The 54,973-nt window shown below is 64.2% G+C and carries 56 protein-coding genes and 1 pseudogene (1 of these 57 only partly in view); 37 read left to right on the top strand and 20 right to left on the bottom strand.

Annotated elements, in window-relative coordinates; translation table 11 throughout:
• Positions 1 to 181, top strand: the 3' portion of a protein-coding gene (locus tag ABID59_RS08110; protein WP_354083019.1) for a threonine synthase. It extends 1,061 nt beyond the left edge of the window; 181 of the gene's 1,242 nt are visible here — the last part of the coding sequence; its start codon lies beyond the left edge, outside the window; it ends in the stop codon at positions 179 to 181.
• Between the two features lie 82 nt (positions 182 to 263).
• Positions 264 to 1,235, top strand: a complete 972-nt coding sequence (locus ABID59_RS08105) for a tripartite tricarboxylate transporter substrate binding protein BugD (RefSeq protein WP_354083018.1) — start codon at positions 264 to 266, stop codon at positions 1,233 to 1,235.
• 32 nt (positions 1,236 to 1,267) lie between these two features.
• Here the strand turns inward: ABID59_RS08105 and ABID59_RS08100 are convergent, their stop codons facing one another.
• The 3 genes from ABID59_RS08100 to ABID59_RS08090 form a co-directional block, all read right to left on the bottom strand.
• Positions 1,268 to 1,654, bottom strand: coding sequence for a response regulator transcription factor (locus tag ABID59_RS08100; protein WP_187435143.1), 387 nt, complete (start codon positions 1,652 to 1,654; stop codon positions 1,268 to 1,270).
• A gap of 86 nt (positions 1,655 to 1,740) precedes the next feature.
• Positions 1,741 to 2,331, bottom strand: coding sequence for a response regulator transcription factor (locus ABID59_RS08095; RefSeq protein ID WP_430640189.1), 591 nt, complete (start codon positions 2,329 to 2,331; stop codon positions 1,741 to 1,743).
• Between the two features lie 77 nt (positions 2,332 to 2,408).
• On the bottom strand, positions 2,409 to 4,844 hold the full coding sequence (locus ABID59_RS08090; protein WP_354083017.1) for a PAS domain S-box protein: 2,436 nt from the start codon (positions 4,842 to 4,844) through the stop codon (positions 2,409 to 2,411).
• A gap of 720 nt (positions 4,845 to 5,564) precedes the next feature.
• Between ABID59_RS08090 and ABID59_RS08085 the strand changes: the two genes are divergently transcribed.
• On the top strand, positions 5,565 to 5,963 hold the full coding sequence (locus ABID59_RS08085; RefSeq protein ID WP_246230135.1) for a hypothetical protein: 399 nt from the start codon (positions 5,565 to 5,567) through the stop codon (positions 5,961 to 5,963).
• Between the two features lie 322 nt (positions 5,964 to 6,285).
• On the top strand, positions 6,286 to 6,498 hold the full coding sequence (locus ABID59_RS08080; RefSeq protein ID WP_354083016.1) for a hypothetical protein: 213 nt from the start codon (positions 6,286 to 6,288) through the stop codon (positions 6,496 to 6,498).
• Positions 6,499 to 6,582: 84 nt separating this feature from the next.
• On the opposite strand, the gene ABID59_RS08075 is transcribed toward ABID59_RS08080, so the two are convergent.
• Positions 6,583 to 8,760, bottom strand: coding sequence for a lytic transglycosylase domain-containing protein (locus tag ABID59_RS08075; RefSeq protein WP_354083015.1), 2,178 nt, complete (start codon positions 8,758 to 8,760; stop codon positions 6,583 to 6,585).
• A 321-nt stretch (positions 8,761 to 9,081) separates the two neighbouring features.
• Here ABID59_RS08075 and ABID59_RS08070 point away from each other — a divergent pair, with 321 nt between their 5' ends.
• The 8 genes from ABID59_RS08070 to ABID59_RS08035 all read left to right on the top strand — a co-directional run bounded on the left by ABID59_RS08070 (position 9,082) and on the right by ABID59_RS08035 (position 14,716).
• Entirely contained in the window at positions 9,082 to 10,818 is a 1,737-nt protein-coding gene (locus tag ABID59_RS08070) for an adenylate/guanylate cyclase domain-containing protein (protein WP_354083014.1), read from the top strand.
• Positions 10,819 to 10,923: 105 nt separating this feature from the next.
• Complete coding sequence (locus tag ABID59_RS08065) at positions 10,924 to 11,100, top strand: hypothetical protein (protein ID WP_187435144.1); 177 nt, start codon at positions 10,924 to 10,926, stop codon at positions 11,098 to 11,100.
• Positions 11,101 to 11,308: 208 nt separating this feature from the next.
• Positions 11,309 to 11,521 carry a hypothetical protein gene (locus ABID59_RS08060; protein WP_148753751.1) on the top strand — a complete coding sequence of 71 codons (213 nt, stop codon included), beginning with the start codon at positions 11,309 to 11,311 and terminating at the stop codon, positions 11,519 to 11,521.
• A 136-nt stretch (positions 11,522 to 11,657) separates the two neighbouring features.
• Positions 11,658 to 11,915: a hypothetical protein gene (locus ABID59_RS08055; RefSeq protein ID WP_354083013.1), complete on the top strand. Its 258-nt coding sequence runs from the start codon at positions 11,658 to 11,660 to the stop codon at positions 11,913 to 11,915.
• Between the two features lie 218 nt (positions 11,916 to 12,133).
• The gene (locus tag ABID59_RS08050; protein ID WP_148753753.1) at positions 12,134 to 12,424 is read left to right on the top strand and encodes a hypothetical protein; all 291 of its coding nucleotides are present in this window, start codon (positions 12,134 to 12,136) and stop codon (positions 12,422 to 12,424) included.
• A gap of 2 nt (positions 12,425 to 12,426) precedes the next feature.
• Positions 12,427 to 12,633, top strand: a complete 207-nt coding sequence (locus tag ABID59_RS08045; protein WP_354083012.1) for a CbtB domain-containing protein — start codon at positions 12,427 to 12,429, stop codon at positions 12,631 to 12,633.
• Positions 12,634 to 12,643: 10 nt separating this feature from the next.
• Positions 12,644 to 13,414: a CbtA family protein gene (locus tag ABID59_RS08040; protein ID WP_354036984.1), complete on the top strand. Its 771-nt coding sequence runs from the start codon at positions 12,644 to 12,646 to the stop codon at positions 13,412 to 13,414.
• A gap of 429 nt (positions 13,415 to 13,843) precedes the next feature.
• On the top strand, positions 13,844 to 14,716 hold the full coding sequence (locus ABID59_RS08035) for a DUF1259 domain-containing protein (protein ID WP_354083123.1): 873 nt from the start codon (positions 13,844 to 13,846) through the stop codon (positions 14,714 to 14,716).
• A 33-nt stretch (positions 14,717 to 14,749) separates the two neighbouring features.
• Here the strand turns inward: ABID59_RS08035 and ABID59_RS08030 are convergent, their stop codons facing one another.
• Together ABID59_RS08030 and ABID59_RS08025 are read right to left on the bottom strand one after the other, a co-directional pair.
• Positions 14,750 to 15,811, bottom strand: a complete 1,062-nt coding sequence (locus ABID59_RS08030) for a nickel/cobalt efflux transporter (RefSeq protein WP_354083011.1) — start codon at positions 15,809 to 15,811, stop codon at positions 14,750 to 14,752.
• A 4-nt stretch (positions 15,812 to 15,815) separates the two neighbouring features.
• On the bottom strand, positions 15,816 to 16,094 hold the full coding sequence (locus tag ABID59_RS08025; RefSeq protein WP_063706516.1) for a metal/formaldehyde-sensitive transcriptional repressor: 279 nt from the start codon (positions 16,092 to 16,094) through the stop codon (positions 15,816 to 15,818).
• A 521-nt stretch (positions 16,095 to 16,615) separates the two neighbouring features.
• Here ABID59_RS08025 and ilvD point away from each other — a divergent pair.
• The gene (gene ilvD / locus ABID59_RS08020; protein ID WP_354083010.1) at positions 16,616 to 18,340 is read left to right on the top strand and encodes a dihydroxy-acid dehydratase; all 1,725 of its coding nucleotides are present in this window, start codon (positions 16,616 to 16,618) and stop codon (positions 18,338 to 18,340) included.
• Positions 18,327 to 19,151: a tetratricopeptide repeat protein gene (locus ABID59_RS08015; protein WP_148753758.1), complete on the top strand. Its 825-nt coding sequence runs from the start codon at positions 18,327 to 18,329 to the stop codon at positions 19,149 to 19,151. The genes ilvD and ABID59_RS08015 overlap by 14 nt, the downstream gene beginning before the upstream one ends.
• Before the next feature lie 63 nt (positions 19,152 to 19,214).
• Here the strand turns inward: ABID59_RS08015 and xth are convergent, their stop codons facing one another.
• Entirely contained in the window at positions 19,215 to 20,012 is a 798-nt protein-coding gene (gene xth / locus ABID59_RS08010) for an exodeoxyribonuclease III (RefSeq protein WP_354083009.1), read from the bottom strand.
• A gap of 134 nt (positions 20,013 to 20,146) precedes the next feature.
• On the opposite strand from xth, the gene ABID59_RS08005 reads away from it, so the two are divergent.
• Positions 20,147 to 22,489: an ATP-binding protein gene (locus tag ABID59_RS08005; protein ID WP_354083008.1), complete on the top strand. Its 2,343-nt coding sequence runs from the start codon at positions 20,147 to 20,149 to the stop codon at positions 22,487 to 22,489.
• Positions 22,490 to 22,615: 126 nt separating this feature from the next.
• On the opposite strand, the gene ABID59_RS08000 is transcribed toward ABID59_RS08005, so the two are convergent.
• The 3 genes from ABID59_RS08000 to ABID59_RS07990 all read right to left on the bottom strand — a co-directional run bounded on the left by ABID59_RS08000 (position 22,616) and on the right by ABID59_RS07990 (position 24,262).
• Positions 22,616 to 23,518, bottom strand: a complete 903-nt coding sequence (locus ABID59_RS08000; RefSeq protein WP_354083007.1) for a hypothetical protein — start codon at positions 23,516 to 23,518, stop codon at positions 22,616 to 22,618.
• A gap of 142 nt (positions 23,519 to 23,660) precedes the next feature.
• On the bottom strand, positions 23,661 to 23,966 hold the full coding sequence (locus tag ABID59_RS07995) for a HigA family addiction module antitoxin (RefSeq protein WP_148753762.1): 306 nt from the start codon (positions 23,964 to 23,966) through the stop codon (positions 23,661 to 23,663).
• A gap of 17 nt (positions 23,967 to 23,983) precedes the next feature.
• Entirely contained in the window at positions 23,984 to 24,262 is a 279-nt protein-coding gene (locus tag ABID59_RS07990; protein WP_354083122.1) for a type II toxin-antitoxin system RelE/ParE family toxin, read from the bottom strand.
• 303 nt (positions 24,263 to 24,565) lie between these two features.
• On the opposite strand from ABID59_RS07990, the gene ABID59_RS07985 reads away from it, so the two are divergent.
• Entirely contained in the window at positions 24,566 to 25,231 is a 666-nt protein-coding gene (locus ABID59_RS07985; RefSeq protein ID WP_354083006.1) for a DUF4272 domain-containing protein, read from the top strand.
• A gap of 245 nt (positions 25,232 to 25,476) precedes the next feature.
• On the opposite strand, the gene erpA is transcribed toward ABID59_RS07985, so the two are convergent.
• Positions 25,477 to 25,806, bottom strand: coding sequence for an iron-sulfur cluster insertion protein ErpA (erpA, locus tag ABID59_RS07980; protein WP_354083005.1), 330 nt, complete (start codon positions 25,804 to 25,806; stop codon positions 25,477 to 25,479).
• Positions 25,807 to 25,931: 125 nt separating this feature from the next.
• Here erpA and ABID59_RS07975 point away from each other — a divergent pair, with 125 nt between their 5' ends.
• The 12 genes and pseudogenes from ABID59_RS07975 (at position 25,932) to surE (ending at position 37,438) form a co-directional block, all read left to right on the top strand.
• On the top strand, positions 25,932 to 27,140 hold the full coding sequence (locus tag ABID59_RS07975) for a deoxyguanosinetriphosphate triphosphohydrolase (RefSeq protein ID WP_354083004.1): 1,209 nt from the start codon (positions 25,932 to 25,934) through the stop codon (positions 27,138 to 27,140).
• A gap of 9 nt (positions 27,141 to 27,149) precedes the next feature.
• Positions 27,150 to 28,940: an arginine--tRNA ligase gene (argS, locus tag ABID59_RS07970; protein ID WP_354083003.1), complete on the top strand. Its 1,791-nt coding sequence runs from the start codon at positions 27,150 to 27,152 to the stop codon at positions 28,938 to 28,940.
• Positions 28,941 to 29,080: 140 nt separating this feature from the next.
• Positions 29,081 to 30,637, top strand: a complete 1,557-nt coding sequence (locus ABID59_RS07965) for an SPOR domain-containing protein (protein ID WP_354083121.1) — start codon at positions 29,081 to 29,083, stop codon at positions 30,635 to 30,637.
• Positions 30,638 to 30,883: 246 nt separating this feature from the next.
• A pseudogene (locus ABID59_RS37395) lies at positions 30,884 to 31,114 on the top strand (beta-hexosaminidase); the annotation flags it as partial.
• Positions 31,115 to 31,122: 8 nt separating this feature from the next.
• Complete coding sequence (locus ABID59_RS07955) at positions 31,123 to 31,962, top strand: segregation and condensation protein A (RefSeq protein WP_148753768.1); 840 nt, start codon at positions 31,123 to 31,125, stop codon at positions 31,960 to 31,962.
• Between the two features lie 21 nt (positions 31,963 to 31,983).
• Entirely contained in the window at positions 31,984 to 32,736 is a 753-nt protein-coding gene (gene scpB / locus ABID59_RS07950; protein ID WP_187435146.1) for an SMC-Scp complex subunit ScpB, read from the top strand.
• Positions 32,737 to 32,907: 171 nt separating this feature from the next.
• The gene (locus ABID59_RS07945) at positions 32,908 to 33,144 is read left to right on the top strand and encodes a twin-arginine translocase TatA/TatE family subunit (RefSeq protein WP_092028685.1); all 237 of its coding nucleotides are present in this window, start codon (positions 32,908 to 32,910) and stop codon (positions 33,142 to 33,144) included.
• Positions 33,145 to 33,232: 88 nt separating this feature from the next.
• Positions 33,233 to 33,778, top strand: coding sequence for a Sec-independent protein translocase protein TatB (tatB, locus tag ABID59_RS07940; protein WP_354083001.1), 546 nt, complete (start codon positions 33,233 to 33,235; stop codon positions 33,776 to 33,778).
• Positions 33,775 to 34,590: a twin-arginine translocase subunit TatC gene (tatC, locus tag ABID59_RS07935; RefSeq protein WP_354083000.1), complete on the top strand. Its 816-nt coding sequence runs from the start codon at positions 33,775 to 33,777 to the stop codon at positions 34,588 to 34,590. Before tatB ends, tatC begins: the two co-directional genes overlap by 4 nt.
• 188 nt (positions 34,591 to 34,778) lie before the next feature.
• Positions 34,779 to 36,110 carry a serine--tRNA ligase gene (serS, locus tag ABID59_RS07930; protein WP_354082999.1) on the top strand — a complete coding sequence of 444 codons (1,332 nt, stop codon included), beginning with the start codon at positions 34,779 to 34,781 and terminating at the stop codon, positions 36,108 to 36,110.
• Positions 36,111 to 36,205: 95 nt separating this feature from the next.
• The gene (locus ABID59_RS07925; RefSeq protein WP_354036967.1) at positions 36,206 to 36,568 is read left to right on the top strand and encodes a hypothetical protein; all 363 of its coding nucleotides are present in this window, start codon (positions 36,206 to 36,208) and stop codon (positions 36,566 to 36,568) included.
• Positions 36,569 to 36,670: 102 nt separating this feature from the next.
• Positions 36,671 to 37,438: a 5'/3'-nucleotidase SurE gene (surE, locus tag ABID59_RS07920; protein ID WP_187435147.1), complete on the top strand. Its 768-nt coding sequence runs from the start codon at positions 36,671 to 36,673 to the stop codon at positions 37,436 to 37,438.
• Between the two features lie 24 nt (positions 37,439 to 37,462).
• Here surE and ABID59_RS07915 read toward each other — a convergent pair whose 3' ends face one another.
• Positions 37,463 to 37,834, bottom strand: a complete 372-nt coding sequence (locus ABID59_RS07915; RefSeq protein WP_148753775.1) for a response regulator — start codon at positions 37,832 to 37,834, stop codon at positions 37,463 to 37,465.
• A 240-nt stretch (positions 37,835 to 38,074) separates the two neighbouring features.
• Between ABID59_RS07915 and ABID59_RS07910 the strand changes: the two genes are divergently transcribed.
• Together ABID59_RS07910 and ABID59_RS07905 are read left to right on the top strand one after the other, a co-directional pair.
• On the top strand, positions 38,075 to 38,725 hold the full coding sequence (locus tag ABID59_RS07910) for a protein-L-isoaspartate(D-aspartate) O-methyltransferase (protein WP_148753776.1): 651 nt from the start codon (positions 38,075 to 38,077) through the stop codon (positions 38,723 to 38,725).
• 109 nt (positions 38,726 to 38,834) lie between these two features.
• Positions 38,835 to 40,223 (top strand): peptidoglycan DD-metalloendopeptidase family protein, encoded by a 1,389-nt coding sequence (locus ABID59_RS07905; protein WP_354034324.1) that lies wholly within the window; start codon positions 38,835 to 38,837, stop codon positions 40,221 to 40,223.
• 94 nt (positions 40,224 to 40,317) lie between these two features.
• On the opposite strand, the gene ABID59_RS07900 is transcribed toward ABID59_RS07905, so the two are convergent.
• On the bottom strand, positions 40,318 to 41,310 hold the full coding sequence (locus tag ABID59_RS07900; protein ID WP_354082998.1) for an ATP-binding protein: 993 nt from the start codon (positions 41,308 to 41,310) through the stop codon (positions 40,318 to 40,320).
• 179 nt (positions 41,311 to 41,489) lie between these two features.
• On the opposite strand from ABID59_RS07900, the gene yajC reads away from it, so the two are divergent.
• Genes yajC through ABID59_RS07870 form a run of 6 tightly spaced genes read left to right on the top strand, consistent with a single transcriptional unit; the run spans position 41,490 to position 47,128 of the window.
• Complete coding sequence (yajC, locus tag ABID59_RS07895; protein WP_148753779.1) at positions 41,490 to 41,858, top strand: preprotein translocase subunit YajC; 369 nt, start codon at positions 41,490 to 41,492, stop codon at positions 41,856 to 41,858.
• Positions 41,859 to 41,905: 47 nt separating this feature from the next.
• Positions 41,906 to 43,504 (top strand): protein translocase subunit SecD, encoded by a 1,599-nt coding sequence (gene secD, locus ABID59_RS07890; protein ID WP_354082997.1) that lies wholly within the window; start codon positions 41,906 to 41,908, stop codon positions 43,502 to 43,504.
• A 10-nt stretch (positions 43,505 to 43,514) separates the two neighbouring features.
• The gene (gene secF / locus ABID59_RS07885; protein WP_148753781.1) at positions 43,515 to 44,534 is read left to right on the top strand and encodes a protein translocase subunit SecF; all 1,020 of its coding nucleotides are present in this window, start codon (positions 43,515 to 43,517) and stop codon (positions 44,532 to 44,534) included.
• A 60-nt stretch (positions 44,535 to 44,594) separates the two neighbouring features.
• The gene (locus ABID59_RS07880) at positions 44,595 to 44,978 is read left to right on the top strand and encodes an Mth938-like domain-containing protein (RefSeq protein WP_148753782.1); all 384 of its coding nucleotides are present in this window, start codon (positions 44,595 to 44,597) and stop codon (positions 44,976 to 44,978) included.
• A complete protein-coding gene (locus tag ABID59_RS07875; RefSeq protein WP_354082996.1) occupies positions 44,975 to 45,838 on the top strand; it encodes a phytoene/squalene synthase family protein in 864 nt (287 codons plus the stop codon). Before ABID59_RS07880 ends, ABID59_RS07875 begins: the two co-directional genes overlap by 4 nt.
• Before the next feature lie 45 nt (positions 45,839 to 45,883).
• Positions 45,884 to 47,128, top strand: coding sequence for a threonine ammonia-lyase (locus ABID59_RS07870; protein WP_148753784.1), 1,245 nt, complete (start codon positions 45,884 to 45,886; stop codon positions 47,126 to 47,128).
• 6 nt (positions 47,129 to 47,134) lie between these two features.
• On the opposite strand, the gene ABID59_RS07865 is transcribed toward ABID59_RS07870, so the two are convergent.
• The 5 genes from ABID59_RS07865 to ABID59_RS07845 all read right to left on the bottom strand — a co-directional run bounded on the left by ABID59_RS07865 (position 47,135) and on the right by ABID59_RS07845 (position 51,864).
• Entirely contained in the window at positions 47,135 to 48,313 is a 1,179-nt protein-coding gene (locus ABID59_RS07865) for an aminotransferase class V-fold PLP-dependent enzyme (protein WP_354082995.1), read from the bottom strand.
• A 90-nt stretch (positions 48,314 to 48,403) separates the two neighbouring features.
• Positions 48,404 to 48,961, bottom strand: a complete 558-nt coding sequence (locus tag ABID59_RS07860) for a CAP domain-containing protein (RefSeq protein ID WP_354083120.1) — start codon at positions 48,959 to 48,961, stop codon at positions 48,404 to 48,406.
• Positions 48,962 to 49,055: 94 nt separating this feature from the next.
• Entirely contained in the window at positions 49,056 to 50,150 is a 1,095-nt protein-coding gene (locus ABID59_RS07855; protein WP_354082994.1) for an AMP-binding enzyme, read from the bottom strand.
• A gap of 7 nt (positions 50,151 to 50,157) precedes the next feature.
• Positions 50,158 to 51,585 (bottom strand): methylenetetrahydrofolate--tRNA-(uracil(54)-C(5))-methyltransferase (FADH(2)-oxidizing) TrmFO, encoded by a 1,428-nt coding sequence (gene trmFO, locus ABID59_RS07850; RefSeq protein ID WP_354082993.1) that lies wholly within the window; start codon positions 51,583 to 51,585, stop codon positions 50,158 to 50,160.
• Positions 51,586 to 51,711: 126 nt separating this feature from the next.
• Complete coding sequence (locus ABID59_RS07845) at positions 51,712 to 51,864, bottom strand: DUF1127 domain-containing protein (RefSeq protein WP_007590701.1); 153 nt, start codon at positions 51,862 to 51,864, stop codon at positions 51,712 to 51,714.
• A 631-nt stretch (positions 51,865 to 52,495) separates the two neighbouring features.
• Here ABID59_RS07845 and ABID59_RS07840 point away from each other — a divergent pair.
• The gene (locus ABID59_RS07840; RefSeq protein WP_187435156.1) at positions 52,496 to 52,822 is read left to right on the top strand and encodes a hypothetical protein; all 327 of its coding nucleotides are present in this window, start codon (positions 52,496 to 52,498) and stop codon (positions 52,820 to 52,822) included.
• An 80-nt stretch (positions 52,823 to 52,902) separates the two neighbouring features.
• On the opposite strand, the gene ABID59_RS07835 is transcribed toward ABID59_RS07840, so the two are convergent.
• The gene (locus tag ABID59_RS07835) at positions 52,903 to 53,727 is read right to left on the bottom strand and encodes a lytic murein transglycosylase (RefSeq protein WP_354034330.1); all 825 of its coding nucleotides are present in this window, start codon (positions 53,725 to 53,727) and stop codon (positions 52,903 to 52,905) included.
• 162 nt (positions 53,728 to 53,889) lie between these two features.
• The gene (locus ABID59_RS07830) at positions 53,890 to 54,792 is read right to left on the bottom strand and encodes a DUF2189 domain-containing protein (RefSeq protein WP_354082992.1); all 903 of its coding nucleotides are present in this window, start codon (positions 54,790 to 54,792) and stop codon (positions 53,890 to 53,892) included.
• Positions 54,793 to 54,973 lie beyond the last annotated feature (181 nt).

Genomic DNA, 54,973 nt, shown 5'->3' with positions numbered 1-54,973 from the left:
GTTGCTTTGCCCCGAGGGCGCCGCGACCTATGCCGCCTACAAGGACAGCCTTGCCGACGGCCGCGTCAGCAAGACCGACCGCGTGATGCTGTTCAACTGCGCGACCGGCCTGAAATACCCGCTGCCGCCGGTCACCCGCACGCTCGATCGCCACAAGCCGATCGACTACACACAGTTCTAGCGCGTCATTTCATCTCTTCACGAACGACCTCTCTTCCCGTACGCGGGAAGAGATAAAAAACGACATCGCCGGGGAGAACACAATGAACAAGGCCGTCTGGGCCGGGCTGATCGGCATTGTCGCGTTCACGGGCGCCGTGCGCGCCGACGATTATCCGTCGCATCCCATCACCATCATCGTGCCCTTCGCAGCTGGCGGTCCGTCGGATGCAATGGCGCGCGTGCTCGCCGAGCGCATGCGCACCTCGCTCGGCCAGCCCTTGGTGATCGAGAACGTCACCGGCGCCGGCGGCTCGATCGGGGTGGGGCGCGCGGTGCATTCGCCGCCGGACGGCTACACCATCTCCTTCGGCCATCTCGGCACCCACGTCGCCAACGGCGCCGTCTACAAGCTCAATTACGATCTCGTCTCCGATCTCGAGCCGGTGGTGCTGCTGCCGAGCAACCCGATGATCGTGGTCAGCAAGAACGCGGTGCCCGCAACCTCGCTGAAGGAGCTGCTGGCTTGGCTGAAATCGCGGCCGTCGCCGCCGACGGCCGGCACGGCTGGCGCCGGCTCCGGCAGCCACATCGCCGGCGTCTATTTCGAGAGCATCTCCGGCATCAAGCTGCAGTACGTGCCGTATCGCGGCACCGCGCCCGCACTGAACGATCTGATCGCCGGCCAGATCGATGTCATCGTCGACCAGACCTCCAACTCCATCAACCAGGTGCGGGCCGGCACCATCCGCGCCTACGCCATCACCGACGACAAGCGCCTGGCTTCGGCGCCCGACATCCCGACCGCGGATGAAGCGGGCCTGAAGGGCTTCAACATGACGCTGTGGTCGGGCCTGTGGGTGCCGAAGGGCACGCCGAAGGAGATCGTCACCAAGCTCAATGCGGCGGCCGTAGAAGCGCTGAACGATCCTGCCGTGAAGAAGCAGCTCGAGGGCCAGGGCCTGGAGATGACGCCGCAGGATCAGCTCACGCCCGAAGCCCTCGGCGCGCGCCAGAAGGCCGAGATCGCAAAATGGTGGCCGATCATCAAGGCCGCCAACATCACGGTGGATTGAGCGCCTTATCGCCGGGGCTCGGCGCCGGCGTATCACGTCTCGGTTTTATCGGAGCCGGACAGGGCCATACGCAGACATTCAAGCAGAGCCGGCGTGGAGAAGGGCTTCGCGAGAAAGCAGATAGCGCCCGCCTTCAGCGCGCGGTCGCGCACGGCATCGTCGGGAAAGGCTGTCATGAAGATGAACGGCGTGTGATGACCGAGGCTGCGCATGTGCATCAAGAGCTCAACGCCGCCCATGACCGCCATCTGCACATCCGCGATCACGCAGGACGTTGTCTTCAGTTCGGCCGATTGAAGAAATTCGTCAGCGGAGCGAAAGATGTTGACCGTGTATCCCCGCGACGTCAGCAGATTGTTCGTCGCAAGGCGGACTGATCGATCATCGTCAATGACGGAAATAGCCGAGGGGATTGACAAGATGATCGCTCCTGATCGGGGAGCCGCCGATCACGGTGCCGCACCTGGCGGAAGGTGGGCTCTTGGAGCGAGCTTGAAAAGCATACTTAGGTTTGCACCTTTCCCCCCGGGCGTGAGATTCCGAGCGCCTCCACCATTCTGACGAGGTCGGCCAACGACTTGGCGCCCATTTTCCGCATGATCTGTCCGCGATAGATCTTGACGGTAATCTCTGCCAATCCAAGCTCGGCAGCGACTTGCTTGTTCATCAGACCGGACGCCACCAGGATGAGGATGTCGCGCTGGCGCGCGCTCAAACCCTCGAAGCGGGACCGCACTCCCGCGACCGACTCCTCGATATTGCGCCGCCTGCGATCCCGTTCGATCGCCGCCTGAACCGCATCCAGCATGTCCTGGTCGCGCACCGGCTTGGTCAGAAAATCGATGGCGCCGCTCTTCATGGCCCTGACGGTCATCGGAATATCGCCATGACCGGTGATGAAGATAATGGGCGTGTGAATGTTCGCCTTCGCGAGGTCCGACTGCAGGTCAAATCCGCTCGAGCCCGGCAGGCGGATGTCGAGCACAAGGCAGCTGGGGACCGCCGGTGGCTTGGCTTCCATGATCTCCGCCGCGGAGCCGAAAGCCTCGACCCTGAGGCCGACGGATTGAAAGAGGTTCGTGAGCGCACGGCGCATCGATGGATCGTCATCGACGATCAAGACGATCGCATCGTCGACGCTTGTCCGCGCCGTCGCGGCCTTGGGAAGGTCGGTCACGACGTGTCCTCGGTCGGCAAGGGCAGGGCAATCTGGAATGTTGCACCGCTCCCGTCATTGGGGAAGGCCGAGAGCCGGCCCGCGTGAGCCTCGATGATCGATCGGCAGATCGACAGTCCCATCCCCAGGCCGCTCGGCTTTGTCGTGAAGAAAGGTGTGAAGATGCGCTCCGTCGCGCCGTTGCCAAGGCCAACTCCGCGATCTGTCACGGTCACGAGCATGCGGCCTTCGCCGTGCTCGCTCACCTGGCTGGAGCGGATCGCAAGCTCGCGCGGGCGTTCCACATTGGCGTGCATGGCTTCAATCCCGTTCATGACCAGATTGATCAGCACCTGCTGCAGCTGGATCCGGTCGCCGCAAACCCGGGGCAGAGCGGACGCCAGCTCCATTCGCACCGACACAGCATGGGTGGCAAGCTCGCGCCGAACGAGCGCCACCGTCTCCCTGACGAGCTGGTTCATGTCGAGTGGAGCCATCTCGATCTCGGTCTTCTTGGCAAGCGCTCTGATCCGGCGGATCACCTCGCTGGCGCGATTGGCGTCCTCGACGATCCATTCCACGGAACGGCGCGCGGCATTCAGCTCGACCGGTTCGCGGTCGATCCATCCGATGCAGGCATCCGCATTGGAGATCACGGCGGCTAAGGGTTGATTGATCTCGTGGGCAATCGAGGCCGCGAGTTCGCCGAGCATCGTGACGCGCGTGACGTGAGCAAGCTCGGCTTGCGCTTTGCGCAGTGCTTCTTCGGCCTGCTCGGCACGGATCGCCGCCGTCACGTCGCTGCTGACGCCACGATAGCCGAGAAAGCTGCCGTTCGCATCGTGCAAGGGCTTGCCGCTGGTGCGCACGTAGATTGGAGATCCGTTGCGATCCTTGCTTCGGTACACCAGGTCGCGAAACGGAAGATGGGCATCGAGCGTCGCGCGATGCCGCTCCCACTTCTCGGGCTCGAGCTCGGCGTCGGGCGGAATGTCCCAACGGGCGAGACCGATCACGCCCGTGGGCACGGCACCGGCCGTATCGGCATGTTCCGAGATCCGTGTGATACGGTGGTCCGGCCCGGTCTCCCAAAACCAGTCCGATGCGGTTTCGGCATAGTCGCGGAATCGCTGCTCGGATTGCTTGAGCTCGTCAAAGGCCTTTCGTAGCGCTTGTTTTGCAGCAAACTGCTCGGTGACGTCGACGTGGGTGCCGATGATTTCCATCACATCGCCGTCCCCGCCGATGACGGGATGCCCCTCCGTATGGACGTGTCTTACCGAACCGTCCGGACGCATAATCCGAAAATCAACTTCGAAAGGCTGCTTTTGCTGGATTGCCTGACGTTCCATATCGACAATCCGGCCAAAGTCTTCGGCGAGGATCCGCTGTTGGAAAGCCCGTGCCGACAGATCGATCTGGTCCGGGTCGAATCCAAACAAGCGGTAGAGTTCGGCCGATCGGTAAGCGAACTCCTGGCGACGCACGTCCCAGGCCCAGCTGCTGGTATGGCTGAGGCGCTGGGCTTCGGTCAAATAGGCCTCGCTGCGGCGCAACCTCTGTTCCGCTTCCTTTGCAGTCGTGACGTCAGTGACGGCTCCGACAAACTCGATGTGCCCGGATCCATGTCTCACCGCGCGTGCCACGGAATGGAGATATTTGATTGATCCATCGGGCATCAGCAGGCGATATTCATGGTCGAAATCCTCCACGTCGCGGAAGGCACGATCGAGGGTCTTGCTGACCGCATCGCGATCTTCCGGATGGATGCGCTGGAAAACGAAATCCAGGGTCGGCTTTACCTCCGGGTCACATTGGAAGATGCGAAAGGTCTCCCTGGACCAGACGGCCTCGCGGGTTGCCAGACTCAAGCCGAAGCTGCCGGTGCGGCTCAATTCCTGAGCTTGGGCAAGGTAGGCCTCGCTCTGTCGCAGCGCATCCTCCGCCTCCTTGCGCTGGGTGATGTTCTCGCAGGCGACCAGCACGAGGGGCGTACCGTCGCCGCGCAGCATGGCCTTGGCGTTTTCACGGACCCAGAGAACCGAGCCGTCCTTCCGGATCTTGCGAATCTCCCAGGTGTGCGACTGGTCCACGGTTTCCAGGCACAGCCCGACACAGCGACGGACGAAATCGCGGTCCTCTTCAAAGAAGACGTTCAGCACGGATTGGCCGGTCAGCTCGGCCGCGGTGTAGCCCAGTTGCGCGGCGCCAAATGGATTCACGTTGAGCACCGTTCCGGCGGGATCGACCATGAAGTACATGACCGGATTGTGCTCGAACACCTGTCGCCATTGCTTTACGGCGTCGCGCAGGTCGGCGTTATCCTGCCGCCGGCCTTCTCCAGCCGCGGGCTCGTCTTTCGCTGCATTGCCGAGAGATCGAAGCGCCGCAAGGCCGCCGAGCAGGAATTGCGCGGCCGAGTTCCCTAATTTTGCGATCTGGCCAGGCATCATCGCAGGCGTCCCGGCCCGCTTGGGGGCGGGGCGAGTAGAGCACTTTGCTCCAAGAGGGGCAATTCCGATCAAAGCGGGATTTCCGCACCGGAAATTCGCGGCCTCCGAGCAGCTTGCCAGGCTTGCGCCGTCTCGTTGCGCGCGGGCGAAACTCCGGAAAACTACCGGACAAACCTATGTATAGGTCGCGCAACCCTAGTCATACGCTGCATTTACTTCCGTACAATTGAGCGGCCCGCCGTATGGGGACTAGTCTCACCGTCAATCCAGTGGAGTCGATCGCGAAGCACGAGCCGTCGAGTAGCTCGGTGTCGTGCACCCAAGAGGCCAGCTTCGCCTTCGCCGACGCCTGACTTGCCGATGATCTGGCCGGTCATGATTGAGAAGCCGCATTTCGTTGACGAACGTGATGACCGTGCATCAGCGCCCGTGGGAGCCTGGACCATCAGAGGCACCCATCAGAGGCGAAGAGGAGAGGATCATGTGCGATAAGCCCGAACACTCCGAGCGCCCTTCTGCCGCAAAAAGCTGCGCCGTCTGCAGCGGGAAGTTCGGCCTGATCCGGTATTATTCCTGGCGAGCGCCGCTCTGCTCCCGGAAATGTCTCGATCGCTTCAGGGCGCGCCGTGAGCGCGACCGCCGCTGGCTGTTCCGGTTCCAGGCGGCGTAAGGACCAGCCGCAGGGACCGTCACCAGGAAACTTCCGAACCAGGAGGCTACGTGTTGAACCGTGTCGGCAAGCTCCTCCTGGCGATCGCGCTGCCGCTTCCCCTGATGACGGGCGTGAAGGCCGACGAGGTTGGACCGGATGCTGCACATCGTCACCATCCGCCTCAGGACGAGCTTCTGCACGAGAAGTTTTATTCGAGCTGGCACATGCCCGACAATCCGGTGCTGAGCTGCTGCAACAGCGCGGATTGCTACCCGACCGAGATCCGCTATGTCGACGGCAAGATCTACGCGCGGCGCCGGGAGGACGGGAAATACATCCTGATCCCGGTCCAGAAAGTCGAGCGAAACAGGGACAATCCCGACGGCCGCAACCATCTTTGCGCGCCGCCGCCGTCCGCTTCCCTGGTCGATACGGTCTATTGCTTCGCGCTGGGAGGTGCCACGTGAGGTTCATATTGGTGAACGGCAGGACCCCTTTCCGCAAGACGTTCTGTCTGTGGTGCTGCGAGGAGATCAGCGGCAGCTATTTGCGCGACGTCCGAACGCTGCTGCCCTACTGCGACCACGAATGCTACGCGCTTCATCACGAAGCGTTGGCGCCGATCGGGGAGCGTGTGCGAGCGGCGTCCTGAGGAGAGAACCGGTCGAGGCGGCAAGAGAGGGCACGACGTTGAGATTCATGCTCGTCAATCAGGAAACACCTCGCCTCGGCGCTACCTGTAGCGCCTGCGCCCGGCCGCTGGGCGCGAGTTACCTCCGGCATGCCTCCATGCAAGAGCGGTACTGCGACTATGACTGCTACCGGCAGCAGGCAACCATGGAGATATTCTGGCCCTACCGCAGTTCGCTCGAGGCGATCACGGTGCTCACGGCCATTTCGGCCTGGAGCTTGATGATGCAGATGGGCGCACTCTCGCGCTCGCTGACCGAAGCCTATCTGCGCGCGCACGACCTTCTGACCACGGAAGGAGGTGACGGCTGACCCCACGATGCCGGCCGCGCAGAGCCGTCGGCCGCAGTCACCCCGTCCAGCTTCGCGCCGCGCTCCAGCCCCGGCGGTGCGGGCCTAGGGCGAGGGGGCTGCGGCCGATGCCGTCGGTGCCGCACCCACGTCTTGTGACGTGACACGCTGGACGTCCTTGCCGGCCACCATACCGCTGCCCTCGAAGCGGGCCCGGTAAACCAGCACGTTCTCCATCACCCGCTGCACGTAGTTGCGCGTCTCCGACAGCGGGATGCGCTCGACCCAGTCGACCGGATCGATCTTGGGATCTCTGGGGTCGCCGTGGGCCTGCACCCATTCGCGCACCCGGCCGCGGCCGGCATTGTAGCCGGCGAAGGTCATGATCTGGTTGCCGCGATATTCCGACAGCAACGCGCTGAGCTCGGCGGCACCCATCTGCGTGTTGTAGACGGGATCGGAGACCATCCTGTCCCAGTCATAGGTCACGCCGAAGCGCTTTGCCGTATCGCGGCCGGCTTCGGGCGTTACCTGCATGAGCCCGACGGCATTGGCGGCCGACTTGTCGCGCTGGTTGAACGAGCTCTCGGTGCGCGCCACTGAATAGATCACGCTGGTCTCGATCGCGGGCGCGACCTGCTTATGTTCAGGAATGCCGATCGTCGGGAAGGCGTAATGGTCCAGCGCCAGCCCGCGCGCCAGCGCCGACTTGCCGACCTCGAGCATGACGCGCGCATCGTTGCGCCGGCCGGCGAGCTCGCCGAGGGCTTCGAGCGCCGCGACGTCGGTGCTCTCCTTGGCGAAATCCTCGGCGTAGTAATACACCGTGTCGCGCTCTCCGATGCCGTACAGCATGTCGGCGGCGCGCACGCGCTCGTCCGTGGCCGGCGTGCCGACGGAGGCCAGCACGGGCGAGGGCGCCCGCAGCTCGATTCCCTCGAGGCCGAGGCGTGCACGGGCGAGCTGGCCGTAATAGGCGGTTGGATAGCGCGCGGCGGCCCTGTAGCTCATGCGCGCGTCGGCTGTGGCCCCCATGGCTTCGGCGGCGCGCCCGCGCCAGTAATGGGCGCGCGATAGCGCGAGCGGATTGGGCGAGCCCTCGTCGATCGCCGCAAAGTGCATCATCGCGGTCTTGGGATCGTCGAGATAGCGCAGCGCGATCCAGCCGCACATGAAGTGATAGTCGACGCGATAGACCTCCATCGCCGGCACCGCGGCGGCGCGCACCACATCATAGGCCGTCCCGGACTTGCCCTGGTCGAGCAGTTTTCGCGCCAGGAGGCGGCGCTCGCGCCACCAGGCATCGGTATCCTGCACCGCCATGGTGTCGGGCGCCGCAGCGAGGATCACCTCGGCCGCATCGTCGATGCGGTCCTTCTGGAGATGCCATTGCGCGCGGCAGAGGACATAGCCGAGGTCGCGGCGAGCATCGGCCGAGACGTCTTCGAGGTAGTCCTTGGCCTTGTTCTCCTTGCCGTTGACCGCCGCGCAGGCCTTGACGATCGCGAGCGCGTCCTCGCCGAGCCGCTTGGCCGCACGCCTTGCGCCGGCGTAGTCCTTGGCGCCAAGGCGCTTGTCCATGCGGGCGCGATGATCCTCGGCGGTCAGGAGGTCGCGGAACGCTGCGTAGGAATCCTCCTCGCTGCGCTCGGACAGTTCCTCCGAGCGCCAGGCCTCACGCACCAGACGCGCGGCCCTGTCGCTGTCGCCTTCGGCGAGCAGCACGCGGGCGAGCGCGAAACCGCCCTTGGCACTGGTGGGCCGGTCCATCGTGAAGGCGTGCACGGTGGCCGCATCGGTCTTCTCCTGCCACAGCCGCGCCTCGGCGCGCCGGCGCAGCAGCGCGGCGCTCGGCCAATCCGGATTGGCGGCGAGGAAGGCGGCGTAGCGCTTGAAATCCGCCGTGCTCTCGGAATGGCGCAGCATGAACCAGTCGGCGAGCTTTTGTCCGGCGGGATCGGCAATGCGGTCGCGCGCCGCGGTCGCATCATCGGTCTTGCCCTTGCGTGCAAGGTCGATCGCGTCCTTGAGCGCGGCGAGGTCGCCGGTCAGCGGCGGCGGGGCGGGCTTGTCCGCGGGCTCGTCGTCCTGCTTTTTCGACTTGCGCCTGGCCTCGGCATGTTTGCCGTGCTTGCCGGATGCAGCATGACGGTGCTTACCGGTTTTGGCCTCATGCGTCTTCTTCGGCGCTGATGACTTGGTCTTCGCTGCCAGCTCCGTCGGAAGGAGGGCTACAGCGGCCATGGCAAACACACACGCGAGCGAGCGTAGGCACTGGTTCATTCCGTGGTCCCCCTGCGAAACCAGCACAAACCAAAGTCCGCGACGACATGCGGCCGAGAATCAAAACCCCATCAAGAACGATGACACGGCATCGTTTCGCATTCCTCACGCTGCCGCAACAATGCGGCAAAATACGGATGGAACGCGGGAACTTGCGCAACGGAGGATAAACGGAGAGCTCTTAACCTTCGTTAACGAATAGGGTTTGCGCGACGGTTGCGGCAGCTCTTGGCGCGTGAACGGCCAGATTGCGCGTGTTCCCGGGCCCAAATTCGGTGTATTGGGTTCCCGAGCCTTCTTTCACCCCTTTGCCCGCGCCTCATGCCGCTTTTCAACCAGTCGATCCGGCGCAAGATCGTCGGCATCGCCCTCGGATTGATCGTCCTGATGCTGGTCACCTCGATCCTGTCGATCGTGATGTCCAGCCAGGTCGGCATCCTCCTTGACGAGCTGACCAACCGCTACATCCCGGCCTACGGAGATCTGGCGCGCGCCAATATCCGTTCGCTGGAGCGGGCGGTAGCGCTGCGGCGCATGGTCATGATGAAGATGCAGTCGCCAACGGACGAGGAGGCCTATGCGGCGCGCTTGCGCGAGTTCGAGGACGCTGACCGCAAGATCGAGCAGGAGGCCGAGAGCGCGCGCAAGCACATCAACGCGATCATCGACGATACCAGGACGCCTTCCGACAATGCCGCGTTGGCCCGGATCGAGACCCGGATCGAGACCGCCGTCATCGAGCTGCGCCGCGATCAGAACGAGGACCACGCAAAGCTGCTCAAGCAGATCGACGCCCAGCAGATGATAGAAGCCCGCAATACGCTGGAGCATATCGACGCGCTGCGCGACCAGTTCAACGAGAAGATCGACGCGATCCGGGCCGACATGCTGAAGCAGGTTTTCGTCTCTACGTCGCAGGTGATCCGCCACCAGCGGCAGGCGATCATCATTTCCGGCATCGTCACCGTCCTTGCGGCGGTGGTCGGATTTGCCTTTGCGCTGCTGGTCAGTAGCGGCATCACCCGCCCGGTGCGGCTGCTGCTCGCCGGCACTCGCGAGGTCGAGGCGGGCCGCTTCGACAAGGCCATCACGGTCTCGACCCAGGACGAGATCGGCGAGCTCGCGGCCGCCTTCAACCGCATGATCGAGCAGTTGCGCCACAACGAGCGCATCCGCGAGACGTTCGGCCGCTATATCGATCCCAAGGTGGTGCAGGGCCTGATCGACCGGCCCGAGGTTGCCATCGACGGCCAGCGCCGGGTGATGACCATCATGTTCTCTGACATGAGCGGCTTCACCTCGATGAGCGAGGGCATGACCCCGCGCGGCCTAGTCAAGGTGATGAACCACTATTTCACGGTGATGTCAGCTCCGATCCGGAACAACCGTGGCGTGATCGACAAATATATCGGCGACGCCATCATGTCCTATTGGGGCCCGCCCTTCGTCGAGGAGGACGAGCATGCGCTGCTCGCCGGGCTTACCGCCATTGATATGGCCGACGAAGTGCCCGCGTTGCAGAAGCAATTGCCGGACCTGCTCGGCATCCGCGCCATGCCGGTGCCGTGCGATTTGCGCATCGGCATCGCCACTGGCGAGGTCCTGACCGGTAGCATCGGCTCCGAGCTGATGATGAGCTTTACGGTGATGGGCGACGCGGTGAACCTCGCCTCGCGGCTGGAGGCCGCCAACAAGGTCTACGGCACCCGCATCCTGATCTCGCAGGCGACCGCCGAGGCGATCGGCGCGCGCCTCGAATTGCGCGAGATCGACCGTCTCGCGGTGGTCGGCCAAAGCGTGCCGCAGCCCGTGTTCGAGGTGATGGGCAGGGCAGGCGCGCCCAATCCGCCGCAGGAGAGCCTGCGCGCGCACTATGCGGAAGGCCTTGCCGCCTATCGCGCGTGTCGTTTCGACGAGGCACGCGGCGCGTTCAACGCGGCGCTGGAGAGCGCTCCCGGCGACGGCCCGTCGCGCGCCATGCTCGCCCGCATTGCACAGTTCGAGGCCAACCCGCCGGCAGCCGATTGGAACGGCGCCTGGCGGTTGGAGAGCAAATAGCCGTCCGCCCGCGAATAATTGATTCTACCCTATAACAATGTTCGCAATGACCTAATGTCTGGGCTTAGGTTAGTTGTCCTTGAGGCGTTTAATGGGGATACGCCGATGACAGAACTTGAGGACAGGCTGGAGCGGTTCGAGACGCTCACCGCCGAATGCGAGCTGATTGCCAAGCTCGCCACCGACAGCAAGAAGCGCGAGTTTTACCTGAAGCTCGGGGAGCAGTACCGCCAGCTTGCGGTGGACATGCGCCAGGCGATCGCGACCAAGGCGGCGGCCTGAAACGGCTTAAGGGTTCCAATTGGAACGAGGCACGACGCGGCATCCCTGCGTTTGCAGGATCGCGCGTGATCGCAAGCCGTTCTTAACAATTGAGACGCATTCTTGATGGGAAGCGGGGAGTCGCGCATTGCGTCTCCCGGCGATGGGAATGCCTGGGGCAAGGTCGCCATGCGAAATTGCCTGTAGCTCGTTTGATGGTTGACATCCCATGCGTCTGCTTGCGGTCATCTTGTTTGCGCTTCTGACGGCAGCCTGCAACCAGGAGCAGGACGTCACGGGCTCGACACCGCTCTGCGCGCTGCGGAACTACAGCTCCTACAATCCCCGCGACATGAACCAGTGCGTTGCCGCCTGCAAGTCGTGTGACCACGGCAATACGGTCACGTGCACCACCTCCTGCACGCTCCGCGGCGCGCACTGAAAGCAAGGCATGCCGGCGAGGTCGCGCACGACACGCTGGCCTATGTGGCTATGAGCTCGCTCGGCGGTGCCGGGACACCGGAACGATCACGCAGGATAGTCATTGGAGTAAGCGGGCAGGACACGGAGTCCTATGGATGGGTACGCTCGATCCCGGCCGGTTTCTCGTGTCTTGCTCGCATTGCGAGGCTTGGCCGATGGCGGCCAACGTCAAACGCGCGAGCTGGTCGGCGCAGCCGCATGAGGTTAGGTTCGTCTGTCCGCGCTGCCGCCGTGAGGAGACCGCGATCGTCTCTGCGTCCGGGCAGCTGTTACCGATCAAGCGCGTCGACATTCCCCCGCACGAGGTGATCGCGGCCTGGGCCCGGGCCCAACGCCTGCGCGGGCGAACCTAGGGTTTCGGCAGGTCGGTCGCCGAGAACATCATCCGCTGCCCGCTGATGGGCCGCGCACCGGCATCGGCCAGCTCGTCGATGCCGGCGAGCGAGCGGGCCATGATCAGGACGCGCGCGGAGCATGAGCCGGCCTGATTGCGGGCTGGCGGAATTCGTCGATAGCTGTGGTAGGGTAGCGCCGGGAGTTCACCTATGGTGCTCACGGGGCGCGCGACAGCTTGAGCAACGAGGTCCATTGGCGCGACGACATCGCGTCGCTGGTGTTTCCCGTCGCCGGACATGGCGCGATCTGCGCCGTGCACCGGGGCGCCTTCCGGACCTTGCTGGGCAGCGAGCCGACGCCGGACGCCTGCTTCGGCTATTTCCGGCAGTTTGAGGCCGCCTTTCGGGCCGCAGCCGGTGCCAAGATCGCCCGCAAGGGCATTTTGCCGGGGACGAGCCTGCATCTTACCAGTCGCGACATTGCCCGGAAGCTGCTAGAAGACGCGCAAATCGCCAACGGAGAATAGCCATGAGCCAGTCCCAGCTCGCAGACGCCCAGGTCACGACCCAGGTCACGCTTCCGGTCGCCGCCGGGCAGGTGGGACGGCTGTCGCAGGCTCTGATGGCCATGGTGCTCGGCGTGTTCGTCGTCGGCATGGTCGGCTTCTCCCACATCGACGTCGTCCACAACGCCGCACACGACGTGCGGCACTCGAACGCGTTCCCCTGCCACTAACCGGGGTGGCATGAGCACATTTCGCTCGATCGTCTTCGCGTCGGTCATTGCCGGTTTCATCGTCGGTCTCATCGTCACCGTCGTCCAGCAGTTCGGCACCGTCCCCCTGATCCTGAAGGCGGAAGTCTTCGAGAAGGCGGCGGAGGCGCACCAGCATGACACTCCGGCCACTGCGCAACCGGCAGCAGCCGGGCATGACCACGCAGGCCATGACCACGGCGCCGGCGGCCACGACCATGGCGCCGGGGCCTGGGAGCCGCGCGATGGTTTCGAGCGCAACGCCTATACTGCGGCCGCCAATATCCTGACCGCGATCGGATTCGCGCTGCTGCTGGCCGGCTTCTTCGCCGTGCGCAGCGGCGCTACGGGGGCCCTTGTGTCCTGGCATGAAGGCCTGCTGTGGGGCCTCGCGGGCTTTGCCGTCTTCACCCTGGCGCCCGGCCTCGGCCTGCCTCCGGAGCTGCCCGGCGTGCCCGCCGCGCCGCTTTTGTCGCGCCAGATCTGGTGGCTCGCCGCCGTGCTGGCCACGGCGGGAGGGCTCGCTTTGATCGCCTTCCGCCGCTCGGTGCCGGCCGCGGTCGCCGGCGTGATCCTGCTGACCCTGCCGCATCTGATCGGCGCACCGGAGCTCGCCAACATCGAGACCAACGTGCCGTCGTCGCTGACGCATCAGTTCGTCACGGCGGTAACGGTGACGAGCCTGGTGTTCTGGACCTTGCTCGGCGGTCTGACGAGCGCGATGTTCGCGCGTTTCGATCGCGGTGCGGACCAGCGCACCTAAAGCTTGCCCGTCGTCCAGACCGTCTCGACGAAGCCGAGCGGCCAAGCGCCCTGGACAAAGCCGGGGCGAGAGGGCGTCAATCGATTTCGTTCCATGGGATCGGCGAAATCTTTTCGCGGATCCGCTGATTGCACGCGATTGACAGCTTGGACTCCCGGGTTTCTAGTTGAGGCATCGGGGATATGCGGTCTCCCCGCGAGGCGACATGCCCAAGCATCGCGTCCTGATCATCAAGGGCGCAGCATGTCCACTTCACGCACCTCGATTTCTTTCGACAGAATGGCTCATTCGCCTCGCGCGGCATGCGTCGGCGCGCGCGGTGCGGATGCCTGAGCCCGAAAAACGGATTCGACCTGGGGCAGGGACACCAGGAGAATGACCATGCGACTACGAACAACCTGTCACGCAGCCATCTTGCTGGCCGCCGTCATGGGCCCAGCGTCGCTCGCTGCGCAATTCATTGCGCCGGCCCAGGCGGAAGACATCAACTGGCAGGCGATCGACCAAACGCTAGGCCGCAAGGCCGCCGTCTCGGATGATGTCCACCGATACGGGTTTCCTCGCAACGATCTGTCCGTGACTCTGGACGGGGTCGCGATCAAGCCGGCACTGGCCCTCGGCGGCTGGGTGGCGTTCAAGCCAGCCCATGGTGGCGCCATGGTCATGGGCGACCTTGTGCTCCTCGAGACCGAAATCAATCCCGTGATGGCGAAGATGATCGCGAGCGGTCTCGAGATCACGGCCGTGCACAACCACCTCCTGCGTGCGAGCCCGGCGACGTTCTACATGCATGTCGCGGGACACGGCGACCCCGTCAAATTGGCCTCAGCGATCCACGACGCACTCGCCGAAAGCAAGACCCCGCCGACTGTTGCCGCGCCGGCCAATCCGCCGCCCGCCGTCGATCTCGATACAACCAAGCTCGACCAGATCATCGGCGCGAAGGGACAGGCCAATGGCGGCGTCTACCAATTCAACGTCAAGCGCCGCGATCCGATCACGCAGGAGGGCATGCCGCTCACCCCCGTCGGGGCGATGGGCGTTGCGATCGGCATCAACTTCCAGCCAACTGGCGGGGGCAACGCCGCCATCACCGGCGACTTCGTTCTGTCGGGTGACGAGGTGAATCCGGTGCTTGCGGCACTGCTGGCGAATGGCATCGAGATGACGGCACTGCACAGCCACATGCTGGATGAGCAGCCACGGCTCTTCTTCATGCACTTCTGGGCTCACGACGACGCCATCAAGCTCGCCAAGGGCCTGCGGGCCGCGCTTGATAAGACTGCGAGCACGAAAGGCTGACCGGACAGGCAACGGATGCCGCTCCGCTGCCGATCACGACATCAGTTCGTGCAGGCCAGTCCAGCCGGTGTAGAGGCCGACGAAGACGATCAGGGCCGCCGACACGTAGGGCGCGCGGTGGGCGTAACGGCTGAAGCCGCCCCAGTGCCGTTCGACATGGCGCAGGCTGAGCGCGGCGAGAACGCCTGCCGACACCATCGTGATCGCAAGCCCGACACCGAAGGACAGCACAAGGACAAAGCCGAGGCTGAATTGCTTCAGCTGTATGCAAAGCAGCAGCACGGTGATCGCGGCGGGGCAGGGGATCAGTCCGCCGGTGAGGCCGAACAGCACAATCTGCGCCCTCGTCACGTTGCGCCCCCCAAAGCGCTTGCGGATGTCGGCGGCATGGGCGCGCGCGTGCGCGTCGTCCTCGTCGCCGAGATCCATGTGGTCGTGATCATGCTCCTCAAACAGGATCTCGGTGGCGTCGCCTGCAAGCGCGATGCGCGCCTTGAACGCATGCGGCTCGGGAATCTCCCCGACGCTTTCGAGGTATCCATCGCAAGCGGCAAACGCGAATGTCTGCTCCGAGCCGTCCTCGCGGATGGTGGTCACCTTGATATCGCGGGCGGCGGGAAGTTCGCCGGCCTCGTTCCGGATCCGCCAGCGAGGGGGCACGCCGTCCTCGAACACCTCCAGCAAGAGCTGCAACCCTGCCAGCGAGATGGATTGCGGTTCGTCGTGGTGGTGATGGTCGTGCGCGTGGCTCTGCTCCCGCCAGGTGCGCCAGACCATCCAGCCGGCGATGCCGATGATGATGACGGCGGACGCCATTTGCAGATAGGCCTCGCTGCGTTCGCCTGATAATTCCCGGCCGAAATACAAGCCCGCGAGTGCGATCGCCCAGACGATGGCGGTATGGGAGATGGTCGCCGACAGGCCAAGCAGCACGGCCTGAAGCACGGTGCCCCTGATTGCAATGATGAACGCAGCCATCATGGTCTTGGAATGCCCGGGCTCGAGACCATGCAGCGCGCCGAGGAGGATGGCGCTAGGCACGAACAGCCATGCATGCGCGCTGCTCTGCTGGAGCAGGTGAGACAGGTCGGTCATCCGTTCACTTCAAATAGGTTCGGACGACGTCGATGAGGTCGGCGGCGCCCTTGGCCTTCTCCGGATCCTTCTCGTGCGCGGGATCCACGACATGATGGCGGATGTGGTCCTCCAAGAGCTCGGTGGTGAGACCGCTGATCGCGCCTTTCACCGAAGCCACCAGCATCAGCACATCGGCGCAGCCGATCTCCGACTCGAGCGCGCGCTCGACGGCCTCGAGCTGGCCCTTGATACGCCGGACCCGACCGATGAGCTTCGACTTGTGCTTGATCGTATGTGACATGCCCATAAGATAGGGGGGTACCCTATACGAGTCAATGCGTGGATGCTGATCGTACAGCTGCCTTTGGCCAAGGCGGCGGCGTGGAGGGAGAAAGCCCTCATCCATCACCGTCACTCCGAGGCGCCGGCGCGCAGCCGAGGCCCCGAAGGATGCATGGGGTGGGAAACGGTCGACTCAGTCTGGCTCCGCTCGCCAATGCCGCAAGGCTGGGCGCGCCTCTCCCTTCACAAAATCTGTAGTTGTGGATGGCCGGTCTCACGAGGGTAACACAGTAGGCTTTTCCGTGTCCTCTGAGCCACTTTTGTGCTCTTCATGCAACATTCCCGCGCGATTTGACCCCTATCGCAGTCCGTTCGCATCGGCGCCGCTTTTTGGCCACACCCAAACATGAATAAAATCCAACTCTAATGTTTCAGGGGCTGGGCTGGTCCCTTGCAGGCGGCGGAAAATCCCAAGGTCGATTCAAATCTTGGGTCTGATGTTCCGGGTCTGACAAGGGTTAGCCAAGGAAACTGGTCGCGATGGACGCCAAGACCAACATCAAGCAGAGGCTGCCGAGCCGTCACGTGACGGAAGGCCCTTCGCGCGCGCCCCACAGGTCCTACTTCTACGCCATGGGTCTGACCACCGAGCAGATCCACCAGCCCTTCGTCGGGGTCGCCTCGTGCTGGAACGAGGCCGCCCCCTGCAACATCTCTCTGATGCGCCAGGCGCAGGCGGTGAAGAAGGGCGTCGCGTCCGCCGGCGGCACGCCGCGCGAATTCTGCACCATCACGGTCACCGACGGCATCGCCATGGGCCATGACGGCATGCGCTCCTCGCTGCCCTCGCGCGAATGCATCGCCGACTCCGTCGAGCTGACCGTGCGCGGCCATGCCTATGACGCGCTCGTTGGCTTGGCCGGCTGCGACAAGTCGCTGCCGGGCATGATGATGGCGATGGTCCGCCTCAACGTGCCCTCGATCTTCATCTATGGCGGCTCGATCCTGCCCGGCAATTTTCGCGGACAGCAGGTCACCGTGCAGGACATGTTCGAGGCCGTCGGCAAGCACTCGGTCGGCGCCATGTCGGACGAGGATCTCGACGAGATCGAGCGCGTGGCGTGCCCCTCGGCCGGCGCCTGCGGCGCGCAGTTCACCGCCAACACCATGGCGACCGTCTCCGAGGCCATCGGCCTGGCGCTGCCTTACTCGGCCGGTGCCCCGGCACCGTATGAAATCCGCGACGCCTTCTGCATGACCGCAGGCGAGAAGGTGATGGAGCTGATCGCGTCCAATCTCCGGCCGCGCGACATCGTCACCCGCAAGGCGCTCGAGAACGCGGCCGCCGTAGTCGCGGCCTCCGGCGGCTCGACTAATGCTGCGCTGCACCTGCCGGCGATCGCGCATGAAGCCGGCATCAAGTTCGACCTGTTCGACGTCGCCGAAATCTTCAAAAAGACACCGTATGTCGCGGATTTGAAGCCGGGTGGCCGTTATGTCGCCAAAGACATGTTTGAAGTAGGTGGCATACCGCTTCTGATGAAGACGCTGCTCGACAACGGATTTCTCCACGGTGACTGCATCACTGTCACCGGTCGAACGATCGCCGAAAACCTCAAGAGCGTGAAGTGGAATCCGCACCAGGACGTGGTGCACCCGGCAGACAAGCCCATCACCGTCACCGGCGGTGTGGTTGGTCTGAAGGGGAATTTGGCGCCAGAAGGTGCGATCGTGAAAGTCGCGGGAATGTCCAATCTGAGGTTCACCGGTCCGGCGCGTTGCTTCGACCGGGAAGAGGACGCCTTTGAGGCCGTCCAGAACCGCACGTACCGCGAAGGCGAAGTCATCGTGATCCGCTACGAGGGCCCCAAGGGCGGCCCCGGCATGCGGGAAATGCTCCAGACCACCGCGGCGCTGACCGGCCAGGGCATGGGCGGCAAGATCGCGCTCATCACCGACGGCCGCTTCTCCGGCGCCACCCGCGGCTTCTGCATCGGTCATGTCGGCCCCGAAGCTGCCATCGGCGGCCCGATCGCACTGTTGCAGGATGGCGACATCATCGAGATCGACGCCGTTGCCGGAATCCTTAACGTAAAATTGAGCGACGCCGAGCTCGCGCAACGCAAGACCAAATGGAGCGCTCGCGCGACTAACCACACGACGGGCGCGCTCTGGAAATATGCCCAGCAGGTTGGACCAGCGGTCGGTGGGGCAGTAACCCATCCGGGCGGCGCGCACGAGAAACAGTGTTATGCGGACATCTAGGCGTGCCATTGTTGCGTTTGTGTTGGGGGCTGCCGCGCTGGCCGCGCCGGCGCTTGCCTTCGACGGTGCGCCGGTCAACCAGAAGGATGCGACCATCCCGGTCGTGACCACCTTGCCCGGTGCTGCGGGCGCGGTGCGCAAGTCCTTGCCGCCGGTCGCGACCCAGGAAACCTCGCTCAGCGCTCTGCAATATGCCGCCGAGGGCGGTCACCCGATCGCGCAGTGGAAGCTCGGCCGCATGTACGCCAGCGGCGACGGCGTGGCCCAGGACGACGTGCGCGCCTTCGAATATTTCACCCGCATCGCCAATGCCCATGCTGAGGACAGCCCGTCGGCGCCGCAGGCGCAGGTCGTGGCCAACGCCTTCGTCGCGCTCGGCCGCTACTATTTGAGCGGTATCCCGAACTCGAAGATCAAGGCCGATCCGGACCGGGCGCGGGAGATGTTCTCCTACGCGGCGTCTTATTTCGGCAACGCGGACGCCCAGTACGATCTCGCCCGGCTCTATCTGAAGACGCCGGACGCCTCGCGCGAGGATTTCCGTTACGGCGCGCGATGGCTCGGCCTCGCCGCCCAGAAGGGCCAGCACGAGGCCCAGGCGCTGCTCGGGCAGATGCTATTCAACGGCGACCGGCTGCCGCGGCAGGCTGCGCGCGGCCTGATGTGGCTGACCTTGGCGCGTGACAGCGCCGGCACCGACGAGACCTGGATCAAGGAAAACTACAACCGCGCTTTCGCCAAGGCGTCGGACGACGACCGCGCCATGTGCCTGCAAATGCTGGAGCAGTGGGTGCAGGGCCGCCACGAGTAAGCGCGGCGACCTCGGTGCCGTAAATGGGGCAAAAGCGGAGCGCGCCCACCACCTGAGCGGCGCTTACGCTGCCTCCAGATCCAGATCCGCCCACACCGGCACGTGGTCCGATGGCTTCTCCCAGGCCCGCACATAGCTATCGATGCCGACGTTGGCGAGCCGGTCGCTGGCCTGCGGCGATAGAAGCAGATGGTCGATGCGCAAGCCCTGGTTCTTCTGCCAGGCCCCCGCCTGGTAGTCCCAAAAAGTATAGAGCCCGGGCTTGTCGGTGACGGCCCGCAGGGCATCGGTAAGGCCGAGGCCGAGCAGGGACTGGAAGCTCTCCCGCGTCTCGGCCTTGAACAGGGCGTCCTCGGTCCAGGCGGCGGGATTGTGGACGTCGCGGGCGTGCGGAATGACGTTGAAGTCGCCCGCGAGGATCAGCGGCTCCTCCGTCTTAAGGCGCTCCTTCGAATACTCAAGAAGCCGCGACATCCATTTGAGCTTGTAGGGATATTTCTCGGTCCCGACCGGGTTTCCGTTGGGCAGATAGAGGCAGGCGATGCGCATCACGCCGCGCTTGAGCGTCACCACGCCCTCGAGGAAGCGGGCATGCGCGTCCTCGTCGTCGCCGGCGAGCCCCGACTTGGTCTCGTCGAACTTGAGCTTGGAGAGCAAAGCGACGCCGTTGAAGGTCTTCTGCCCGTGGGTGACCACGTTGTAGCCCAGCGCCTCGATCTCCAGCCGCGGGAACGCCTCGTCGACGCATTTGATCTCCTGCAGGCAGACGATGTCCGGTTGGCACTCCCTGAGCCAGGTCAGCAGAAGGTCGATCCGCTGCCGGACTGAATTCACGTTCCAGGTGGCTACTCTGATGGGCATGTCGACGGGCTCCGGGCAGGGGCCATGGTTAGAACAAAATGCAAACGTGCCCGTCAAGGACGCCGCAAAATCTCCCACAAAATTAACCCGGCTTAAGCAGGCGGCAGGCCATTGATGCGGAAAAGGTTCCTCGGATGGGATGGCCGGACAAATCCGCTACAGAGACTGAGCCGCAGGATGGCCTGAAAGACGGCCTGGTTGGCGCGTTCCTGTACTGGCTCGGCGGCTTCGAGATCGAGGACGGCCTGACCGCCGGTCTCAGCGAGCGCGAGCTGCGCCGCATCCGCGCCAAGCAGATCGACGCCGTGACGCGGGCCATCCCGGTGACGATGGCCGTGACCATGCTCAATGTCGCCATCGTGCTGATCCTGTTCTGGGGCCGGGGCTGGAACGATTTCCTCGCGATCTGGGGCATGACGCTTGCCGCCGCCGCCTCGCTCGCGGTGAGGGCGTGGCGGCGCGCGCAGCAGAATCCGCCGCAGGAAGCGTCACGCCGCGCGACGCGGCAAATGATGCGGCAGGCATTCTTCCTGGCCGCGATCTGGGGCATGCTGCCGCTCGCATTGTTCAGCCGCGTCGGCCCGACCAGCCAGCTGATCCTGGCCTGCCTGATGGTTGGCATGATGTCGGGCGGCGCCTTCACGTTGTCGACCTTTCCGCGTGCGGGCCTCGTCTATCTCGCGACCATGACGGTCGCCTGCGCCGGCGCGATGCTGTTGTGCGGTGCTGGTCCGTATGCCCTGACCGCGGTGTTCCTGCTGCTGTTCGCGTTCTTCATGGCGCGCAACATCGTCTCGCAGGGCAATCTGTTCCTCGGCAATCTCAAGGCCCGGCTCGAGCTCGAACGCCAGACCGAGATCATCTCGCTGCTGCTGAAGGATTTTCAGGAGAACGCCAGCGACTGGCTGTGGCAGACCGACGCCGAAGGGCATCTCACGGATGTGCCAGAGCGCTTCGCCGACGTCGCGCAGCTGCCGCTTCCACTGCTGAAGGGGTCGCTCTTCGCCGACGTGCTCGACATGCTGTGCCCCGAAGACAAGGCGGCTGCCTACAACGTCGTCGGCCTGATGGAGCACGCCGAGCCGCTGCACGAGATGAACCTCAAGGTCGTTGCGGGCGGTGAGGCGCGGCTGTGGTCGCTGACGGCGAAACCGGCCTATGACCGCGACGGGCAATTTTTGGGTTATCGCGGCTTTGGCCGAGATGTCACCGAGCGCTGGCGCGCGGAAAAGGCCGAGGCCGAGAGCCGCGCGAAGTCGGATTTTCTCGCCGTGATGAGCCACGAGATCCGCACGCCCATGAACGGCGTGCTCGGACTTGCGAGCATGCTGCTCGAAACAAGACTCGATCCGGAGCAGCGCGAGGCCGTCACCACGATCCGCGAATCCGGTGACAACCTCCAGCGCATCCTCAACGATATCCTCGATCTGTCCAAGCTCGAGGCCGGGCGCTTCGCGTTCGAGGCGATCGACTTTGCGCCGCAGACGCTGGTCGAGACGGTCGCGACCGTGGTGCGCGCAAGCGCCAAGAGCAAGGGGCTCGCGGTCAAGGTCGAGCTCGATCCGGATCTGCCGCCGACGCTGCGCGGCGACGTCGCGCGGATCCGGCAGGTGTTGCTCAATCTCGCCTCCAACGCCGTGAAGTTCACCGATCAGGGCGAGGTGACGATCAAGGCGATTTGCCAGGCGCGCCGCGATCTGCTCGCGACCGTCGAATGGACCGTGACGGACAGCGGCATCGGCATTGCGCCCGAGAAGCTCGGACAGCTGTTCTCGGATTTCGCGCAGGCCGATGCCTCGATCAGCCGCCGCTTCGGCGGCACTGGCCTCGGTCTCGCGATCTCCCGGCGTATCATCGAGCAGATGGGCGGCACCATCGGCGTCATCTCGACGCCGGGCGAGGGCTCGACCTTCCGCTTCACGCTGGTGCTGCCGTGGAGCCAGGCGCAGACGTCAAGTCAGGACGCGGGCCGCGATGAAGCGGACGACCTCAAGGCCCGCATCGCGGGCCTCGACCGGCCGCTGAAGGTGCTGGTCGCCGAGGATGATGCCGTCAACCGCATGGTCGTGAGCAAGATGCTCGGTGCCTTCGAGGTCGAGCTCCGGGTCGTCGCCGATGGCGTGGACGCCGTCGCGGCCGTCTCCGAAGGCGATTACGACATCGTGCTGATGGACGTGCGCATGCCAGAGATGGATGGCCTTGCCGCGACCCGGGCGATCCGCGCGGAAGGCGGGCGCTTCGAGGCCCTGCCGATCATCGCACTGACAGCCAACGCCTTCCCCGAAGACGTCAAGATCTGCCGCGAGGCCGGCATGTCGGACTTCCTGGCGAAGCCGCTACGGAAGGCCGCACTGGCCGCGGCCCTGCTGCGCGGGCTGGACGGTCACGTGATGGCAGAGGACGCGCCGCTCCAGCCGGAGTTGATGCCGGTCGAGGTGGCGTGGACGGACGAGGAACGGCAGATGACTGGGGCTTAAAGCACTTTCAAGCGAAGTGAATGCCGGTTGGCGCAAAGCAAACGCGTCAAAAAGAGAATCGCCGATCAAATCGTCGACGAAATCGATTTGGTGCTCTGCCACGGCCGACAATGCAACGCGGCGCCGCTACAGTTTTGCATAGACCCGCCCGGCGACCGCTTTCAGGCGCTCGACCGAACCGGACTCTGGATGCGGCTTGACCGGTGCGAACAGGATCGAAGCCTGCCTGCCGTTCTTCCAGACATAGACGTTGACGGCGTTGCCGTTGCCCTTGGTGCAGGAATGCTCGCCAAACGCTTCATTGCCGAGCTCCGGGATCGCCACGTGCTGGCACGGCCCGGTGCGTTTCATCATGCTGATGACCGTGTCGCGCGAGATCGCGATCACCGCAACTGTCATGGTGTTGGCCGCGCGATCGAACATCATGCAGCTGCCGGCGCCGGTCCGCTGGACCGTCAGCGTGCTCTTGTCGAGAAAGCCGTCCGCATCGGCGGCAGTGAGCCACTCGCAATTGCCGAACCGCTCGCTGCTCTTGCTCACGTTGGCGATGGCAACGCGGGCGCCTTCGGTGAGCGGCCCGAGCAACGCGTCGTCGGCACGCCGACCGGTCGGATAGACGCTGATCTGCAGGATGTAATCCCCGGACAAGGCGACGACCGAGGCCTCCTGGCGCTCCGCGCCGGCGGCGCTCGTTCCGCCCTGGCCTTCGTCGCCGATGTCAGCGACTGCGTTAAGCGGCATGCGCTCGCCAAGCGTCTTGACGAAGGTCGCGTATAATTCCTTGGCGCGGTCCTTGTCGGGATTGCGAAACACGGTCAGCATCATCGTGTCGCCGCGCCCGCCCTGATAGATGCAGCCGCGGCCGTCCTGATTTGAAATCAGTGACCATTTGAGCGCCGGCATCGCGTCGGCGAGCTCCTTGGCGCTGATGAACGGGCAGGTTTCGGCAGCGTGCACGGGCAGCACCGGGACGGCTGCGATTGCAAGGAATAGAACGAAGCAACAGAGCAGCCGATCGATAATGCGCATTTGATAATTGACTTCCACTATTGGCGCGCCACGGCCGATGAAGATGGGCACAATTGGTTTCGCCGGGGCGCTATGATGGAGCGGCCGGCCGCCCGCGCCGATCCGCAGATTTTCGACGCCTTGCGATATTGCGCTCCGCCGCTCAGGCTGCTTCCGGCTTGTTTACGGTCTCGATGCGGTCAAGAGTCTTACCGAGTTCGCGCTTTGCGAGCTGCATATCATAGTCGTTCTGCAGGTTGAGCCAAAGCTGGGCGGTTGTCCCGAGCGCCTTAGCAAGCCGGAGCGCAGTGTCGGCAGTAATGCCGGTCTGTTCGCTGGCGATCCGCTCGATCCGGGTGCGAGGCAAGCCGCAGGCCTTGGCAAGAGCGCCCGCCGACATTTTCAGCGGAACCAGGAACTCCTCCCGCAGAACCTCACCTGGATGCATGGGCTTGAGCTTCTTGGCCATTGTCGCGTCCTCTCCTTCTAATGGTAGTCTACAATTTCGACGTCCGCCGGGCCTTGCGCTGTCCAAACAAAGCACGCGCGGAATTGGTCGTTGATTCTGGTTGAGTGTTGCCCCTTGCGATCGCCCGCCAATGCCTCATGGCGGTTGCCAGCAGGCGATTTCAAGTCGCCCAAATCGCCCGCGGCGTTTAGATAGCGCAGTTTCCGGCGCGCTACCTTGACCAGGTCGGCCGGAAAGCCCTTAGGACTTTCGCCATTGAAGACGGCCTCGGTGGTTTTGTCCCGGAAGCTTCTGATCGCTCACAAGGTGTATCATTGGATGATACGCCTGTCAATATCAACGTATCAATCAATGATACGCGGCCTAGCCGCAGCCTCGGCGCGGTAGCTGATCGTAGGAGCGGCAGCGCAGGAACGGCCGCTACGCGGGCCGTGGCGTGCCCTAGCGTAGAACGGCGCGCCACGGCAGACGAAGATGGGTGCTTCGCCGTCTGGCATGCGCTCCAAGCGGCGGCATGCTCGATCCTGTCGCGGCCGAGGATGCCTCGTGATATTGTACGTTCGGCAACCGTTGGGGGGATTGGCGCGATGAATGGAAGGATGTCAACGGATAATGGAGGGATCTCAGCGGAAGCTATTGATAGAAAGCTCAGATCAGAGAGGATCCTTCAAGCCGAGGGCGTACCTTTCTTTGCCGCATTACCCGTTATTGAGACCAAGGCTGAGGCGCTGAAACGATCTAAAGAAGAAGTCGCGCTACGCACTCTTTGTCTTCTTTTTGTTGCTGCAAAAGGCGAGGGACTTGAGGAAGAATTAGTCGAACGACTTCTAGAAACATACGAACTCCGGCCGCATCTGACTCCCAAGGAACTCGCGTTCGTGCTCGACAATTCCCCTTCGCAGCACGACCGGATTCAATTCACTTGGAGGCACGAAGCCGCCTGGACTCTGCTTTGGGCATTGGGCTTCGTGGCCCAGCTAGGCAAGCCAGATCAGATTTGCGACGTGGAATTCGCCGCGAAGACCATGGCCGAAAGGACGACATCTGAGTTTATCGACGACTCCGAACTTCGTCCGATCGCCGACATTCTTGATCAGGCCGATCTGATCTACAGGTACCACTGGGCTGTCAGAAACGCGCGTACTAAAGGACAGCAGGTACCCGCAGCTCTAGATCCTGGCGTGACGGCAGAAAGACACCACGCTTTGAATTGGCTTATCGGATATGGCCAACAAACGTGGGATCATGTCACCACTCACACCTGACGCCACTGACGAGATTCAAACCTTCTCGAAGGATTGGACTGCGGCAAGGGACGCTTCGGCGTTGGGCCGTATCGACCCGCCCCGTGTGCGCCCGGTCGAGCTCCCCGACCTTGGGGGATCTCGCGATGATGATACATTACCCCTGTTTTGCCCGACGGGTCAACCGATCTTCGCAAAAGCCGAAATACACCGTGCCGGCGTCCCGGCTACTGTGCATGGGGTTGTTTTTCAGATTTTGAGCCGGATCAGATCGAGAAGCTGGTACCGCAGCCGCAGGACGCCGTCGCGTTGGGATTGTTGACGCGGAACGAGGCGCCGATCAGATCGTCGACGAAATCCACCTGCGAACCCGCCAGGAACGGCTGCGAGGCGGAATCGACCAGCACGACCGCGTTCTCCTGCTCGATGATGAGATCGTCATCGGTGCGGTCGCGGTCGATGTCGAACTTGTACTGGAACCCGGAGCAGCCGCCGCCTTCGACGGAGATGCGCAGCATCGCGCCTGTGCCTTCGCCCTTGAGGATCTCCCCAATCCGGCGCGCGGCGCGGTCACTGATGGTCACGTCAGTCGTCATGGCTCGTCTCTCCGATAGGCCCGCAGTCATACCAAATTCACTTGGCCAATTCATTTGGTATCCCTCGTCCGGCATAGTTAAGTGCAAGGATACGCAGAATCAAATGGATAGGGACTAAATTCGTCGTGTCCGTCGGAATGGCAGCCCCCCATGCGCCCTATGCCTGCGACCCCGATCGCAGCCGAGGCCGGCTGGTCGCCGAGCCCCCGAGCCGGACCCGGAGCCCGTTCCGGCGCGATTGCGACCGGGTGATCCATTCCACCGCGTTCCGCCGCCTCAAGTACAAGACCCAGGTGTTCGTGTTCCATGAGGGGGACCATTACCGCACCCGGCTGACCCACTCGCTGGAGGTGGCGCAGATCGCCCGCGCGCTGGCGCGCCAGCTTGGGCTGGACGAGGATCTCACGGAAACCCTGGCGCTCGCCCACGACCTTGGCCATCCGCCATTCGGCCATGCCGGCGAGCGGGCGCTGGATGCCTGCCTGAAGGATTTCGGCGGCTTCGACCACAACGCCCAGGCGCTCCGCGTCGTCGGCTCGCTGGAGCACCGCTATCCCGAGTTCGACGGGCTCAACCTGACCTGGGAGTCGCTCGAGGGCATCGTCAAGCACAACGGCCCGCTGACCGATCGCAGCGGCGCTCCGGTCGGGCGCTACCGCGAGCACGGCATTCCCGTCGGCATCGCCGACTATATCAAGTCCTACGATCTCGAGGTCTGGAGCTTCGCCTCGCTGGAGGCGCAGGTCGCGGCGATTGCCGACGACATTGCCTATGACGCCCACGACATCGACGACGGCCTGCGCGCCGGCCTGTTCCACCTCGATGATCTCAAGGTGATGCCGCTCACGGCGGAGATCATCGCCGAGACCTCGGCGCATTACCCCGATCTCGAAGACGTCAGGCGCGGGGCTGAGCTGGTGCGCGAGCTGATCTCGCATCTGATCGGCGCGGTGTTCGCGGAGGCGAAAAAGAACATCGCCGCGGTCAGCCCGCAATCGGCCCAGGACGTGCGCCAGCAGAGCCGGGCGCTGATCGCGTTCCCCGCCGAGGTGGCCGAGGAGGAGGCCGCCATCAAGCGATTTCTCTATGGACACATGTACCGCCACAAGCGGGTCGTGCGGGTGATGGCGGAGGCGGAACAGATCCTGTTCGACCTGTTCGCAAAATACCTGATATCGCCGGCCGATCTCCCGCCCGAATGGCTGATCGGGGCCGAGGCGGACGACGAGGGCGATCGGGCCCGCCGGATCGGCAATTTCATTGCCGGAATGACCGACCGTTTCGCCCTGACCGAGCACCAGCGGCTCTTTGACTCGACCCCGGATTTGCGTTAGGCGGCGGCCATGCCCGACACATCCTCAGCACCGCATTTGTTCGCCGACGTGCTCGCGCGCGTGCACGCCGCCTGCCGCGCGCTCGCGGCCGAAGCCAACTGGCCCGAGGGCATCGATTTCTCGCGCGTGGTGGTCGAGCCGCCGCGCGATGCCTCCCACGGCGACATGGCGACCAACGCCGCCATGGTGCTTGCGAAAGAGGCAAAGGCAAAACCGCGTGATCTTGCTGAGCAGATCGCCGAGCGGCTGCGCGCCGACGCGCTGATCGCCAAGGTCGACGTCGCCGGTCCCGGCTTCATCAATCTGACGCTGAAGCCCGCCGCCTGGGCCGAGGCGCTGCGGACGGTGCTGCGCGAGGGCGCCGATTACGGCCGCGTCCGCGGCGGCTCCAAGGTCAACGTCGAATACGTCTCGGCCAATCCGACTGGGCCGATGCATGTCGGCCATTGCCGCGGCGCCGTGTTCGGCGACGCGCTGGCGAGCCTGCTCCAATTCGGTGGCCACGACGTCACGCGTGAATATTACATTAACGATGCCGGCGCGCAGGTCGACGTGCTCGCGCGCTCCGCCTTCTTGCGGTATCGCGAGGCGCTCGGCGAGAACATCGGCGCCATTCCGGAAGGCCTCTATCCGGGCGATTATCTGAAGCCGGTGGGTGTGGCGCTGGCCGAGGAGCATGGCGACAAGCTCCTCGCGATGAGCGAGGCGCAATGGCTGCCGACGGTACGGTCCAAGGCGATCGGGATGATGATGGACGAGATCAAGGACGATCTCGCCGCGCTCAATATCCGCCACGACGTGTTTTTCTCGGAGCGCTCGCTGATCGAGAGCGGCAATAACAAGGTTGCCGAGACCATCGACTTCCTGAAGGCCAAGGGCGACATCTATGAAGGCCGCCTGCCGCCGCCGAAGGGCGCGCCGGTCGAGGACTGGGAAGACCGCGAGCAGTTGCTCTTCAAGGCAACCGCCTACGGCGACGATGTCGATCGTCCGCTGATCAAGTCGGACAATTCCTACACCTACTTCGCCTCCGACATCGCCTACCACAAGAACAAGTTCGACCGCGGTTTTGCGGAGATGATCGACGTCTGGGGCGCCGATCATGGCGGCTACATCAAGCGCATGCAGGCGGCGGTGAAGGCGACGACCTCTGGCAAGGGCGCGCTCGACGTCAAGATCGTCCAGCTCGTGAAGTTGCTGCGCAACGGCGAGCCGGTGAAAATGTCCAAGCGGAGCGGGGACTTCGTCACTTTGCGTGAGGTGGTGGATGAAGTCGGCCAGGACGCCGTCCGCTTCATGATGCTCTACCGCAAGAACGACGCCGTGCTCGACTTCGACCTCGCCAAGGTCATGGAGCAGTCGCGCGACAACCCGGTGTTCTACGTCCAGTACGGCCACGCCCGCGGCCACTCGATCTTCCGCAACGCGCGGGCGGAGGTGTTCCCGGAACTCCCGGAGGATGCCGACAAGCGGATCGCATGGCTCAGCGAGTCGTACGTGGAACGGCTGTCGGACCCCGTTGAACTCGACCTTCTCAAGCGCCTTGCAATTTATCCGAGGATGCTGGAAGCCGCCGCGGCGGCTCACGAGCCGCACCGTATTGCCTTTTATCTCTATGACTTAGCGAGCGAATTTCACGCACTTTGGACGAAGGGGCGCGATTTGCCCTATTTACGCTTCATTATCAATAATGATGCAGTTCTAACAAAGGCGCGGCTGGCCATGGTTCAGGGCGTCGTCTCTGTCCTGGCATCGGGCCTCGCCATCCTCGGCGTCCATGCTCCGGACGAGATGCGGTAGTTTGGGGCGAACTACTTAAGGGGAATATTGGGGGTACCGGCAGAAGCCGGATCGCTTAGACTTGGTTGAAAGCCTTGTGGGTCGAAAGCCGCGCCTTGGTCGAGGGGCGCGCGGCTTTCCCGAAGGGACGCATCATCACGATGGCCGATCGATATCACGACAGACCGTTTCCGTCCGACGACTATGGCCGCGGCGCCGACCAGCATGGGAAGGCGGAAAACGATCCCTTGGCTGAGCTCGCCCGCCTGATCGGGCAGACCGATCCGTTCGCAGCACAGGGCCGCCCGGGCGCGCGGCCGGCCGCAGCGCCAGCACAGACTTATCAGGACGAAGATTATTCGCAGGACGGCTATCGGCAGGAATATGCCGAGCAGGCTGCCCCGACTCAGCCGGGTCCGCCGTCATGGATGCGCCGCGCCAACGTGCAACCGCAGCCGGCGCCCGAGCCTGACTATCCCGTCGCGGTGAATCCCGTTCATCCGCTGCATCGCTATTCAGCCCAGCCGGCTGCGCCGGAGCCTGAGTTTCATCAGCCCCAGACCTATCAGGATCAGGCCTATCAGGATCAGGCTTACCAGCATCAGGCCTATCATCAGGAGCAGGCCCAGGACCAAGCCTACGAGGCGTCATCCGAGCAGCCCGATTCGGCGCGTTACGATGATGCGCTCTACGGGCGGCTCGAGTCGGGTGAGCAGGATTTTCAGCGTGAGCCGGCCTATCCGGACGACCCTTACGCGTTTCAGAGCGACTATCCCGAGGCCGATCTCGACGAGCCCAGGAAATCGCGCGGCGGCATGATGACGGTCGCCGCGATCCTCGCGCTGGCCGTGGTCGGAACTGGTGCTGCCTTCGCCTACAAGACCTATATCGGATCGCCCCGCAGCGGCGAGCCGCCGATCATCAAGGCCGACAACACGCCGACCAAGATCGTGCCCGCGCCGTCGGACTCCTCGGCCAAGGTGCCGGACCGCATGGTGAGCGGCGACGGCAGCGAGAAGATCGTGCCGCGCGAGGAGGCGCCCGTCGACGTCAATGCCAAGGCGGCCGGTCCGCGCGTGGTGTTTCCGCCGCTGAACCAGAATGCGAACCCGCCGCCGGTTGCGAGCGTGTCGCTGTCCAACGTTCCGCCACCGAATGCCGGTCCGGTCCCGAGCAACGGGACGATGCCGAACAGTGCGCCGCGCTCGGTCAAGACCGTGGCGGTGAAGGGTGACCAGACCGACAGCGCCGCGCCGCAGGCCGCCGCGTCATCAGCGCCCAAGCCGGCCGCGCCGCCGAAGCCGGTCGCTGCACCAGCCGCGCCGCGTACGCCGCCGACTTCGGCCAATGCCAGTGCCAACCAGCCACTCTCGCTGGCGCCGCAGGCTGCGCCGGCCCAACCGCCGCAGCGTATGGCCGCGACCAATCCGACCCAAATTGCACCCACGCCCAGCGGCGGTGGCGGCTTCGTCGTGCAGGTTTCCTCGCAGCAGAGCGAGGATAGCGCCGCCGCGTCCTACAGGGTGCTGCAGAGCAAGTATGGCAGCGTGCTCGGCGGCCGCTCGCCGGTCATCAAGCGCGTCGATCTGACCGATAAGGGCAAAGGTATCGTCTACCGCGCCTTCGCCGGACCGTATGGCTCGGCCGACGAGGCGGTGCAGGCCTGCAACAATCTGAAGTCGGCTGGCCTGCCGTCCTGCTTCGTCCAGAGGAATTAGCGGCCGTTTCCTTGACCCCCTGCCGGGGCAGGGTTAATCGGCCCCATGAGCACGCGGGCCTTCAATACCGGCGTATCCGGAATGGAACTGACCGCCGCCGAGCTGGCGTTTGGCCGTGCCGAATGCCCACGGGATTTCATTCGCTTCAGGCGTAGCATCGAAATCTCGACGCAAGTCACCGTACTGCTTGAGGAATTGGTGGTTGCGGGCTTAAGCGCGGCCAATCTCGGCAGTCTCAGCATTCCCGTGGATGGCGCCGCCGCCCCCGCCCATCCGGTGACGACTTCTGCGACAATGATTGCTCAAGTGATTCGCAGCGCAATTGGGTTCCAGGGTTTGTTAATGAGTAATGACGTGCCGATGAACGCGCCGGCGGGCGGAATCGCCGAGCGAATTCGCGCCATGTTCGCGGGCGGCTGCGACACGACGCTTCACAGCAATGACAATGCGGAACTGGACGCATTGACCGCAACCACGGCATCCGCATGACCGCAGAAATCCTATCGTTTGAAACCGGGCGGCCCGCAGAGCTGGCCGAGGGCGAGCCGGCGTTGGTGGTCGATGTCGAGGGCTATGAAGGCCCGCTCGATCTCCTGCTCGCGCTGGCGCGGCAGCAGAAGGTCGATCTCGCCAAGATCTCGATCCTGGCGCTGGCCGACCAGTACCTTCACTTCATCGAAGCTGCTCGAAAAATCCGCCTCGAGCTTGCCGCCGACTATCTCGTGATGGCCGCCTGGCTTGCCTTCCTGAAGTCGCGCCTGCTGCTGCCGGAGCCGCCGAGTGCGGAAGGTCCGAGCGCCGAGGAAATGGCGACCGCGCTCGCCAACCGTCTGCGCCGCCTGGAAGCCATTCGCGAAGCCGCCAACCGGCTGATGAACCGGCAGCAATTGCTGCGCGACATTTTTCCGCGCGGCGAGCCCGAGCAGATCGCCGAGATCCGGCATCCGAAATACACGGCGACGCTGTATGACCTGCTCACGGCCTATGCTTCACAGCGCCAGTCGCGCGTGCTGGCGAGCGTGCATCTGGCCAAGCGCACGGTGTGGTCCCTCGCCGAGGCGCGCGCCACGCTGGAGCGGCTGGTCGGCAGCATCACCGACCAGGATGACTGGGGCGTTCTCGACGACTTCCTGGTCCGCCACGTCGCCGATCCGACGCAACGCGCGACGGTGTTCGCCTCGAGCTTCGCCGCCGCGCTCGAGCTGGTGCGCGAAGGTCAGCTCGAGCTGAACCAGAAAGAGGCGTTTGCGCCCATCTATTTCCGGAAGGGGCGTCCTAAACCGGTTCCGGACGCAGCTCCTGCGCCCGATGCGCCGGTCGCTTAAGTGCAAGAAGGAGAATCTGCCATGGCAAGCCTGGCTGAAGTGCGGGTAGATGAGGCCGAGCCGATGGAGAACGAATCCCAGGCGCGTCCCGAAGAATTGCGGCTGCTGGAAGCGCTGCTGTTTGCTTCGAATGAACCACTGGATACGGCGACGCTGGCCAAGCGCATGCCCGAGGGCGTCGACATCAAGGCCGCGCTCGAGCAGCTCCAGGCCGACTACGCCTTGCGCGGCGTGAACCTCGTGCGGGTCGCCAACAAATGGACGTTCCGCACTGCCGGCGATCTCGCCTGGCTGATGACCCGCGAGAGCACCGAGACCCGCCGCCTGTCGCGTGCGGCCATCGAGGTTCTGGCAATCATCGCCTATCACCAGCCGGTGACGCGTGCTGAGATCGAGGAGATCCGCGGCGTCGTCACCTCAAAGGGCACGCTCGACGTGCTGCTGGAGACCGGCTGGATCAAGCCGCGCGGTCGTCGCAAGACGCCTGGCCGTCCTCTGACCTTCGGAACCACCGAGGACTTCCTCTCGCAGTTCACTCTGGAACAGCTCGGCGACCTGCCGGGTCTGGAGGAGCTGAAGGGTACGGGACTGCTGGATTCGCGGCTGCCGACCGGCTTCAGCGTGCCGACGCCATCGGATGATCCTCAGCTGCGCGAGGACGAGGACCCCCTGGAACCGGGCGAGGACCTCGATCTGGCGCTGGCGCCTGCGGTCGAGCCCGAGACGCCGCCGGAAGGCGGCAATGAGGGCGGCGAAGGCGGGAACGAGGAGTGATCCTCCGGTCGCTTCTGCGGGCCGCCTGCGACCAGTTAACACTAGGCAAGATTACGTAGCGCCAACAGCGAATTGGCGCTGCCTTGGTCCTTGTTTTTGAGGCCTGCGAAGCCTAGGTTTCGGTGAAGATCGGCCGGGGGTCCCGGCGATGCGCGTTTGGAGGGTTGCAGGATGGGTTCACTTAGCATTTGGCACTGGATCTTGGTGATCGCAGTGGTCCTGCTGCTGTTCGGCCGTGGCAAGATTTCGGATCTGATGGGTGACGTGGCGCAGGGCATCAAGGCCTTCAAGAAGGGCATGCAGGACGACGACAAGGTCGCTGACAAGCCCGCCGAGCCGTCCAAGTCCATCGAGCACAATGCGGCGCCGACCGCGGCGCGATCCGACGTCGGCAGCAAGGCCGTCTGAGCCAGGAGCACGCGAGACACGGGTAGCGGCCCCGATCCTGCGCGTGAGGGATCAGGCCGATCGTGATTTCGCGTGAACGGAAGACGTCATGTTCGACATCGGGTGGAGTGAACTGGTTCTGATCGGGGTCGTGGCCCTGGTCGTCATCGGCCCGAAAGAGCTGCCGGGCGTGCTGCGCATGGTCGGTCAATGGATGGGCAAGGCCCGAAAGATGGCCGCCGAATTCCAGGGCCAGTTCCAGGAAGCGATGCGCGAGGCCGAGATGGCCGACCTCAAGAAGAGCTTTGACGAGGTCAAGGAAGCCGCCTCCGGTTTCGCCGGCAACAATTTGATGACGTCGCTCCAGAAGGACGTCAGCGACGCCCTGCGCGTCGATGCGCTCGACAAGCCGGCCGAAACCAGTACGTCCGTTGCCGTCGAGGCTCCGGCGACTTCAAGCGAAGTGCCGGCAACTTCAGGTGAAGCGCCGGCAACTCCAACGACTCCGGAAGCCCCGACGCCCGAGACCTTTGTGGAAGCCGAGGCGCATGCGGCGGTGAACGAGCCGCTCGCGATCACTCGCGAGGTCGAACCGGTTGAGGTTACCCAGGACACCGCGCCATCCGAGGCGATCAAGGACGCCAAAGCGTCATGAGCGACGCCGATATCGAGGCCAGCAAAGCCCCGCTGATGGATCATCTGATCGAGCTGCGCTCGCGACTGATCAAGGCGCTGCTCGGCTTCGGCCTTGCCTTCATCCTCTGCTTCTTCTTCGCCAAGCAGATATTCAACGTTCTGGTGTGGCCGTTTGTACTGGTCGCTGGCGGCGGGGATGCGTCGAAATTCCAGTACACCGCGCTGCTGGAATATTTCGTCACTCAGCTCAAGCTCGCGCTGTTCGGCGCCGGCTTCATCTCGTTCCCGATCGTCGCAACCCAAATCTACAAGTTCGTGGCGCCCGGCCTTTACAAGAATGAGAAGCAGGCCTTCCTGCCGTATCTGGTCGCGACCCCGTTCTTCTTCGTGCTGGGCGCCGCGCTGGTCTATTTCGTCGTGCTGCCGATGCTGGTCCGTTTCTCGCTCGGCATGCAGCAGGCCGGAAGTGACGAGACCGCGCAGATCCTGCTCCAGCCAAAGGTCGGCGAATATTTATCGTTGGTGATGTCGCTGATCTTCGCCTTTGGCATCGCATTCCAGCTTCCGGTTATCCTGACGCTGCTCGGGCGGATCGGCATCATCACGTCAAAGATGCTGCGCGAGAAGCGCCGCTATTTCATCGTCGTCGCCTTCATCATCGCGGCCGTGCTGACGCCGCCTGATGTGCTTAGCCAGTGCTCGCTGGCGATTCCGCTGCTGGCGCTCTACGAGGGCTCGATCATTGCGGTCTCGATGGTGGAGAAGAAGGCGGCCGCCTCGCAGGCCACGACCGGCACCGACGTGTCGACGCCGCCGAATCCGGCCGAGTAGGGCGCCTCTGTGTCATTCCCCGCGAAAGCGGGGAATCCAGTACGCCGTGGCCTCTCGGAGAATCACCCCTGTCTCTGGAATACTGGATCGCCTGCTTTCGCCGGCGATGACGCCTGTGGTAGTGGGAAGCGCTGTGCACCCCGCCAACACGCGCTTCGGCCATTGCACGCTGATTCAGGACCACCGCCATGCACGACATCAAATTGATCCGCGACAATCCGCAAGCCTTCGACGCCGGCCTCGCCCGGCGGGGCCTGAAGCCGCTGTCGGCGTCGCTGCTCGCGATCGACGAGCGGCGGCGGGCGTCGATCCTGGCCTCCGAGCAGGCACAGGCGCGGCGCAATGCGGCGTCCAAGGAAATCGGCGACGCCAAGAAGGCCAAGGACGAGGCGCGTGCAGCCAAGCTGATGGCTGAAGTCGCCGAGATCAAGACCACGATGCCGGAGCTCGAGGCTGCCGCGAAAACGGCCGACGATGAGCTGACCAAAGAGCTGTCCGCGATCCCGAACATTCCGTTCGATGAAGTGCCCGATGGGGTCGACGAGCACGGCAACGTCCAGCACCACGTGTTCGGTGCCAGGCGCAACTATGGTTTTGCGCCGAAGCTGCACGACGATCTCGGCACCGCGCTCGGCTACATGGATTTCGAGGCGGCGGCAAAACTCTCCGGCGCGCGCTTCGTCGTGCTGAAGAAGGGCCTCGCGCGCCTTGAACGCGCGATCGGGCAGTTCATGCTCGACCTGCACACGAATGAGCACGGCTACACCGAGATCAACCCGCCGCTCTTGGTGCGCAACGAGGTGATGTTCGGCACCGGGCAATTGCCGAAATTCGAGGATGACCAGTTTTGGGCGATCAAGGGCGAGCTGCTCGCTTCGCCCGATCATGAGCGGCTGAAGACCGAGCGTCTCGGCCTGATCCCGACGGCGGAAGTCTCGCTCACCAACCTCGTCCGCGAATCCATCCTCGACGAGAAGCAACTACCAATGCGGCTGACTGCGCTGACGCCGTGTTTTCGCGCGGAGGCGGGTGCCGCAGGGCGTGATACACGCGGCATGATCCGCCAGCACCAGTTCACCAAGGTCGAGCTGGTCTCGATCACGACGCCTGAAACCAGCAAGGACGAGTTGGAGCGGATGCTGTCCTGCGCCGAGCAGGTGTTGCAGAAGCTCGACCTGCACTATCGCGTCATGACGCTCTGCGCAGGGGATATGGGTTTCTCGTCGCAAAAAACCTATGACATCGAAGTCTGGATGCCCGGGCAGGGCGACGGCGGCATGTTCCGTGAGATCTCGAGCTGCTCGGTCTGCGGCGATTTCCAGGCGCGGCGCATGGATGCGCGTTCGCGCGGCCCGGACGGCAAGCCGCGCTTCGTGCACACGCTGAACGGCTCCGGTACGGCGGTCGGCCGCGCGCTGATCGCCGTCATGGAGACTTATCAGCAGGAGGACGGCTCGATCGCCGTTCCCAGCGTGCTTCAGCCCTATATGGGCGGGTTGAAAGTGGTCGCGCGCGAATAATTCTCGTTGCCCGCCTGAAACGCAGAAACGTTTGGTTGCGAAGATCGGGCGGCCGGTTATCCTGCCGGCCATCCGTCAACGCGAACCGACCGTCCATGGCCTTGCACCGCGACATCTTCTGGGTCGGCCGACAATGGGCGGTGACCGGTTCCGGTATCCAGGCCGTCGACCAGCGCTTGCGTGGCGTGCTGGACATCGACATCGCGCGGCTCTGGGACGACACGCATGTGCAAAGCCGGCGCGCCAAGCCGGGCGTCAATGTCGAGGATTTTGACACGGCGGTAACGGTAGCGCGTGAGCGCTTTCCAGAGACGCCCGTGTCGGCTCCATTCGTTGCGCAGCTGAAGGCGCTCGGTGTGATCGAGACACCCGTCGTCAGCCCTGTCGTGCCGGCGATGCAGCTGCGCGCGGAGGGCAAGCTTGCGCGCTTCCTGCCGCAATGGCGCGTCCGGCGTTAATTGCGCCCGGCGTTAATAATGCGTCGGGCCTGGATACCGGTTTGCCTGATCCGCCATAGCGGGATAAGACGGCCTGACCCAGCTCAGGAATCGACCACCGGCATGCGTATTCTCTGCACCAATGACGACGGCATCCACGCTCCCGGCCTCAAGGTCGTGGAGGAGATCGCGCGCGCGCTGTCCGACGACGTCTGGGTGGTCGCGCCCGAGCTCGACCAGTCCGGCGTGTCGCATTCGCTGTCGTTGAACGATCCGCTGCGCCTGCGCGACGTCGGGCCGCGGCACTTCGCGGTGCGCGGCACGCCGACCGACTGCGTCATCATGGGCGCGCGCCACATCCTCGGCGCCAAGCTGCCCGATGTCGTGCTCTCCGGCGTCAACAAGGGCCGCAACGTTGCCGAGGACGTGGTCTATTCCGGCACCATCGCCGGTGCGCTCGAAGGCACCATCCTGGGGATCCCGTCATTCGCGCTATCGCAGGAGTTCAGCGTCGAGACGCGCGAGCGGCCGCCGTGGGACACCGCGCGCAAATTCGGTCCCGACATCCTGCGCAAGGTGATCAAGGCCGGCATCCCGAAGGACACCGTCATCAACGTCAACTTCCCGTCCTGCGCGCCCGAGGATGTGCTCGGCATTCGCGTCACGCGGCAGGGCAAGCGCAATCTCGGCTTCCTCAGGATCGACGAGCGCAGGGACGGCCGCAACAATCCTTATTTCTGGATTGGCTTCGAACGTGCCGCGATGATGGACATGCCGGCCGCAGGCACCGATCTCGCGGCGCTGCGCGAGCGCTATGTCTCGGTCACGCCACTGCGGCTCGATCGTACCAATGAAGCGTTTTCCGAAGAGCTGAGCGCGACGCTAAAGTGAAGATGATTTGGAAGTAGAAGCTAGCTAGCCGGTGCGAAGCGCGGCTTCGATGGTCTTGCCGAGCGCGTCGAGCTGAAACGGCTTCTGCAGCGCTGGCCGGTCGCGATATTGCTCGGGCAGGCCCGACGAGCCGTAGCCGGTGGCAAAGATGAACGGGCAGCCCTTTTCCCTGATGAGATCGGCAACCGGCGAAATGACCTTGCCGTTGACGTTGACATCGAGGATGGCGATGTCGAACTCGGTGGCTTGGACCAGCCGCAGGGCCTCGTTGATATCGCCCGCTTCCGCCGCGACCTTGTAGCCGAGCTCCTCCAGCATATCCGCGACCATCATTCTGATCATGACCTCGTCCTCGACGAGGAATACAGAGCGGCCCGAAAGCCCGGTCGCGGTCATTGTCGTTGAGTCCTTGCCCATCTCCGGAAAACGTTCGCAGATAACATGAATCGACGCAATGCGCGTTTCGGCCGGCGGACGCGCGGAAATGCGTTTGCGGCTGGCCCGCTGCAAGCCGATTTGTGGTCAAATACCGCAGCGAAAGGCTATCATAGGTTCCTGAGCAGGAACAGGATTCTTGCCCGGGCCTGAGCGACGCGTGCGACGATCCGGCCCTCTGACGAGACGATATAAGCAGCGATGACCTCCAACCAGCCCCCGCCGGAAAAGATGATGTTTCAGCTCACGCTGAGGCGTCGCGGCATCAGCAATCAGACCGTGCTGCGGGCCATGGAAGAGGTGCCGCGCGATCTGTTCGTCGAAGCGTCCGATCGCGACGCCGCCTATCGTGACAGCGCGTTGCCGATCGCCTGCGGGCAGACCATCAGCCAGCCATTTGTCGTCGCCTACATGACCGAGCAGCTTCAGCTCCAGAAGCAGCATCGCGTGCTCGAGATCGGCGCCGGCTCCGGTTATCAGGCCGCCGTGCTGTCGCGGCTTTCGCGCGAGGTGCTGACGGTCGAGCGCTACCGCAAGCTTGCGGACGCCGCGCGCGCCAGGCTTGAAAAGCTCGGGTGTCACAATGTCGAGGTGATGCTGGGCGATGGCCTCAATCTGCCACCCAACATCGGCCCGTTCGACCGCATCATCGTTACCGCCGCGGTGGAGCAGATTCCGGAGAACCTCGTCGAACGGCTCGAGGTCGGCGGCATCCTGATTGCGCCGGTCGGGCCGCATCAGGGCGTGCAGACGCTGACCCGTCTCAGCCGTACCGAAGCCGGGATCGAACGCAGGGAACTCGTGGAGGTCCGTTTCGTGCCGGCGCTGCCCGGCGTGGCGCGGGAGCTGTAGAATTCCGGATCGGCTGTGCTGCCAACATCTTATTGGGAGGGTTAAGCCGTTATTTACTCGCGACGTGTTTACTTAAAAGACCAGTTCTGTTGCGTACGAGTGAGTAACCATGTCTGTTGTCGCCGAGTTGCTTTACTCGCGCCGCGTACCGCAGGTCGCGGTGCTGGCGCTGATTTCCTTCAGCTTCGCAGGGTGCAGTGCCGACATGCAGTCGAGGCTGTCCCAGTCGAACTTCTCCAATCCCTTCTCTGAATCGACCGGTTCGGTCCAGCAGGCCCCGCCGCCGCAGCGTGAGCTGCCGCAATATGCACGGCCGCAGACCCAGCCCGGCTACTATCAGTCTCAGGCCTTGCCGCCGCCGGCTGTCGCTGCGCCGCAATCCTATCCGGTTGCGTCGGGTGGGGGCGTCTCCGGAGGCGGTCGCGGCCTCGGCTCCTACACGCCGCCGGCTCAGCCGCGTCTTGAAGCCACCGGCACCGTGCCGCCGCGCTCAGTTGCAGCTGCCCAGCCCGTCGGCGGAACCAAGATCATCGTCGGCACCAGCGACACGCTCGACGTGCTCGCCAAGCGCTACCATGTGAGCCCGCAGGCGATCATGGCCGCCAACGGCTACAAGGGGCCGCGCGCGCTCTCGCCTGGCCAGCAGCTGGTCATCCCGCATCCGGGTGCAACGGCTGCTGCACCGGCGCCGGTCACGGCTCCGGTTGCGGCGGCTCCCGCAATGGCGAAACCGGTTGCCGCCGTCGCTGCGCCATCGAGCTACCACTTCGTCAATCACGGTGACACGCTCGCCAGCATCGCGCGCAAGAACCATATCTCCGCGGCCGAGCTCGCTCGCGCCAATGGTCTCGAGCCGTCGACCAAGCTGAAGCTCGGCACCAAGCTGACCGTGCCGGGCGCCAAAACCGCAGCGGTTGCCGCTCCGCTTGCTCCGGCGCCTGTCGCCGCGGCCCCCGTGGCGGCTGCGCTGCAGCCGGTTGCGGCCGCTCCCGCACCGACCACCAGGATGGCCGCTGTTGCCCAACCCGCGCAGAGCGCGCGCCTGGCTCAGGCCACCACGAATATCGAAGAGAAGGCCGCCGAGACGCCGGCGAAAGCGGCAGAGACCACCAGCTCGTTGCCGACCTTCCGCTGGCCGGTGCGCGGCAAGGTGATCACGAGCTACGGCGCCAAGACCAACGGCAAGTCCAATGACGGCATCAATGTCGCGGTGCCCGAGGGTACGCCGGTCAAGGCGGCAGAAGACGGTGTCGTTGCCTATTCCGGCAACGAGCTGAAGGGCTACGGCAATCTCGTCCTGGTTCGGCACTCCAACGGCTACGTCACCGCATATGCCCATGCGAGTGAGCTGTTGGTGAAGCGCGGCGATCCCATCAAGCGCGGTCAGGTCATTGCCAAGTCGGGTCAATCCGGGGAGGTGGCGTCGCCGCAGCTCCACTTCGAGATCCGTAAGGGATCGAGCCCGGTTGACCCGCTTCAATTCCTGAACGGGGCGTGAGGCCCTAGGGCCTCGCTTCCACATCAAGTCGAGCCCAATGATCGCCCGCCTTGTGCGCAGCGCACTGGAGCGGGCGATCATGTTTTTGAAGACGCTACTTGGTCGCGAGCTTCACGCCGAGCCGTCCGGCCAGCTCCTGCACGAATTGCCAGGCGACACGGCCCGAGCGCGAGCCGCGCGTCGTTGACCATTCCAGCGCCTCGCGCTCCAGCGCCTCATCGTCGACCTTGACGCCGAAATGGCCGCAATAGCCGCGCACCATGGCGAGATATTCGTCCTGGCTGCAGCGGTGGAAGCCAAGCCACAGGCCGAAGCGGTCCGACAGCGAGACCTTTTCCTCGACCGCTTCGCCGGGATTGATCGCGGTCGAGCGCTCGTTCTCGATCATCTCGCGCGCGAGCAGATGGCGGCGGTTGGAGGTGGCGTAGAGGATGACGTTCTCGGGCCGGCCCTCGATGCCGCCTTCGAGCACAGCCTTGAGCGACTTGTAGGATGCATCATTGCCGTCGAAGGAAAGGTCGTCGCAGAACACGATGAAGCGGAAGGATGAGGCGCGCAGTTGCTCCATCAGCGCCGGCAGGCTCTCGATGTCCTCGCGGTGGATCTCGATCAGCTTCAGCTTGTCGGCGGGTTTGCGGTCGGCGTTGATGCTGGCGTGAGCCGCCTTCACCAGCGAGGACTTGCCCATTCCGCGCGCGCCCCACAGCAGGGCGTTGTTGGCGGGCAGGCCGTTGGCGAACCGCTCGGTGTTCTCCATCAGAATGTCGCGCACACGGTCGACGCCCCTAAGCAGGAATAGCTCGACGCGGCTGACCCGCGGCACCGCAGCAAGGCGGCCGTCGGGGTGCCAGACATAGGCGTCCGCCTGTTTGAACGACTCGCGCGCGACAACCGGGTTGCCCTGGGCGGCGAGGTGCGCCGCAATGGTCTCCAGTGCGCGGACGATGCGCTCCTGGGAAAGGTCCTGGGAGGCCTTGAGGGCCGCCCTTGAGACTGCCTTGGGGCGTTTTGCCGCGACCTGGGCGGGCTTGGTGGCAGGGGTACGGGGGCCTTTGCCGGCCGGGCTTTTGCTTGGTTTTTTGGGCATGTCCGAAGTTCCTGAGAATGCAGCCTTATCGGGCCTGATGGCCGGCCGCAAGGTGGCCAAATCGACGGTCTGGCAGCGTTGCAATTGGGGCAATGGCCGCTATAGTCCGCGCGAATTTGACCGGACCGGTCGCCGCAAGGGCCTGACCGGCTTCCCCTGTTTCCACAAGGATCGTCCGAATGTTCATTACCCCTGCGTATGCCCAGGCCGCGGGCGCCGGCGACACCAACAGCATGTTGATGTCGCTGCTGCCGTTCGCCCTGATCTTCGTGATCATGTACTTCCTGATTCTGCGCCCGCAGCAGAAGAAGGTGAAGGACCACGCCGAGCTCGTGAAGAACATCCGCCGCGGCGACACCGTCGTGACCTCGGGCGGCCTGGTCGGCAAGGTCACCAAGGTGGTCGATGACGACCAGATCGAGTTCGAGATTTCCGACGGCGTGCGCGTGCGCCAGATGCGATCGATGATCTCGGGCGTGCGCGCCAAGGGCGAGCCGGCCAAGGACAGCGCGAAGGAAAGCGCCAAGGACGACGCCGCGGCGAAGTAAGCGCTTCCGCGAGTCTCTCAAATCTCCTGATCTGACAGGTCCAGTCGATGTTGTATTTCACGCGGTGGAGGGCGCTCGGGATTATCCTGACAGCGCTGATCGTGTGCCTCTGCGCGGTCCCGAACTTCTTCCCCGAAGCGCAGGTCAAGACCTGGCCCGCCTGGGCCCAGCGCCGGCTCGTGCTCGGCCTCGACCTTCAGGGCGGCTCCTATCTGCTGCTCGAGGTCGATGGCAATTACGTCAAGAAGGAAAAGCTCGACCAGGTCCGCGACGACGTCCGCCGCGCGCTGCGCGAGGCGAAGATCGGCTATACCGGCCTCGTGACCCGCGGCGACACGGTCGAGGTCCGAGTCAAGGATACCGATCTCCAGGCCGCGCTGACCAAGCTGCGTGACCTCTCGCAACCGATCGGCGGACTGCTCGGGTCGAGCACCCAGCGCGACCTCGACATATCCGATGCCGGCGGCGGGTTGATCCGTCTGGCGCTGTCGCAGCCTGCCATGGTCGAGCGCATGCGCAAGACCATCGAGCAGTCGATCCAGATCGTCGAGCGCCGCGTCAACGAGCTCGGCACCGTCGAGCCGGTGATCCAGCGTCAGGGCACCGACCGCATTCTGGTGCAGGTCCCGGGCCTTCAGGACCCGACGCATCTGAAAGAGCTGCTCGGCAAGACCGCCAAGATGGAATTCCGCATGGTCGACACCTCGGTGCCGCCGGACCAGGCGCAGCGCGGTGGAGTGCCGCCGGATTCTGAGCTGCTGATGAGCCAGAACTCGCCGAAGGTGCCTTACGTCGTCAAGAAGCAGGTGCTGGTCTCGGGCGCCGAGCTCACCGATGCGCAGCCCGGATTTGACCAGCGCACCAATGAGCCGATCGTCTCCTTCCGCTTCAACTCCACTGGCGCCCGCAAATTCGCGCAGGCCACGCAGGAGAACGTGGGGCTGCCGTTCGCGATCGTGCTCGACAACGAGGTGATCTCGGCGCCTGTGATCCGCGAGCCCATCACGGGCGGACAGGGGCAGATCTCGGGCAGCTTCACGGTCCAGGCTGCCAACGATCTTGCGATCCTGATGCGCGCCGGCGCGCTGCCGGCGCCGCTCACGGTGGTCGAGGAGCGCACCGTCGGTCCGGGCCTCGGCCAGGACTCGATCGAGAAGGGCGAGCTGGCGGCCTATGTCGGCTCGATCATGGTCATCGTGTTCATGCTGCTGACCTACCGGCTGTTCGGCGTGTTCGCCAACATCGCGGTGGCCATCAACGTCGCAATGATCTTCGGCCTCTTGTCGCTGCTCAACGCCACGCTGACGCTGCCCGGCATCGCCGGCATCGTGCTCACCGTCGGCATCGCGGTCGATAGCAACGTGCTGATCTACGAGCGCATCCGTGAGGAGCTGCGCAGCGGCCGCAACGCGATCTCGGCGATCGACGCCGGTTTCAAGCGAGCGCTCGCGACCATCCTCGATTCCAACATCACCACCTTCATTGCCGCCGCGGTGCTATTCTATATCGGTACCGGCCCGGTGCGCGGCTTCGCCGTGACGCTCGGCATCGGCATCATCACCACGGTGTTCACCGCCTTCACGCTGACCCGGCTGATCGTCGCCGGGTGGGTGCGGTGGAAGCGGCCGCAGAGCGTGCCGATCTAGGAGCCTGACCGTGACTCACATTGTTCTCATCGGGCTCGGCATCCTCATTGCTGTCCTCACCGTGGTCTCGGTGTTCGGCCTGCTGCCGTCGCTGCGCATCGTCCCTGACGATACGCATTTCGACTTCACGCGCTTCCGTCGCATCAGCTTCCCGATCTCGGCGGCGCTGTCGATTGTCGCCATCACGCTGTTCTTCACCCATGGCCTGAATTTCGGCATCGACTTCCGCGGCGGCACGCTGCTGGAGGTGCGGGCCAAGTCGGGCACCGCCGACATCGCGGCGATGCGCACGACACTGGATGGCTTGCGCCTGGGCGAAGTCCAGATCCAGCAAATCGGCGGTCCCGCGGACGTCCTGATCCGTGTCGCGGAGCAGCCGGGCGGCGACGCCGCGCAGCAGGAAGCCGTGCAGAAAGTCCGCACGGCGCTAGGCGATTTCTTTGAATATCGCCGCGTCGAAGTGGTCGGCCCGCGCGTCTCCGGCGAGTTGCTGGCCTTCGGCATGCTCGGCCTGATGCTCGCAATCGTGTCGATCCTGATCTACCTCTGGTTCCGGTTCGAATGGCAGTTCGCGCTCGGCGCCATGATCGCCAACGTGCACGACATCGTGCTGACCATCGGCTTCATGTCGATCAGCCAGGTCGACTTCGATCTCACCAGCATCGCGGCGCTTCTGACCATTCTCGGTTATTCGCTCAACGACACCGTCGTCATCTATGACCGCATCCGCGAAATGCTGCGGCGCTACAAGAAGATGCCGATGCCGCAGCTGCTCAACGAGTCCATCAACTCGACGCTGTCGCGCTCGATCATCACCCACTTCACGGTGACGCTGGCATTGCTGGCGCTGCTGCTGTTCGGCGGTCATGCCATCCACAGCTTCACGGCCGTCATGATGTTCGGCGTGGTGCTGGTGGGCACCTACACCTCGATCTTTATCGCAGCCCCGATCCTGATCTATCTCGGCGTCGGCGAGCATCGCGAAGACGCAGTCGAAGTGACTACGCCGGCGAAGAAAAGCAAGGCGTGATCCGAACCGCAGGCCCTCGCATGAGTTTGCGAGGGCAGTCAGCCCATTCGGACGAAGCTCATGGCCGGCGATCCCAACGCTCCCCATTTCCCACGCTCGGCGCCGATCGAGGCCTATGGCAAGGGCGGTTTTGCCTTTGCCGGCATGTCGCATCGGGGTTCGCTGCTGTGCCTGCCTGACGCGATCTGGGCCTGGGACGTGACCGATCCCGCCAGGATCGACCGTTATTCGCTGGATCGGGTTTTTGCGGCCGCCAACAGCATCGACACGCTTCTGGTCGGGACCGGAACCGGCGTCTGGCTGCCGCCGCCGGAGCTGCGCCAGGCGCTGAAGGCGGTGAGGGTGGTGCTGGACACCATGCAAACCGGGCCGGCCGTGCGCACCTATAACATCATGATCGGCGAACGGCGCCGCGTCGCGGCTGCGCTGATTGCCGTACCATGAGCCGCGCTATGACGCCGCCGGACGCCGTGACATTTTGCGCCGACCTCGTGCGCAGCCACGACTTTCCACGCTATGCCGCGACCCTGTTTGCGCCCGCCGCCGAACGTCGGGCGCTGCTGGCGCTCTACGCCTTCAATGTCGAGATCGTCCGCGTCCGCGATCAGGTGAGCCAGCCCTTGCCCGGCGAAATCCGCTTTCAATGGTGGACCGATCTGTTCTCGGGCCTCGTTCACGGCAGCGCCGAGGGCAATCCGGTGGCGGCCGAGCTGTTGCGCGCGATCCGCGATTTTGACCTGCCGGTCGAGCCGTTGTCGCTGCTCGTCAACGAGCATCAGTTCGATCTCTACAACGATCCGATGCCGACCATGACAGCGCTTGAAGGCTATCTGGCGGCGACGTCTTCGGCCTTGTTCGCGCTCGCGGCGCGGATCTTGGGCGAAGCTTCGGATGCGAGCGAGCACCTCGCGCGGCACGCCGGGTTGGCGCAGGGCATCGCGCAGGTGATCGCGAACCTCCCGCGGGACTCGGCCCATCGGCAATTGTTCCTGCCGCAGCAATTCCTGACCGGCCATGGCTGTGGCATCGAGGACGTGTTCGCCGGCAAGCAGACGCCGCATCTGAATGCCGTGCTGGATCAGCTCATGGACGAAGCACGGCAGCATCTGGCGACGGCCTCATCCCTGCTGGCGCAGGTGCCGCCGTCGGCGCGGGCGGCATTCCTGCCGCTAAGCCAGGCGCGGGCCGATCTCGATCGCCTGTCTCGGCCGGGGCGCAATCCTTTCGCGCCGCAGCCGGTGTCGCGGTTGCGCACGTTGTGGACGCTGTGGCGGGCTTCACGATCCCGGGAATTTACCAAATAGCGGTTGGCTTATCGCCCGAGACGGCCGAATGCTCTATGCTGTCCCATGGCTGAATTGTCCCAAACTGCAGTCCCCGATCTGAGCGGCATTCCGGTCGCACCTGGCGACATTCGAGCCGCCGCTGAGACCATCCGCGGTGCCGTCGTCGAGACGCCCTGCAGCTACAGCCGGACGCTGAGCAACATTTACGGCTGCGAGCTCTGGCTCAAATTCGAGAACCTCCAGTTCACATCGTCGTTCAAGGAGCGTGGCGCACTGAACCGGCTCACGGCGCTGACGCCGGAGGAGCGGGCGCGCGGCGTCGTCGCCATGTCGGCGGGCAACCACGCGCAGGGTGTCGCCTATCATGCCAAGCGGCTCGGCATTCCCGCCACGATCGTCATGCCGGTGGGCACGCCGATGGTGAAGGTCGAGAACACCAGGCATCATGGTGCCGAGGTGGTCGTCACCGGCGCGACGCTGGAGGAGGCGGCTGCGTTTGCGCGAAGTCACGGTGAAGCCCGCGGCATGATCTTCGTCCACCCCTACGACGATCCGCTGGTCATTGCGGGGCAGGGCACGGTCGGGCTGGAGATGCTCCAGGCGGTGCCGGAGCTTGATACGCTGGTCGTCCCGATCGGCGGCGGTGGCCTGATCAGCGGCATCGCCATTGCGGCGAAATCGATCAAGCCGTCGCTGCGGATTCTCGGCGTCGAGGCATGGCTCTATCCCTCGATGTACAATGCCGTCCATGGCGGCAATCTGCCGGCCCGCGGCGATACGCTCGCCGAAGGCATCGCGGTCAAATCGCCGGGCAAGATCACGACTGAAATCGTCCGCAGACTGGTCGACGACATCGCGCTCGTCAACGAAGCCGAACTCGAGCGTGCAGTCGCAACCCTGATCTCGATCGAGAAGACGGTCGTCGAGGGCGCCGGCGCCGCGGGCCTTGCGGCGATCATGTCCGATCCCACGCGCTTCGCCGGCGAGAAAGTTGGTCTGGTCCTGAGCGGCGGCAACATCGACACAAGGCTGATCGCCTCGGTGCTGACGCGCGAACTCGCGCGTGAGGGACGGCTGACGCAGCTCTCGCTCGATATTCCTGACAGGCCAGGCCAGCTGGCCGCGGTCGCCGCGCTGCTGGCGGAGGCCGGCGCCAACATCATCGAAGTCTCGCACCAGCGAACCTTCTCGGACCTGCCGGCCAAGGCCACGCTGCTGCAACTCGTCATCGAGACCCGCGACAGCGCACATCTCGACGAGGTCATGGCCAAGCTCGGCGCATCCGGACTGAGCGCGCGCTGCACCTGAGCCCCTCTATCGCGGCGCCAGACCCGCGAGGTGGGCGATCAGCCGATCGATCTCGGCTTCCGTATTGTAGTAGTGCGGAGACGCGCGCACGACCACCGGCAGCGCGCGGACTTCGGCGTCGATGCGAGTGCTCGACGGATGCGAGGCGCCGATGGTGATGCCGGCCGCGGCGGCGCTGCGGACGATCGCGTCCGCCTCATGCCCCTCCATCGTGAAGCTGACGATCGCGCCCGGCGCATCGCCGAGGTCGCGAACGGTGATGCCGCTGATTGCGCCGAGGCCATTGCGGAGACGGCCCGCCAGCAGGCGGCAGCGCTGCTCGATCGGGCCGAGGCCGATCGCCAAGGCGTAATCGACGGCGGCGCCGAGGCCGAGCCGGGCCGTGTAATTGTTCTCCCAGGTCTCGAACCGGCGGGCATCGTCGCGGAGCTGATAGTGCTCCCGCGAGACCCAGGGCGCCGCAAAGTGGTCGATCATCGGCGGTTCAAGCTGTTGCAGTACCGGCTTGCGGACGTAAAGGAAGCCGGTACCGCGCGGCCCGCGCAGGAATTTGCGCCCCGTGGCCGACAGCATGTCGCAACCGATCGCTTCGACGTCGACCTGCATCTGGCCGACCGCCTGGCAGGCATCGAGCAGATAAGGAATGCCGCGTGCGCGCGCGATTCTGCCGATGGCTGCGGCGGGATTGACCAGCCCGCCATTGGTCGGAACCCAGGTGATGGCGATCAGCTTCACGCGGTCGTCGATCATGCGTTCGAGCGCCTTGATGTCGAGTTCGCCGGTCGCGTCGCTCGGCACGACATCGATGACCGCGCCTGTGCGCTTGGCGACCTGCAGGAATGCGACATAATTGGCGGCGTATTCCGCCTCGGCGGTCAGGATCCGGTCGCCGGCGCGAAACGGCAAGGCATAGAACGCCATCTGCCAGGCGACTGTCGCGTTCTCCATGAACGCGATCTCTTCCGGAGAGGCATTCAGCAGTCGCGCCACCGAGCCGTAGACCGCATCAAGTCGCTCTGACTCGCGGTCCGCGGCGGCATAGCCTCCGATCTCGCTCTCGAGATCGATATGCTGCTTCATCGCTGTGACAACCGCCGTCGGCATCAGCGCCGCGCCGGCATTGTGGAGATAGGCGAGCCGGGAGGCGGCAGGTGTATCGGCTCGTATTCGCTCGATGTCGATCATCTGCACCCCCACGTCTTGCGATCTCTGCGCTTGAAATAGACGCGCCTGAGAACGCGAGCAAGATGGCGGGTCGCGAAGCCAGGCTTGGCCTCAGATGCAGAGGCCCAGCAGCTTGATATGGCAGTTGCTGGATTTGGGCTTGCTGGCGGACGTAACCTCGCGTTTCACGGCCACCAGCGGCTCGCGGTCCTTTCTGCCTTTGCCCGGCTTCGGCTCGTAGTCGCCGGCGATCACCATGGCCCAATAGGTGCGCTTGCCGCTGGCGTTCTTCGCGCTGGCGATCCCGACACGGGAGGCGTTGTGCAGCAGCAGGTTCTTGCGGTGCCCGGAGGAATCGATCCACTGTCCGAGCGTCTTCTCGAAATTGTCGTAGCCATAGGCAATATTCTCGGCGGCGCGGCCCGCTCTCGATGGCGCGACGCGCTTGTTGAACGGGCCGAGGGCGTCGTGGCTGAGATCATCCTTCTCCGCCATCGCACGGGCTTGGTCTATAGCAATGCGGTCGAGGGTTGTGTCGCGTACGACGCGGCCCTCACCGTGCTTCAGCCGGAAGCTGGAGATCTGTTCGGCAGGGGACTCCGCGGCCATCACGGGTGCGGCCGCCAGCAGCACGAGACCTGCGATCAGCAGGGCCGCGCAGCGCCTCATGGTCCCCCAGCGATTCATCGTTCCCCAAGTCAGCGTGATCCCCGGCTTCTCCACCGGCATTGTGGACGCTTCAAGGCGCGCTGCACCTCGTCGTCTAACTGGTGGGCAGGTCCGCCTCGAAATTGAAGCGATCCCGCAGGTTCTTGCGCTGCTCCAGGATGTCCTTGAGGAAGGCGCGATCCTGATCGTTCTTCATCATCGGCTCGATCAGGTCGAGCTGGTTCATGGCGACCAGTTGCAGGATCTCGGTGCGCGGCTTGCCGCTGGTGTCACGCGGAAGCGCGTGCACGACCTGGATGTGTTCCGGCGGCTTTGGTCCCTTGGCGGTAGTGAGTTCGCTGCGGAGCTGTCCTTCAAGCGCAGCCTGATCCGCCTCCACGAACGCATAGAGCCCCACGCCCGAGCGGCGGTCGGCAAAGGCGACGATGGCGGCGTCACGGACAGCGGGGTTTTGGCGGATCAACTCGGCCAGCACCGGTGCGTCGTTGACGAGGCGACGGCCGCCGCCCTCGCGGTCGGTGAAGTTGAACAGGCCGCGGGTGATCGCGCGGTAGACCTTCTTTCCGGTGGCAAGCCACAGGCTCGCGGCGAACGATTTCTTCGCGAGAATCTTTCGCTCGCGCGGCGTCAGCGCCTCGGGCGCGTAGGAGCGCTTGTGCTTGAGCAGATGCCGGAGGTCTTCGTAGGCGAGGATGCGATAGAGCCGGCCGCGCCGGTTGAAGCAGGCCGCAAGCTGGAAGTCGGTCACATAGGCGCGGCCGTCGCGGCCGACCAGCCAGTTCTGTTCCTTGGCGAGGTCGTTGTGGCAGATCCCGGCGCGGCGCAGCCTTCGCAGCGCTACCTTGGCCGAGCGGAAATAGGCGAGATCGCCATGGGGTTTTGCCAGATGCAGCGCGACGCCGTCGACGAAGCCGCGCGCAAGAGCGCGGCGGCCGGCCCAGAGCAATTCAGGGCCAACATTGAGGCCTTTGGCGAGCGCCAGCGCGTGCTTCTCGCGCGCGAAAAGATGACGCGCCAGCAGGAACGACCACCACGGCACCTCGTCGAGCCGGCGCAGCACGGCGTCAACTTCGCCGCTGTCGCCACGGAAGCGGCCGCGCTCGACGGTCGAGAACACGTCGCGCTTGAGCAGCACGCCCTCGGTCCAGCGCGCCGAGAGCACCGCGGCGTCATCTTTGGGAAGATTCATTGAAAACTCACGCCGCGACGGCAATGCGCAAATGATCGGCGATCCAGCGATCGAGATCGGCAAGCGCCAGAGCGCTCATCGCCTGCTTCTTGGCCACCGTCTTCTCGTTGCCGCGCAGCCGGGTGCCGTCGGGCTTCTTCGTCGGCGCGGTCGCGAGCGGCGGGAACAGGCCGAAATTGATGTTCATCGGCTGGAACGAGCGGGTGCCCGGCTCGATGGTCTCGATATGGCCGCCGGTGATGTGGCCGAGCAGGGATCCGAGTGCCGTCGTGCCCGGCGGGCTCGCCAGTGTTTCGCCGCGCACGTCGGCTGCCGCATAGAGGCCGGCGATCAGGCCGACGCTGGCGGATTCCACATAGCCTTCGCAGCCCGTCATCTGGCCGGCAAAACGCAACCGCGGCTGCACGCGCAGGCGCAACTGGCTGTCGAGCAGCTTTGGCGAGTTGAGGAAGGTGTTGCGATGCAAGCCGCCGAGGCGGGCGAACTCGGCCTTCTCTAGTCCCGGAATGGTGCGGAAGATGCGCTGCTGCTCGCCGTATTTCAGCTTCGTCTGGAAGCCGACGATGTTGTAGAGCGTGCCGAGCTTATTGTCCTGGCGCAGCTGCACGATCGCGTAGGCCTTGGTCATGGGATCGTGCGGGTTGGTGAGGCCGACCGGCTTCATCGGGCCGTGGCGTAGCGTCTCGGGGCCGCGCTCCGCCATCACCTCGATCGGCAGGCAGCCGTCGAAATAGGGCGTGTTGCTCTCCCACTCCTTGAACTCGGTCTTCTCGCCTGCGATCAGCGCGGCAACGAAGCCGTCATACTGCTCCTTGGTCATGGGGCAGTTGATGTAGTCGGCGCCGTTGCCGCCGGGGCCGACCTTGTCGTAGCGCGACTGGAACCAGGCCACCGACATGTCGATGGATTCGCGGTGCACGATCGGCGCGATCGCGTCGAAGAAGGCGAGCGCGTTCTCGTCGGTCAGCTCGCGGATGGCATCGGCCAGCGGCGCGGAGGTAAGGGGACCGGTCGCGACGATGACGTTGCTCCAATCGGCCGGCGGCAGACCTTTGACCTCGCCGCGGGCGATCTCGATAAGCGGATGGTCGTTGAGTGCCGTGGTGACGGCCGCAGAGAAGCCGTCACGATCTACCGCCAGCGCGCCTCCGGCGGGCACCTGGTTGGCGTCGGCCGCGCGCATGATCAGCGAGTCGAGCCGGCGCATCTCGGCATGGAGCAGGCCGACTGCGTTGTTGGCGGCATCGTCCGAGCGGAATGAATTGGAGCAGACGAGCTCGGCGAGCCCGTCAGTGCGGTGCGCCTCGGTCATGCGATCGGGCCGCATCTCGTGCAGCACCACGGGCACGCCTGATTTCGCCACCTGCCAGGCGGCTTCGGAACCGGCAAGGCCAGCGCCGATGACGTGCACAATATTGGATAGGGGTCCTGTCATGGGGCGGACAGGTAGCGCTTTTCGGCGGTCAGTGGAATCGCCGAGATCGAGTTTTCTGCCATTGGATGCGACAACGCCCGCACGAGGCGGGCGCTATCGGTTGGTCCGGTGAAGGGCTGAACGATATCAGCCCTGATACTGACCGGCGGCAACGCGCGGGATGTCCGAGCGATCGAGACCGATGTCGGCCAGTTCGCGATCGCTGAGCTGGGACAGCTCGGCAACATTGCGCTGATAGTCCCGGAAAGCCTGGATCATGCGGATGAGCGAGAGCAGCATTGGTAGTCTCCTGTAGTTCGATTCAGCCCTTACCCGGGCGTCGTCGTTGAAATGAATATAGGTGAGAGTGGTGCACTGCGAAAGTTTCGATGTTGCGATGCAGCTAAGCGAAGAACGCATGGCATCGGTAAGAGTCGCTTAACCTGTCGGCAGTCCCGCCCGCCAGCTAGGCGAAAATCCTCACATGATACAACAAACGTCCGTGAATTCACGGGTTTATAGCAATTTGTGCGGTTCCGGCAGTGATGGAAATAAGTTGCATTTCCGCGACCATCAAGGGCGATACGCCAGCTTGTAGACCCAAGTCTCCCATGCGCGATTCGCATGAATCGGGAATCTATAGAAATGAACCTATAATCAAAATATCGTTGAAGCCCTGGTGATTTGAGAAAGGGGTCGCCGCAACGATTCTCTAGTCTTCTGGGGCGGGACCCGCGTCGCCGTCTCGCCGATCGGCTGAGTGACCGCGCCTCCCTCGTTGATGCGGTGCACACACGCCGCGCGTGCAGATCCGGATTACAAAGTTGTAATGAAAATCAGAAATTTCGCATGCAGCTCTGCGCGGCGCGCAACATCACGCAATTCTCGCGGGGAATTTATTGCGGCAAGTTGCCGCGTCGGCAGCAAAGTCATGTTGCAGATTCCGGCAATGTCGCTGGGTCTGTCCCAAGAACAAGAGAAGGAAAGTAACATCATGACGAAGTTACTCGGGGTTATCGCAATTGCCGCCGTGGCATTCGCCGTCGCGCCGGCCCAGGCCGCCAAGCACAGCATGGGCGGCTGCAGCGGGGCCAATCTGGAAAAGACGGAGACCGCGATCGAGGCCATGCCCGACGGCGACGGTAAGTTCGTCGCCGAGAAGGAGATCACGGCAGCGCAGGACTCCATGCTCAATGGAAAAATGGGTGCGTGCGGCATGCACCTGAACAAGGCGATGCAAGCCACCATGGGCAAGTAAGCGGGTAGGTAAACGCAAACCCAAGAGAGGGCCGGTCGCAGGGCGATCGGCCCTACGCGTTTTGTGTCCGGACGTGTGCTTTAGGGTGCGTGGGCGAGCTGGGTGGCAAAATAGGCCACCGTCTTGGAATAGACCTCGCTCTTGTTCCACTGCTGGAGCACCGCGAAGTTCGGGCTGCCCGGCTGCCAATCCTTACCCTTCTGCCAGCCATAGCCCGCAAGGTAGTTCGCCGTGGAGGCGAGCACGTCGGGGGCGTTGTGCAACAGGTCGCGCTTGCCGTTGCCGTCGAAATCGACGGCGTATTTCATCCAGGATGATGGCATGAACTGGGTCTGGCCGAGCTCGCCGGCCCAGGCGCCTTTCATGTCGGACGGCGCGAGATCGCCGCGCTGGACGATACGCAGCGCGTCCATCAGCTCGCCGCGAAACTGCTCGGCGCGTCGGCAATCGTAGGCCAGAGTTGCCAGCGAGCGGATCGTCGCGAACTTGCCGGTGTTGACGCCGAAATCGGTCTCGAGGCCCCAGATCGCGACCAGGATCTCGCCCGGCACGCCATAGGTCTGCTCGATGCGCGACAGCACCGAGCCGTATTGCTTCATCATGTTGGAGCCGCGCGTCATCCGCGGCGGCACCATGCGACCGGAAAACTCTTCGAAGGTCTGGGTGAAGACCTTTTGCGATTTGTCACGGTTCAGCACGCTCTGGTCCAGCGTCACGCCGGCAAGCCCGGCGGCGATCGCCTGCTGTGAGATGCCTTTGGCCGCGGCCTCGGTTTTGAAATCCGCGAGCCAGGCGTCGAAATTGCCCGAGCCGCAGGCGACCGCAGAGAGTGCGGGTTCGGCGGACAGGACTGACGCGGAGAGGGCGAGGGCTGCGAGAGCGAGACGAGAAATCGTCAGGGTCATTCGAGTAAATTGATTCCGTGAAGTGGCATGACCGGCGGCGGCAATCTCGGTTGTAACCGCGGCCAAAGCAAGGCGCACGACATCAACCGATCCCGCCCGGGGTCCCCGCGGCGGGATCGGTTGTAACAACATCGCCAGGCGCAAGATCGTCAGACTTCAGCCCTATTTCCTATTCCGCCACGGGAAGAGATTGGCGGGGAAATCGGCCGCCGGCTTGCGCGGACGCTGCGGCGGAGGCGGCACCGGCCGTGCACCGGGCTCGGAGACGATGACCTTGCGGTAGAGATGCCAGGTGGCGTGGCCGAGCAGGGGAATGACGACGGCGAGCCCGAGGAATGCGGGGATCGTTCCGAGCGCCAGCAGCACCGCCACGATCAAGCCCCAGGCCGCCATCGGCACCGGGTTTTTGGCGACGACGCGCAGCGAGGTCACCATCGAGTCCAGAGCGCCGGCATGTCGGTCGAGCATCAGCGGGAATGAGACGGCGCTGATGCAGAGCGCGGCGAGCGCGAACAGGAAGCCCGTGCCGCAGCCGACCACGATCAGCCACCAGCCCGGTGATGTCGTCAGCACGCGCGTCACGAAATCCGAGATTCCGGTCACGCCCTCATAGCCGAATGCAGCAACATAGATCGCCTGTGCGGTCGCGACCCAGGTCACGAACAGCGCGAGCAGCAGCGTGCCGAGGCCGAGCATGGCGCCGAAGGAGGGCGAGCGCAGCACCTCCATCGCATCCCAGGCGCTGGCCTCTTCAGAGCGTTCGCGACGGCTCGAGAGCTCATAGAGGCCGAGTGCTGCGAACGGGCCGATCAGGGCGAAGCCCGCGGCCAGCGGAAACAGCAGCGGTATCACCGAATGGCCCATTGCGACGCGTGCGATCACGAGGCCGAGCACCGGATAGATCACGCAGAGGATAATGGCGTGGCTCGGAACGGCCTTGAAATCTTCCCAGCCGCGCTTGAGCGCATCGTGCAGGTCGGAAAGTTGGATGGTTCGGATCACCGGTCCAGCCGCGTCTGCGGTCTGGCCCCTCCTAGGGACATTGCCCTGATAGACTGTGGCCATGGTCGGCTTGCTCCCTTGCCATGCAGCCGAATTCGGCGCCGGCAACGGCGCAAGCGGCCGCTTTTCTGAGTTTCGCGAGTCCAACCCGACGCGAATTCCGGATGGCATCGCGAGCTGAGCGAGAAGCGTACGCCGATTTCCGAGTCCTGTCCCTCACGCTTGGGTGAGATTCGTTGCCGCA

Origin of the sequence: Bradyrhizobium sp. S3.3.6, assembly GCF_040546905.1 — a bacterium.
GTDB lineage: Bacteria > Pseudomonadota > Alphaproteobacteria > Rhizobiales > Xanthobacteraceae > Bradyrhizobium > Bradyrhizobium cytisi.
The sequence above is the reverse complement of the archived record's forward strand: the minus strand, read 5'-3'. Positions and strand labels throughout refer to the sequence as shown.

What these genes read in the sequence shown, in the direction of transcription:
- ABID59_RS08105 (WP_354083018.1), top strand. Translation starts at nt 264, where the DNA reads ATGAACAAGGCCGTCTGGGCCGGGCTGATCGGCATTGTCGCGTTCACG.
- ABID59_RS08095 (WP_430640189.1), bottom strand. Translation starts at nt 2,331, where the DNA reads ATGCGCCGTGCGCTCACGAACCTCTTTCAATCCGTCGGCCTCAGGGTC.
- ABID59_RS08090 (WP_354083017.1), bottom strand. Translation starts at nt 4,844, where the DNA reads ATGATGCCTGGCCAGATCGCAAAATTAGGGAACTCGGCCGCGCAATTC.
- ABID59_RS08080 (WP_354083016.1), top strand. Translation starts at nt 6,286, where the DNA reads ATGCAAGAGCGGTACTGCGACTATGACTGCTACCGGCAGCAGGCAACC.
- ABID59_RS08075 (WP_354083015.1), bottom strand. Translation starts at nt 8,760, where the DNA reads ATGAACCAGTGCCTACGCTCGCTCGCGTGTGTGTTTGCCATGGCCGCT.
- ABID59_RS08070 (WP_354083014.1), top strand. Translation starts at nt 9,082, where the DNA reads ATGCCGCTTTTCAACCAGTCGATCCGGCGCAAGATCGTCGGCATCGCC.
- ABID59_RS08065 (WP_187435144.1), top strand. Translation starts at nt 10,924, where the DNA reads ATGACAGAACTTGAGGACAGGCTGGAGCGGTTCGAGACGCTCACCGCC.
- ABID59_RS08060 (WP_148753751.1), top strand. Translation starts at nt 11,309, where the DNA reads ATGCGTCTGCTTGCGGTCATCTTGTTTGCGCTTCTGACGGCAGCCTGC.
- ABID59_RS08055 (WP_354083013.1), top strand. Translation starts at nt 11,658, where the DNA reads ATGGGTACGCTCGATCCCGGCCGGTTTCTCGTGTCTTGCTCGCATTGC.
- ABID59_RS08045 (WP_354083012.1), top strand. Translation starts at nt 12,427, where the DNA reads ATGAGCCAGTCCCAGCTCGCAGACGCCCAGGTCACGACCCAGGTCACG.
- ABID59_RS08040 (WP_354036984.1), top strand. Translation starts at nt 12,644, where the DNA reads ATGAGCACATTTCGCTCGATCGTCTTCGCGTCGGTCATTGCCGGTTTC.
- ABID59_RS08035 (WP_354083123.1), top strand. Translation starts at nt 13,844, where the DNA reads ATGGGCCCAGCGTCGCTCGCTGCGCAATTCATTGCGCCGGCCCAGGCG.
- ABID59_RS08030 (WP_354083011.1), bottom strand. Translation starts at nt 15,811, where the DNA reads ATGACCGACCTGTCTCACCTGCTCCAGCAGAGCAGCGCGCATGCATGG.
- ABID59_RS08025 (WP_063706516.1), bottom strand. Translation starts at nt 16,094, where the DNA reads ATGTCACATACGATCAAGCACAAGTCGAAGCTCATCGGTCGGGTCCGG.
- ilvD (WP_354083010.1), top strand. Translation starts at nt 16,616, where the DNA reads ATGGACGCCAAGACCAACATCAAGCAGAGGCTGCCGAGCCGTCACGTG.
- ABID59_RS08015 (WP_148753758.1), top strand. Translation starts at nt 18,327, where the DNA reads ATGCGGACATCTAGGCGTGCCATTGTTGCGTTTGTGTTGGGGGCTGCC.
- xth (WP_354083009.1), bottom strand. Translation starts at nt 20,012, where the DNA reads ATGCCCATCAGAGTAGCCACCTGGAACGTGAATTCAGTCCGGCAGCGG.
- ABID59_RS08005 (WP_354083008.1), top strand. Translation starts at nt 20,147, where the DNA reads ATGGGATGGCCGGACAAATCCGCTACAGAGACTGAGCCGCAGGATGGC.
- ABID59_RS08000 (WP_354083007.1), bottom strand. Translation starts at nt 23,518, where the DNA reads ATGCGCATTATCGATCGGCTGCTCTGTTGCTTCGTTCTATTCCTTGCA.
- ABID59_RS07995 (WP_148753762.1), bottom strand. Translation starts at nt 23,966, where the DNA reads ATGGCCAAGAAGCTCAAGCCCATGCATCCAGGTGAGGTTCTGCGGGAG.
- ABID59_RS07985 (WP_354083006.1), top strand. Translation starts at nt 24,566, where the DNA reads ATGTCAACGGATAATGGAGGGATCTCAGCGGAAGCTATTGATAGAAAG.
- erpA (WP_354083005.1), bottom strand. Translation starts at nt 25,806, where the DNA reads ATGACGACTGACGTGACCATCAGTGACCGCGCCGCGCGCCGGATTGGG.
- argS (WP_354083003.1), top strand. Translation starts at nt 27,150, where the DNA reads ATGCCCGACACATCCTCAGCACCGCATTTGTTCGCCGACGTGCTCGCG.
- ABID59_RS07965 (WP_354083121.1), top strand. Translation starts at nt 29,081, where the DNA reads ATGGCCGATCGATATCACGACAGACCGTTTCCGTCCGACGACTATGGC.
- ABID59_RS07955 (WP_148753768.1), top strand. Translation starts at nt 31,123, where the DNA reads ATGACCGCAGAAATCCTATCGTTTGAAACCGGGCGGCCCGCAGAGCTG.
- scpB (WP_187435146.1), top strand. Translation starts at nt 31,984, where the DNA reads ATGGCAAGCCTGGCTGAAGTGCGGGTAGATGAGGCCGAGCCGATGGAG.
- ABID59_RS07945 (WP_092028685.1), top strand. Translation starts at nt 32,908, where the DNA reads ATGGGTTCACTTAGCATTTGGCACTGGATCTTGGTGATCGCAGTGGTC.
- tatB (WP_354083001.1), top strand. Translation starts at nt 33,233, where the DNA reads ATGTTCGACATCGGGTGGAGTGAACTGGTTCTGATCGGGGTCGTGGCC.
- tatC (WP_354083000.1), top strand. Translation starts at nt 33,775, where the DNA reads ATGAGCGACGCCGATATCGAGGCCAGCAAAGCCCCGCTGATGGATCAT.
- serS (WP_354082999.1), top strand. Translation starts at nt 34,779, where the DNA reads ATGCACGACATCAAATTGATCCGCGACAATCCGCAAGCCTTCGACGCC.
- ABID59_RS07925 (WP_354036967.1), top strand. Translation starts at nt 36,206, where the DNA reads ATGGCCTTGCACCGCGACATCTTCTGGGTCGGCCGACAATGGGCGGTG.
- surE (WP_187435147.1), top strand. Translation starts at nt 36,671, where the DNA reads ATGCGTATTCTCTGCACCAATGACGACGGCATCCACGCTCCCGGCCTC.
- ABID59_RS07915 (WP_148753775.1), bottom strand. Translation starts at nt 37,834, where the DNA reads ATGACCGCGACCGGGCTTTCGGGCCGCTCTGTATTCCTCGTCGAGGAC.
- ABID59_RS07910 (WP_148753776.1), top strand. Translation starts at nt 38,075, where the DNA reads ATGACCTCCAACCAGCCCCCGCCGGAAAAGATGATGTTTCAGCTCACG.
- ABID59_RS07905 (WP_354034324.1), top strand. Translation starts at nt 38,835, where the DNA reads ATGTCTGTTGTCGCCGAGTTGCTTTACTCGCGCCGCGTACCGCAGGTC.
- ABID59_RS07900 (WP_354082998.1), bottom strand. Translation starts at nt 41,310, where the DNA reads ATGCCCAAAAAACCAAGCAAAAGCCCGGCCGGCAAAGGCCCCCGTACC.
- yajC (WP_148753779.1), top strand. Translation starts at nt 41,490, where the DNA reads ATGTTCATTACCCCTGCGTATGCCCAGGCCGCGGGCGCCGGCGACACC.
- secD (WP_354082997.1), top strand. Translation starts at nt 41,906, where the DNA reads ATGTTGTATTTCACGCGGTGGAGGGCGCTCGGGATTATCCTGACAGCG.
- ABID59_RS07880 (WP_148753782.1), top strand. Translation starts at nt 44,595, where the DNA reads ATGGCCGGCGATCCCAACGCTCCCCATTTCCCACGCTCGGCGCCGATC.
- ABID59_RS07875 (WP_354082996.1), top strand. Translation starts at nt 44,975, where the DNA reads ATGAGCCGCGCTATGACGCCGCCGGACGCCGTGACATTTTGCGCCGAC.
- ABID59_RS07870 (WP_148753784.1), top strand. Translation starts at nt 45,884, where the DNA reads ATGGCTGAATTGTCCCAAACTGCAGTCCCCGATCTGAGCGGCATTCCG.
- ABID59_RS07865 (WP_354082995.1), bottom strand. Translation starts at nt 48,313, where the DNA reads ATGATCGACATCGAGCGAATACGAGCCGATACACCTGCCGCCTCCCGG.
- ABID59_RS07860 (WP_354083120.1), bottom strand. Translation starts at nt 48,961, where the DNA reads ATGAGGCGCTGCGCGGCCCTGCTGATCGCAGGTCTCGTGCTGCTGGCG.
- ABID59_RS07855 (WP_354082994.1), bottom strand. Translation starts at nt 50,150, where the DNA reads ATGAATCTTCCCAAAGATGACGCCGCGGTGCTCTCGGCGCGCTGGACC.
- trmFO (WP_354082993.1), bottom strand. Translation starts at nt 51,585, where the DNA reads ATGACAGGACCCCTATCCAATATTGTGCACGTCATCGGCGCTGGCCTT.
- ABID59_RS07845 (WP_007590701.1), bottom strand. Translation starts at nt 51,864, where the DNA reads ATGCTGCTCTCGCTCATCCGCATGATCCAGGCTTTCCGGGACTATCAG.
- ABID59_RS07840 (WP_187435156.1), top strand. Translation starts at nt 52,496, where the DNA reads ATGTTGCAGATTCCGGCAATGTCGCTGGGTCTGTCCCAAGAACAAGAG.
- ABID59_RS07835 (WP_354034330.1), bottom strand. Translation starts at nt 53,727, where the DNA reads ATGACCCTGACGATTTCTCGTCTCGCTCTCGCAGCCCTCGCCCTCTCC.
- ABID59_RS07830 (WP_354082992.1), bottom strand. Translation starts at nt 54,792, where the DNA reads ATGGCCACAGTCTATCAGGGCAATGTCCCTAGGAGGGGCCAGACCGCA.